Raw genomic sequence first — 57066 nt, 5'->3', positions numbered from 1 at the left:
CCGGTACCGCCAACGCCTACAACTCCATAGCCACACTGGATGCGTTGGCGGACGACGACGCCCGGTACCGGGCCAATGCTGCCTATGAGCAGACCCATCCGGAGTGCCTCACCCAGAATGCCGCAGGCTACCTGACGACTGATCAGCAGAGCCGCTACTGGACCGCCCGCGACCTGGCAAGGAAGGCCAAGGGCACCGACACCCCGCTCTTCGTCACCCAGGGCTTCATCGAGAACAACACCAAGCCCGAGGAGATGGAGGAGTACCTCGACAACCACAAGGGCCCCGAGCGAGGCTGGCTCGGCCAGTGGGAACACGTCCGCGGCGGCGACCGTACCTCCGACGGCCGCCTCGCCATGGGCCGCGAAGGGTGGTACGACGAGACCCTCTCCTTCTACGACCAGTACCTCAAGGGCAAGTGGCCCACGGTCTCGTACCCGGTCTACTCCGTGGAGGACTCCACCGGCGCCTGGCGCGCCCAGCGCACCTGGCCCGGAGAGTCCCGGACGGTGAACGTCGCGCTCGGCAGCGGTGCGTACGTGGACGACGGGGGCGCGTCGGCAAACGGGGTGGCGGCCGAGGGCGGCGGCCCGACGCTGCGGTCCTCCGCGCAGCCGTCCGGCGAGTGGGACCTGGAGAACGCCCCCTCCCTGGACCCGGCCGCACCGAAGACGCTGGCCGCCGACGCGGCCGGGCTTCAGGCCGCGGGCGAGGTGACGTCCAGTTTCTTCGTCCGGTCCGAACCGGTCACCCGGGCGGTCCGCGTCACCGGCACCCCGCGGGTCTCCCTGGCCGCGAAGGGCGAGGGCAACGTCATGGTGAAGCTGTACGACGTCGCCCCGGACGGCAAGGCCGTCATGTTCGACGAGCAGGTGTCCCTGGTGGATACGGGCCGGCTGACCGTCGACCTCAAGGCCACTGACTGGACGCTGGCGGCCGGACACGTCCTGGCCGTGGAGATCGGATCCATCCAGACGGGCTCGTGGCGGGACACGCCCTCGGGCGAGACGATCAAGGTGAAGGACGCCCGGCTCGCACTGGCACTGGACGACCCTGCGAACGACATCGCGACGGCCGGTGCCCGCTCGCCGTTCCTGGACACCTACCTGCGCCAGTACACGGTGCAACTCCCTTCGGTGGAGAATTCGTTCCGGCTGCCGCCCGGACGCTCCCACTGAGCTGAGACGGAGACCGGCACGGCGGGCGGGGCACGGCTCGAAGCCCCCGCCCGCCGTGCCGGACCGGGCCGAACGACTCAGGTACGGGTCGTCTCATGACGACACTCGCCTTCCGTGACCTGATTCCGATGACGCATCGCGTGGAGTGTGCGGCGATTCTGGATCCGGTGAAGAAGGACGACTGACCTGCGGGTTCACCAGTGCGTAAGCTCCGACCCTCCTACGCTGTCCCCGCCTGCGGGGTCCTGGGCCCGTGGACCGGTGGAACGCGCAGATGCGTTCCACCGGCCCGGTGGACTGTGTCAGTGGATGAAGGTGAACCAGTTGACGTTGACGAAGTCCGAACTGCTGCCCGGGAAGACCAGATAGACGTCGTGCACTCCGGTTGCGGAGGCGACGATGTTGGCGGGGACTGTCTGCCAGGCTTGCCAGCCGCCGTTGTTGGCGAAGTCGATCTCGGCGATCTTCGTACCGGTGGTGCTGTCCAGGCGCACCTGGATGGCGCCGCTCACTCCCGAGGCGGCGCCCGAGGCGATCCGGGCCTGGAATTGGTTCGGCGAGGCCGAACCGAAGTCCAACGAGGAGAACTTGAGCCAGTCACCATTGGCGATGTACCCGACGTCTTGGCCGCCGCCGGAGTCGGAGCAGCTCTCCGTCGTGGTGCCGCTCTGGGACGAGTAGGACTCGGCCTGGATGGTGCTGTAGGCACTGGTGCCGGTGCCCGAGCCTCCCGAGCCCGAACTCGCGCCCGCCCCGAGGGAGATGGTCCACGACGTGGGGGCGCCGTCCTGGATGTGGCCATCGACGGGGGCGGAGCCGGTGGGGCCGACGTCGTCGTACGGGAAGGCGTAGCCGATGCTCGCGTACTGGTGGACGAGCCGGGCGTAGTGATTGGTGATGGCGTCCGTGTAGTACTGCGACGCGGACACCCCGTCGGGTTGGTTGTTCCCGCCGGAGACCAGCAGGCTGCTGCGGTTGAGCGCGGCGGCCAGTCGGGCCGCGATCGCGCCGCGCGCGTCGGCGCCGGAGTTGTAGAGCGGCCCGGAGGCGCAGCCGAAGATGTCGGCGGCGCTGGGCTTGGTGAACGGGACGCCGTTGGTGTTCAGGCCGGAGAAGACGATGGCGCCACCCGAGACGGTGCCGGTGTACGAACCGATGCTGCCCTGGCCGTTCACGGTCAGCGGGGCGGAGGAGTACCGGCTCCACACGCGGTTCAGGTAGTCGTCCCAGTAGTTGCCGAAGTCCACCGGGGCGTGCGAGGGCGACAGCACCCGCAGCACTCCGCCGGAGGAGTCGTCGATCACCAGCTTGTCCCAGGGTGCGCCGTCCCTGGCGTGCTGGGACTTCAGACCCGAGGCTATGGACGCGAGAGCGCCGCTGGGCAGCGGGCTGACCGTCTGGTTGCCGGCGCTGCCGGTGCTGGACATGGAGACCGGCAGGGCGACCATGTCGACGTAGGAGATGTTGGCGTAGAGATTGGCGCTGTTGAAGGTGAACTCGCAGAACGTCCAGTTCGTGGCCCAGTTGGGGTCGGAGCTGACCAGCGCCGGCTGGACCACGCCGGGCACCGTGCCCGGGTTGACGAAGAACTTGAGCTTCTGGCCGATCGAGAACCAGACCCGGCCGCCGATGATGTAGTCGGGCAGGGTCACCTTGGTCGCTGCCGAGCCCGAAGCGCCCAGGGCGATGGAGTAGTCGGCGATCGGGGTCACCGCAGACGAGGGGTTCGGTAACCGGTTCAGGGTGCCGTTCGCGGAGACGAACACCGGCCAGCCACTGCTGTCCGTACCGGAGATGTATGCGTACACGGTGTTGCTGCCGGAGTTGTTCTGGAGCGACACCGGGAGCGAGACGCCCGCTGCCGTCGCCTTGGAGGCGAACGGCGACAGCGGGGAGAGGACGGTAGCGGCAGCGGCGGTCGCGCCGGCCGCGGTGAGGAAGGAACGTCGGGAAACCACTGGCCCTCCCAAGGCATGACGGCCCGTCAATTATGTGACGGGGTACGGGTGTTGCCTTAAGGCATCGTGACGCTATTGGGCTGGACCAATGAGGGTCAAGGGATGTGCGGAATCAGGGCGGCGCCCAGCCAACCGCAGCATCTGCGCCGACCTCTCTAGAGCGTGTCTCCTTGATCTGCTCGCCGGTTGATCAGATATGTCTGTCCGGTGGGTGATCACTGATGCGATGTGGGGCCGGATCGAGCCGTTGATGCCGGCTGATCCGGTCCGCGGTCGGCGATGGGCCAACCACCGCCGAACCCTGGAGGCCATCGCGTGGAAGTACCGCACCGGCTCGCCCTGGCGGGACTTGCCGGACGAGCTGGGCTCATTCCAGACTGCTCATAAACGGCTGCTCAGGTGGGCCGTTGACGGCACCTGGGCACGGGTCCTTGCCGCCCTTCTGGCAGCGGCCGCGGGTGCTGACGACATCGGCTGGACGGTGTCGGTGGACTCCACCGTCTGCCGAGCCCACCAGCACGCCGCCGGAGCCAGGAAAAAGGGGCTCCAGATCGAGCCGAACCTGAGGACCATGCGCTCGGACGCTCCCGCGGCGGCCTGAGCACGAAGGTCCACCTTGGCAGCGACAGTTACGCTCGCCCCTTAGCTCTGCATGTCACTGCGGGCCAGGCAGGTGACGCGCCGGCCTTCGAGGCCGTCATGGCCGGCATCCGTATTTCGCGAGGCGGGCCGGGAAGACCACGGACCCGGCCGGACACCGTCCTGGCAGACCGCGCGTACTCGTCCCGCGCGATCCGATGGCATCTCCGCCGGCGCGGAATCCGCGCAGTGATCCCTCAGCCCTCCGACCAGGTCCGCCACCGTCTGCGGCGAGGCCGTGCCGGAGGCCGCCCACCCGCTTTCGATGCCGAGGCTTACAAGCAGCGGAATACCGTCGAACGGTGCATCAACCGACTGAAGCAGTGGCGCGGCCTCGCCATGCGAACGGACAAGCTCGCCATCGCCTACCAGGCCGCACTTCACCTCGCTTCCATCCTCATCTGGGCCCGCAGGTGAAAGACGTACTACCGCAGGTCCGCGCTTGGTCGGCGACGCCAGTCCCATCCCGGGTGATGGTCCAACAGCGTGAGGAACTCATGCGCCGGCAGGATTTCGTAGTGGTTGGTGTCGATAAGACCGTCGAACCCATCGAGAACGCGACGGAGGAAGGCTCGGGCCGCGTCCATGGACTCGCACGAGACATAGACCCCATATGGCTCACCGATCTGGGATCTCACCTCCTCAAGCTCGTCCGGCTCGTAGTCCGCCAGGATCCTGCCTGAGAGGTCGAGGTGGTACGAGTACCCGTGCCAGTGGAGCCGCTCGTCACCCGTCGCAGCGTCCGGCACGAGATCAAAGGAACGGATAAGCCCCTCAAGCAACGGACGTTGCTCCACCGGGGCAAGAACGATCACAGACGGCCAGGACACGAGCTTCCACCTCCAAAGCGACCGTATCCGAGCAGTTCCCTCACGTCGTCTGACTTCTCGACCAGTCAGTGCAGTTGGCACCAGTTCACGAACAAGGAGACACGCTCTAGGGCTGACGATCCACGGAGTCAATTCGTGCTGTCCGACGGCGGTGCGGGCTCCCGCCGCGGCTGCCCTCGCGGCAGCGGTATGGCAAGCGGCCGAGCCGGGGTCGTGAGAGGCCGGTGTAGCCTTCTGGCCGTTCGATTTCAGGCAGGGGGTGGGGATGCGATGGACGTAGCGCGCGTCATGGAGTCGTTGGCAGAGCAGGGTGTGACGGTGTTGTTCAAGGTCGACGCCGAGCGCATGCGCGATGCGACGAAGCCCTGGACCTTCGTCGCGAGCGGGGTTCCGTTTCGGGATGATCGCCTGGTTCGCACGGACGCCGTCTCTCTGGACGCTCGCCTGGAGGTCTGCCTTCCGCGACTGCGTGAGCTTGGCTCGGTGATTCCCGATTGACGGTGCGCTCCAGGGTGGGCAACGAGCCGTGATTGAGCTTCCCGAAGGGTCATGGTGGGACTGGGACATTGTCGCCTGGGACCCCGGGCAGTTGCGTCTGGGCGCCGGGCACGACATCTCGTACGCCCACGGACTGGAGCTGGTGTTCAGCGACCCGGTCTTCGTCACGTGCCCGGCCGCCTTCCGGGACCCGGTGTTTCGTACGCCGACCCCTGACGAGGTCCGACTCATTACCCGGCAGATCGGTGAGACGCCTCCCGTACTAATTGCCTTCGAGGCCGATGCGGGCGGGCCGATTCTCGCCTCCGGCCTGGTCGCGGCCGGGCAGCTCGACATCGTCCAGGGAACCGTCTTCCGGTACTGGCGCGAGAATCTGGCAGTCGGGGAACGTCTGGCTCCCTGGGTGCAACGTCCGGCTTGATCGGTCCTCGGCCTATGCGGCCGCCGCACAAGTGAGCAGTGCTCAGGACCTATGGATCAGCCCCGGAAGGCGTGCGGAGGGCGTTCCTTCCCGATTGATCCTGTGATGGTCAACGAGTAGGCCGGCGTCACGAGCGCCGGTCGGGAAGGCACGTCCGTGCTCACCGTCGTGAATAGCGACGCCTCCACGCGAGAGGGCTCCCTGATCGACGACATCGTCCGCGCGGGCGCACGACGGATGCTCGACGCAGCCCTTGAGGCGGAAGTCGATGCCTGAATCGCCGAGTTGGCCGATGAGCGCGACGAGCGCGGCCTTCGTCTCGTCGTTCGCAATGGCCACCGCCAGCCCCGCAAGGTCACCACCTCGGCTGGATCGGCCGAGGTCCGGGCACCCTGAATGAATGACAAGCGCGTGGACGACACGCCGGGAGAGCGACGGCGGTTCTCCTTGGCGAGCCTTCCGCCGTAGTGCCGCAATTCCCCGGAGATCGCCGAGGTGCTGCCCCTGCTCCACCTGCGCGGCCTGTCATCCGGTGACTTCGTGCCCGCGATGGAGCAGTTTCTGGGCAGCTCCGCCGGTCTGTCCCCGGCCACGGTCACCCGGCTGACGGCTCAGCGGCAGGACGACCACGCCGCGTTCCAGGACCGCGACCTGTCCCAGACCCACTACGTCTATATTTGGGTCGACGGCATCCACCTGCTGATAGGCCTGGAACAGGCCAAGGCCGCCGTCCTGGTCGTGCTCGGCGTGCGCGCCGACGGCACCAAGGAGCTGGTGGCCATGGCCGACGGTTACCGCGCGTCGACCGAGGCGTGGGCCGGCCTGCTGCGCGACTGCGCCCGCCGGCGCATGCGCGCCCCGGTCATGGCCGTCGGCGACGACGCACTCGGGTTCTGGAAGGCTCTGCGTGAGGTCGCCGGCCGTGGGCCCGCAGCTGCGACGGTCACGCGTGGTGGCGGGGCCGCGCAAGCTCGCCGGCGAGCCGTCAACGGCGCCCATCTGGTCCCGTTGGTCCGCGCCGGTGCCCGGTTCGAACGCGGTCTGTCGGTCGAGCGGCCCGAGGCAGTGGCAGCGTGACGACCGATGCCGACGCGGGCTTCGACCCCGCGGCCGTCCTCGAGCAGATCGATGCTGCGACCGAGCACCTCCTTCGGACGGCAGCCCGGTTCACCGACGCCGACGTGCGCGCCCCGTCGCTGCTGCCGAACTGGTCACGCGGGCATGTCCTGACCCATCTGGCCCGCAACGCCGATGGCGGCCGCCATCTGCTGATCTGGGCCCGGACCGGAGTGGAGACGCCGGAGTATCCGAGCGTGGCGGCCCGGGAGGAGCAGATCGAGAGGGGAGCGGGTCGCGGCGCCAATGCACTCGTGGCCGACCTGCGCGACAGTGCCGCCCAGTTCGCGGCGGAGTACCGGTGGATGACGACCGCGGCGTGGAATCGGACGGTTCGCTGGACGCGGGGTCAGGAGCGTCCCGCGGCACGGGCCGCCGATTCCCGGCTGTGCGAGGTGCTGGTCCACCACGTCGATCTGGACGCCGGGTACACGCCTGCGCGGTGGCCGGCCGACTTCGTCCACGCGATGCTGGGCCGGGTGGTCGCGTCGTTCAGCGCACGCGCCGACGCCCCTGCCATGAGGTTGCACGCCGCCGCCACCGACACCTGGTACGACATCAGCACCGCGCGGCCGGCACCAGTGGTCCACGGCCCGGAAAGTTCACTTCTGGCCTGGCTGATGGGACGTTCCCAGGGCGCTGACCTGACCGTGCAGGACGGCGCGGCACTACCCGAACCACCATTCCTCTACTGATCGTCGGCCGCGGGCCGAACGCCACCGCAGATCAGCGGATCCACAACTCTTGACAATTACTCCGACGGTGTCGGCGGCAGGTTCGGTATCCAGTAGCCCGTCGGCGCGTCCTCATCGAGCCGCCATTTCACCAGCACGGCGGAGGCGGGCAGGATGCTGTCCCACTGGTCGCTTCCGCCGCCTGTCGCCTGCGCGGCGGCCGAGGACGGGCGATACCCCTTGCGACACAGGCCCTGCACGGGTGGAGGCAAGGAGCACTCTTGACGAGGTGCGCAAGCAGTTCGACACTCCAGGGTGGAGCGCGAGCGAACGGGCAGGAGACCATGGGGCGTTCAGAGGTGGAAACGGTCTGTGTGGTCTGCGCGCTCCAGCTGCCGTTGCTGACTTCCCGTCGCCACATCGATCTGCTGCGCGTCTGCAGCGCGGCAAGTCCTCTCGGCTGAGGCGGAGGCAGCGGCCTCGCCCCCGCACTCCATCCGACTTCTCCTCCCTCTGTGGATGGTCGCGCGCCGACGTCGCCGCGCCCCACGCCCTCCGCATGTCTGCGTGCCCGAATCCGACGCACCAGACCTGCCCCCACAACCCGCGTACCGCAACCAGGACCCAGGGAGACGCATGCTCGCCGTACCCTCGACAGCCACCCCCTCCTTCCGCGGAAGGATCGGCTGTGACACACGCAGCGGCTACTACGCCGCACCGCACCGCTACCGGCTCCACCTCACCTTGTCCTGCCCGTACTGTTTGCAGATCGCCGTCACCCACAGCCTGCTCTGCCTCGACGACATCCTCCCCGTGACGCTGTTGCCGTCGGTGCCCGACGGTCCCGATGGGAGCCACGCCGCGCTGCGCCCCCTGTACGAGGCCAGTTCGCACCAGCACCCCGGACCGGCTGCGGCGCCTGTGCTCAGCGATGGCTGGACGGGGCGGATCGTCAGCACGCATACCCCCGACATCCTCCACGACCTCGCTCGGCACCTCCGCGGCCGTGGCCCTTCACTCCAGCCGTTCGGCACCGAAAAGGGGATCGAAACCATCGGACACCTCTGCGAGCGGGACATCAACGAAGCCGCACAGCGCGCCGGGCAGCCAGGCGTCGACGGCACTACACGTGACACCGCTCTCTCCACCTTGATCAGCGCACTGGACTCGCTGGAGGAGTTGCTCGCCTTCCAGGAGTACGTGCTGGGCGGTGAACTGACCACGGCCGATGTGCAGGTGTGGGTGACCCTGCTGCAACTGGACACCGTGCACCGGCGCCACCTGGACGCTGCCGCAGTGCACCGCATCGCCGGCCACCCGCGGCTGTGGGCCTACGCACGGCGCCTGGCATCGCTCCCCGCCTTCGGCTCCCACCTCGACCTGGACGGCATTGACCGTAGGCACGACGCACACTGCCAGGGCCTGGAGTCCGCGGGTGCGGCCGTGCAGATCGTGGACTGGGCGGCGGCATACGCACCGAAGGAGGCCGCGACGGCCGGGGAGCAGCCCGACTGAGTGAGGTCTGCCGGACGGGCCGTGCCGGCTGGAGCCGTCCGTGGACACGCTGTCCGGGGCGGCGCGGACTGCCCCCACCGCGGTACAGGTCGTGCACCCGGCCCCACGACCTGTACCGCGGTGGGGGGCACCTCGCTCGTCCATCCTGCGCCACCGTACGAACTTTCAGTTGGCGCGCACTCGGTACGGTCGGATGGAACAGATGGCGCAGCACTGCTGTTATGCGTCGTGGCGATGTGAGCATGACCATGATTTCCGGGCGTTGCGCGGAGCAGGTGCCCCGCGTAGCCTTCGGGGCGGTCATGAGTGTCAGCGTCAAGCCCTGGCTTGCTGACCGGCAACCCTCCTGCGCGGCGGGGTGCTCCAGATGACGACCAGGCGGAGCCCGTCCGGGTTCCGCAAGCGCGAAGTGGGCGAGGCCCCCGGGTCCGCCGAGACGGAGGGCGGAGGTGACGGTCATGCCACCCGTGTCCTGCCTGCCTGTCAGGGTTCTTGCCCAGCGACGGCGTCTCCACCTGTACTCCCGGACCCACATCGACCTGCAGCGTGTGGCCGGCGCGCTCTGTTGTTCCTGACCCGTTCCCTGCCGCCGAACCTTTCCGACGAGGCTCGGCGATCACATACGGTCAATCAGGAAGGCGCCCTTTCGTGTCCTCATCTTCTTCGCTGTCCTCTTCTTCCTCATCCTCCGCGCTTCACCTCGCCGTCGCTCTCGACGGCGCAGGCTGGCACCCGGCCGCTTGGCGCGAGCCGGGGGCCCGGCCCCGGGACCTGTTCTCCGCGACGTACTGGTCCGACATCATCACCGAGGCCGAGCAGGGTCTGCTCGACTTCGTGACGATCGAGGACGGGCTCGGGCTCCAGTCCTCGCACTTCACAGAGCCCGACGGGCGTACCGACCAGGTGCGTGGGCGGCTGGACGCGGTGCTCATCGCCGCGCGCGTGGCCCCGCTGACCCGGCACATCGGGCTCGTACCGACCGTGGTCGCCACCCACACGGAGCCGTTCCACATCTCCAAGGCGATCGCCACACTGGACTATGTCAGTTCCGGTCGCGCGGGCCTGCGGGTCCAGGTGTCGGGGCGGCAGAACGAGGCGGCTCACTTCGGCCGCCGTACGATCCCGCGCATCCGCTTCGGAGAGGCCTACGCACCGGAAGTCCAGGACGCAATCACCGAACTCTTCGATGAGGCCGCCGACTACGTCGAGGTGGTCCGCCGTCTGTGGGACAGCTGGGAGGACGACTCGGAGATCCGGGACGTCGCCACCGGCCGCTTCATCGACCGCGACAAGCTGCACTACATCGACTTCGAGGGCCGGCACTTCAGCGTCAAGGGTCCCTCCATCACGCCCCGGCCACCTCAGGGGCAGCCGGTCGTCAGCGCGCTGGGGCACGAGACCGTTCCGTACCGGCTGATCGCACGCTCGGCCGATATCGGGTACGTCACCCCGCACGACGCCGGCCAGGCCCGCGCCATCATCGACGAGATCAGGGCCGAACAGGCCACGGCGGGGCGTGCGGGGGAGCCCCTGTACGTCTTCGGCGAACTGGTTGTGTTCCTCGACGACGACCCCGCAGCGGCAGCGGCCCGCCGGGACCGATTGGACGGCCTCGCGGGCTATGAGTACACCAGTGACGCGAAGGTGTTCACCGGCACCCCCGCGCAGTTGGCGGACCTGCTCCTGGAGTGGCAGCGGGCCGGGCTGTCCGGTTTCAGGCTGCGCCCCGCCGTGATCGGCCACGACCTCCAGGCGATCACCCGCGGCCTGGTGCCCGAACTGCAGCGCCGCGACGCCTTCCGGCGCGTCTACGAGGCCGACACCCTGCGCGGGCTGCTCGGTCTCTCCCACCCCGCCAACCGCTACGCATCCGTCTGAGCCGGAGGGAACACCGACCATGAGCAAGCCGCTCAAGCAGATACATCTCGCGGCCCACTTCCCCGGCGTGAACAACACCACCGTGTGGAGTGCCCCCGAGGCCGGCAGCCACATCGAGTTCAGCTCCTTCGCGCACTTTGCGCGCACCGCCGAACGCGCAAAGTTCGACTTCCTGTTCCTCGCCGAGGGGCTGCGGCTGCGCGAACAAGGAGGTCAGATCTACGACTTGGACGTGGTGGGACGCCCCGACACCTTCACCGTGCTGTCCGCACTCGCCGCCGTCACCGAACACCTCGGCCTGACCGGCACCATCAACTCCACCTTCAACGAGCCCTACGAGGTGGCCCGCCAGTTCGCCGGCCTCGATCATCTCTCGGGCGGGCGCGCAGCATGGAACGTTGTCACTTCATGGGATGCCTTCACCGGAGAGAACTTCCGCCGCGGCGGCTTCCTCCCGCAGGAGGAGCGTTACTCCCGCGCCAAGGAATTCCTGGCCACCGCGAACGAACTGTTCGACTCGTGGCGTGGTGACGAGATCGTCGCCGACCAGCAGACCGGTACCTTCCTCAGGGACGCACAGGCCGGAGCCTTTGTGCACAAGGGACAACACTTCGACATCGAGGGGCAGTTCAACGTCCCGCGCAGTCCGCAGGGCCGACCGGTGATCTTCCAGGCCGGTGACTCCGACGAAGGACGCGAGTTCGCGGCCGCCGGCGCCGACGCCATCTTCAGTCGGTACAGCACCCTCAGGGAAGGCCAGGTGTTCTACACGGACGTCAAGGGCCGCCTCGCCCGCCACGGCCGCACCCACGACCAGTTGCTGATCCTGCCCGCCGCCACCTTCGTCCTCGGCGACACGGACGCCGAGGCGCAGGAGGAAGCCCGTGAGGTGCGCCGCCAGCAGGTCAGCGGCTCCACCGCGATCAAGCACCTGGAGTTCGTCTGGAACCGCGACCTGTCCGCGTACGACCCGGACGGCCCGCCTCCCGACATCGAACCGGACCTCGGTGAGCACACCATCGCCCGCGGCCGCGCCCAGGTGCGTATGTACCGCGACCCCCTGGCGATCGCCCGGGAATGGCGGGAGCGCGCGGCCGCCAACAAGTGGTCGATCCGCGACCTGGTCATCGAGACCGGCAATCGTCAGGCTTTCATCGGTTCCCCGGCCACGGTCGCCGAGTCCATCAACTCCTTCGTACAGGCCGACGCCAGTGACGGCTTCATCCTTGCTCCGCACATCACCCCTGGCGGACTGGACGTCTTCGCCGACACCGTGGTCCCGCTGCTGCAGGAGCGCGGCGTGTTCCGTACAGAGTACGAGGGCACGACCCTGCGCGACCACCTCGGCCTGGCCCACCCCGACGCCGACGCGCCGGGTCAGCGGGTGGCTTCATGAAGTTTCTGGCCGTCACCCTGATCGTGCATGCCCCGCACCCGGTGACCGCTGTGCAGAAGCCGACCGATGGGCGCTTCCGAGAAGTCATCGACAACGCCTTGCACGCCGAGGAGTTGGGATTCGACGGCTTCGGCGTGGGGGAGCGGCACGAGCGGCCGTTCATCTCCTCCTCACCGCCGGTCGTGCTCAGCCATGTCGCAGCGCTCACCTCCCGGAGCCGGCTGTTCACCGCAGTCGCGGGTGGTCTCACCGATGCCCGGCACCGTGATTCGCTCGAACTCTTCCGGTCCGACATCGCCCCCGTGCTGCGACCGGACATCCCCGACCCGTCGTTGGCCTGGGGGCCGGTGCTCGCCGAGTACGGCTCTGCACACACCACGGTCGAGGGAACGAACCAGTCCATACCTGTGTCCGCTGCCCTTGCCGCCGAGCACTGAGGAGAAACCCGGCCGTGTCCCGCATCCCCCTCGGGGTCCTCGATCTCGTCCCGATCTCGTCCGGTTCCACCGCTGCCGAGGCGCTGCGCAACACCATCGACCTGGCCCGGCAGGCCGAGCGGTTCGGTTACGCCCGCTACTGGTTCGCCGAACACCACCTCAACCCCGGTGTTGCAGGCACTTCACCGGCTGTGATGCTGGCCCTGACCGCCTCCGCGACCTCGACGATCAGGCTCGGCTCCGGGGCCGTACAGCTCGGCCATCGCACCGCCCTGTCCACCGTGGAGGAGTTCGGCCTGATCGACGCCCTGCACCCCGGGCGGCTCGACCTGGGGCTCGGCCGCTCAGGCGGACGTCCCGCCGGGCGCTCCGGGAAGTCCTCGCCGACCTCGATTCCCATCGTGGACGGACGAGCCCCCAACGGGCTGAGAATCCCGCCGAAGTTCTCCTTCGAGCGCCTGCTCGGCTCACCCCGGATCGCTCTCCAGCAACAGTTGCTGCATCAATCCGGTGCCCGGCCACAGGACTACGGCGAGCAGGTCGACGACATCCTCGCGCTGCTGAGGGGTACGTACCGGTCCGGGGACGGCATCGAGGCGCACGCCGTCCCCGGCGAGGGCGCCGATGTGCAGGTGTGGATCCTGGGCAGCAGTGGCGGACAGAGCGCCGACGTCGCAGGCCGCAACGGTCTGCGCTTCGCCGCGAACTACCACGTCAGCCCGGCCACCGTACTGGAGGCGGCCGAGGGGTACCGCGCCGCGTTCCAGCCGTCCGAGGTACTCGACAGGCCGTACGTCAGCGTTTCCGCCGATGTCGTCGTCGCCGAGGACGACGAGGCCGCCCGCGAACTCGCCACCGGCTACGGTCCCTGGGTCCGCAGCATCCGCACCGCCGAGGGCGCCATCGAGTACCCCACCCCCGAACAGGCCGGAGCCCACCTGTGGACCGACGCGGACCGGGACCTGGTCGCGGACCGAGTCGACACCCAGTTCGTCGGATGTCCTGGGCGCGTGGCCGACCAGCTCGAAAAACTCCAGGAAGCCACTGGCGCAGATGAGTTGCTCGTCACCACCATCACCCATGGCCACGCCGACCGGGTGCGTTCCTACGAATTGCTGGCCGAGGAGTGGCGACGCCGGTGAGCCTGTCCGTGGCCACCGATCCCTGATGCGTTGCCGCACCCACATCCACGTGCATGCCCCGGGCGTGGTCCGTGGAGGTACACAGGCACTGCGGGTGGGGGAAGGGCCGGCTGAGTTGTCCCTGAGTGCGCCAGGATGCTGTTCCGCCAGGGTGCCGGACCGCCTCGGCGGGCTGATCAGGCGGCTTGTGTCCTTTCCATGGAGGCAGTCTGCCTCTGCCCGGCACGCTGGTGGTGTTGTGCCCAGCGGACAGCGGGTGGTGCTGCCAGACCCGTCAGGGCGAACAGTGCTGCCATGACATACCACCCGGGTCGGCCCCAGGTGATGCACAGCGAAATGAGCAGCGCCGGTCCGAGGGCCTCGGCCAGTCCGGCGCCCAGGCCGAATGCGCCGAGGTACTGGCCGGTGGCGTGCTGTGGCGCGAGAGCGAAGGACACCTCGAAGCCGGCGGCGGAGTGCCACAGCTCGCCGACGGTGTGGATCACTACTGCGGTGAGGAGCAGCGCTGCGGCGGCCCATGCGGGTATGCCGCCGGACAGGGAGATCAGTGCACAGGAGACGAGAAAGGCCATGCCTGCTCGGCGGTAGGCGTTTCCGCCGGCTGCGGGGGAATCGACGTTGCGGCTGGCTCGCACCTGGAACGCGACGACGATGACGGTGCCGGTGAGCATGGTGCCTGAAATGAGCCAGTGCGGGGCGGTAGTGGCACCGACCAGCCAGAGCGGGATGGCTACGGTGAGCACCTTGAACTGGATGGCCATGATCCCGTCGAGTGCGGTGAGCAGCAGGTAGGGGCGGTCTGTGAGAGCGATCCGGCGAGGGCCGCCGGTGGTCGCGAGGGGCGTGACCGGCGGCAGGGAGATGAGGAGCGCCGCGGAGACCACGAAGGCGATCGCGTTGCCGATGACCATGAGCTGATAGGCGGTGAGCGTACCCACCTGAACGACTGACCCCGCTCCCACGGCACCGAGGGAGATGCCGACGTTGGTCACCGCGCGGAGATAGGCGCGGAACTCCTGCGGCCGGTTGCCTCCGTAGTGCCTGATGAGCGGAGCGCGTGCGGCTGTTCCGGCCGCCTTGGCTCCGGCCGCCGCGGTGACCACGAGAACGAACGGCCAGAAGCTGTTCACCCACACGAAGCCGGCCGTGGCCAGAGCCTGGACCACAAGGGTGGTGGCGTAGACGCCGCGTGCTCCGTATCTGTCCGCCAGATGACCGACCGCGACGCCCAGGATCAGAGCGACGAGACCGGCGATGCCGAGTCCGAGCCCCACCTGGCCTGCCGGAAGGTGAACCGCCTCCGTGAAATACAGCACCCCGGCGGTCAGATACAGGCCGCTGCCGACGGTATAGACGAAGTTCGAGGCCGCGAGGACGCGCTGTGGTCCGGTGTCCGGCATCAGGTGGGGCATGACAAGGCTCCACGTCACAAGCAGGCGGTAAGGACCCGTCAAGCTTGTTGCATATTACTTGCAATAGCAAGAGGCTTGCCGGAGTCGGCATCGGCTGCGCCGGGATCTCGACGCGCAGCGGGTACGAACCGGTAGGGCCGGCAATGCCCTTGGCGAACCGCGCCAGGATCAACGGGGCGACGGTGCGTGAGGTGGTCGGGTGCGGGTCGTGCCGGCCCCTGCTGACCTGGCCCTGGGGACAGGTGACTTGTCGACCGTCGAAGTCGATGTGGAAGTCGTCCCGGTCGAAGCCCTCGCTCCGGCGGTGCCGGCAGGTGGGGTTGCCCGGCAAGGGTCCGTTGACGGTGGACCTGGTGGTCGAGGGCGGCTCGTTCCAGATGGATGGACCGTGGACAACCCAGCGGGTTCGTCGGAACCCTCAGTCCGACGACGCTGTGGTGATCCGCTTCTCGAACCAGTGGTGGGCGTACGGCTCGTCGTTGAAGGCGGTGACCTCCTGGAAGCCGTAGGAGAGATAGAGGCCGATCGCGGCACTGAGAGCTTTGTTGGTATCGAGCCGCAGTACGTCGTGGCCCTCCAGGGCAGCCTGTGCCTCCAGCTCGGTCAGGAACCGGCGGGCGAGGCCGAGCCTTCGGGCGTGGGGTGCGACCCACATGCGCTTGACCTCGGCCGGGGCGCCGGGCGGTAGCTTCAGACCGGCGCAGCCAACGGGCTCGCCGTGCAGCCGGGCAACCAGGAACAGCCCGTGCGGCGGCCGGAGTTCGCCCGCGTCGGGCAGCAGACTCCGCGCGGGATCGAAGCCGGTCTCGAAGCGCACCTGCAACTCGGTGAAGTAGGACCGCAGGCATAGCTCGCCGTCGGGATGGTCGGGGTCGACGGCATCCAGCGTGACCGTCGCGGCGGTCAGCAGCCGGTCGACCTCGGCCATGGCGGCCACCAGCCGGGAGCGCTGGGCGGTGTTGAGCGGCTCCAGCAGGGAGCCGGCCAGCTCGTCGCTGCGGCCGTCGAGCAGGGCACGCTCCGCGTGGCCCGCCTCGGTGAGGCGGACAGTGCGCACCCGCCTGTCCCGGGGCTGCGGCTCCACCGTCACCAGGCCCTTGGACTGCAGGGAGCGCAGCAGCCGACTGACATACCCGGAGTCGAGCCCGAGGCGCTTGCGCAGCCGCCGTACGTCCTTCCCCTGCTCGCCGATCTCCCACAGCAGCCGGGCCTCACCGATGGGCCGGTCGCTGCCGAGGTAGTGGTCGTGGAGCACGCCCACGCGTTCGGTGACGGTGCGGTTGAACCGCCGCACCTGGGAGATCTGCATCGCATCCATTCTCTGACTCTAGTCAGAGAATCTTCTTCACCGCCACCCTCGAACGGCTCCGCGTCGACCGACAGTTCGAAGAGGCCCTCACCCACGGTTGCCGAGCCGCTCGACCTCGCGCTCCCCATCGTGGAGTGCGCTTGCCTTCGTGACCGGCCGGACGCCGTCTCCTGACGCTTCTTCGCCCGCCTGCAGTACCTGCACGAGGGGTGTCATGGCGAGTTGCTCCTGCTCGCCGTCGGGCTCGGAGGCCAGCAGGTCTCTTGCAGGACCGCGAACGGGAAAACGGGGTCGGCTGGTCCAGATGGGCGCCATCCAGTCGCCGGCACACGGCTCGACGGGTGTGATGGGCAGGCGGCCCCTCAACCGCTTCGGCGGGCAGCATGCCTGAGCATCTGCTGGAGGCAGTGGGGTCGCATGCCAAGCAAGGTGTGACTGTGCGCGTTGGCTGTCGTCGATCGCTGGCGCTCGACGAAGGAGTCCATGTGGCAATGTCCCCCTCCGGTGGTCCGGACCATGAACACCATGAGGTCAGCGGCGCCGGCCACGGTGGTGGCGGTGACGGGCGCCGTAACGCCAGCGGTGGTGGCGCGGGTCGGCCGCCCGACGACGGTAGGGGTCGCGACAGCGGTAATGCCGAACCTCCTTCCCGGAAAGGTGTCGCGGAAGATGGTTCGTCCAAGGGCGCAGTGAAGCGCACACTTCGGGAGTTCAAGGAGGACAACCTCACGGACTGGGCGGCTGCCCTGACCTATTACGGAGTCCTGGCGATCTTCCCGGCCCTGCTGGCTCTGGTGTCCATTCTGGGTCTGCTTGGCCCTTCCACCATCGACACACTGATCAAGAACCTCTCCAGCGCGCCCGGGTCCGTGCGCGACATCCTCACCACCATGCTGGAGCAACTGAAAGGCAGCCAGGGCAAAGCCCTGCTCGCGTTGATCATCGGTATCCTCCTGGCGCTGTGGTCGGCCTCCGGCTACGTCGCCGCGTTCATGCGGGCATCCAACATCGTCTACGACATCGGCGAGGGCCGACCGGTCTGGAAAACGCTGCCGGTCCGCCTCGGCATCACCGCGGCGGTGGTGATCCTCCTGGCCCTTACCGCGGTCGGCGTCATTTTCACCGGCCCCCTGGCCAAGAAAATGGGGTCGTTCCTGGGGCTGGGTGACACAGCGGTGACCGTGTGGAACATCGCAAAGTGGCCCGTCATGCTGCTCCTGGTCGTTCTGATCGTCATGCTGCTGTACTGGGCTGCCCCCAACGTCAAGTGCCGAGTCCGGCGAGTGATGCCCGGCGGTGTTCTGGCCGTGGTCATCTGGCTTGTCGTCTCCGCGCTGTTCGCTCTCTACGTCGCCAACTTCAGCAGCTACAACAAGACCTACGGTGCCTTTGCCACGCCGATCGTCGCGCTGATCTGGCTGTGGCTCACCAACATCGCGATCCTGCTCGGGTTGGAGTTCAATGCCGAACTCGAACGTGGACGTGCTATCGACAGCGGTCACCCCTCGGATGAAGAGCCTTACGCCGAACCCCGCGACACCCGCAAGCTCTGACGACAACCGGCGCTTACGTTCGGCCCGGCGGTGCACGCCGAGCACGGCATTGCGCGACCAGGGCGGGAACGGTCACCTTCGCGAGATCCTGACGGTTGTCGGAGAGGAACGTCACCCGGGCGAAGACCCGGGCGATCTCCGGATCGGTGCGGCAGAAGCTGTTGGTCAGCTCCTCGCCCAGTTCCGGGCGCTCAGGATTGCCCATGATCGCCGGGGCCATGGCACCCGACCAGCCCAGATAGTTCGCATCCAGCAGCTCGTCGATGCGCCAGCATCACCAGGGGCCGCCGGGCCGGCCGGTCACCGTCACATGGTTCCTGCTCAGCACATCCACGCGGCACGTCCTTGCAGACCGGGCGGGACTCCATCCGGGGTCCCCTTCAACCGCACGCACCAGTGACAGATCCCGGTGCCTGCCTTCAGAGAACTCAACCATCCGATCTCGCGAGGTGTTCGTGGGAGATGGCCCATCTCGGAGCTCAGACCAGGCCGCCGGTGGCCCGCAGGTTCTGACCGGTGATCCACCGGCCGTCCTGGCCGACAAGAAAGGCGACGACGTCGGCGACGTCGGCGGGCTGTCCGAGTCGGCCGAGGGGCGTCATGCCGGCGACAGTCTGGAGGGCTTGCGGGGGATTGGCCGCATGCAACATTTCGGTGTCCGTGGCTCCGGGAGAGACGGTGTTGACCGTGATGCGGCGCGCCCCGAGTTCCCGCGCTGCGACCGCGGTCAGCTGCTCGACGGCGCCCTTGCTGGCGACGTAGGGGCCGATGCCCGGAGCCGGCCGCAGGGTGTTCATCGTGGAGATGTTGACGATCCGGCCACCGTCGCGCATCCGCCGGGCCGCGTAACGGATGGTCATGAACACCGAGCGGGCGTTCACCGTCATCACGCTGTCGAACACTGCGGTGCTGGTCTCCGCGAGCGGGAGTGGAGCATGAGACATTGCGGCGTTGTTCACCAAGACGTCCAGGCCGCCAAGATGCGTCTCAGCAGTCTCCATGAGCTGTTCTGCTGCGCCTGGTCCGGCCAGGTCCAGGCGTACGGCGTGGGCGTGACCGCCGCTCTCCTGCACGGTGCGGACGACCTCGGCTGCGGCTTCCTCGTTGGTGGCGTAGTTGAAGACTACTTTCGCTCCATCACGGCACAGACGTTGGACAATCGCCCGGCCGATGCCGCGGGAACCGCCCGTGACGACGGCTGCCATACCTTCCAGCACTGCCCCTCCCAATGACGAGTAGACGAGCTCGGGAGCCTGAACATACGGGTCTGCAAGTTGCGGCGAGACGGTTTTCAAGGTGATCGAGGGCGTCGGGGATGGACCAGCCCCAGCCGACGCGCAGGGCGTCGCGCATGAGCGTGAACCGCGTGACCTGCTCGTCACGGGTACCGCTCGATGAACACCAGTCGTACTTTGAGGTAGCCGACGCCCCATGAGGCGAACGTGGCTGCGTCCTGGGTCCCGTGGCCCCTGCTGCCGATGGACCCTGGGTAGCCGCCTGTGGCCTGTGCGTATGTGCGCTCCCCGGGCACCTGGTGGACGCGAGCTGTTCCACCCCAGCGGCGGGGTGAGCGCCGGCTGCCCGGCGCGGCCGTGGCGGTGGAGTGGGAGGAGGCCTTCACGGACGCAGTGACCGTCGGAACGGCGGTCGCGCGGAGACGGACCAGTCGTCTGCCTGATCGTCTGGGCACCTGGGGCTCCTTCTCCCGGGGATCACCTGAAGAGGGTTCGAAAGTTCGTACGTCATTCGGAAAATCCGGGCGCCACGGATACTGGAGAGGCGGACCACTGTGTCAACATCGCGCGCGAAATCACCCCAGTTCCAGCGCCGAGCGGGTGTCCAGCCCGGCCGTTGGACTGATTTGACCTGCGCCGTTTTATCCCTAAAGCCATACGAATGTTTCGGCGTTTTCCGCGACTCCTGCGCGAAGTATTGACGCCGTTCACCCACTCCCTATCATTCAGGGTGCTCGAAACTTCGACCCTTGTTCGATATTACGAACGCGCCGGAGTCGCTCCACGCGCACAGCGGGGCACCTCCGGGTCGCGCCCGCAGAAACGCCGAGCCGAAGGGGGCATGCCGCGCATGTATATGTCATGGCCACATCAGCCATCTCCTCGTCGTCGCGCGCTGGCGGCCGGCCTCGCCGACGGCGCGGTTCTCCCGCTGACGGGAGCCTCCCGCACCGCAGCCGCTCCCGCGCAGGGGCCGGCCCGCGCGGCCGCCGGGGAGTATATGAACCCGGTGATTTGGCAGGACTTCGCAGACATCGACGTCATCCGCGTCGGAAACACCTACTACGCCTCGGCCTCGACCATGCACTACTCGCCGGGCGCGCCCGTCCTGCGCTCGTACGACCTGGTGCACTGGGAGATCGTCGGCCACTCGGTGCCGGTCCTGGACTTCGGTGCCGAGTACGACCTGAACGGGGCCCGTGGGTATGTCCGAGGGATCTGGGCATCATCGCTGGCCTACCGTCCGAGCAACAGGACGTTCTACTGGCTGGGTCAGATCGAGTTCGCCCGGACGTACATCTATACCGCAACGGCGGTCGAGGGGCCGTGGAACCGGCTGACGACGGTCAACACGCCCTACTACGACGCGGGGCTGCTGGTCGACAGCGACGACACCCTGTACGTGGCGTACGGCAACACCACGATCAGCGTGGCCCAGCTCTCCCCCGACGGCCGCACCCAGGTCCGGACGCAGCAGGTGTTCACGACGCCGTCGGGCGTCGGCACTCTTGAGGGCTCCCGCTTCTACAAGATCAACGGGCAGTACTACATCTTCTTGACCCGCCCCGCGAACGGGCAGTACATCCTGAAATCGTCGGGTGGTCCCTTCGGTCCGTACGTGATGCGGCAGGTGCTCCTCGATCTGCGCGGGCCGATCCCCGGCGGTGGTGTCCCGCACCAGGGTGGCCTGGTGCAGACGCAGAACGGTGCCTGGTACTACCTGGCATTCGTCGACGCCTACCCCGGCGGCCGGGTGCCCGCGCTGGCACCGGTCACCTGGACCTGGGACGGCTGGCCCATCGTCCAACTGGTGAACGGCGCATGGGGCACCTCCTATCCCAGCCCGGCCGTGCCGCCGCCCCGCCGGATCACCCCCATGACCGGCGTCGACACCTTCGGCGGCACGACCCTCGAACCGAAATGGGAGTGGAACCACAACCCGGACAACAGCAAGTGGTCGGTCAACGACGGTCTGACCCTGCGCACCGCGACGGTCACCGACGACGTGTACTGGGCTCGCAACACCCTCACGCACCGCATCCAGGGCCCCACCTCCACCGCCACGGTCCAGCTCGACCACTCCGCGATGCGGGACGGCGACAGGGCCGGACTCGCGCTGCTGCGTGACTCCTCCGCGTGGATCGGTGTCAAGCGCGAGGGCAGAGTCACGCGGGTGGTGATGGTCGGCGGGCTGACCATGGACGGCAACTGGAACACCACCGGCACCGGCTGCGAGCTCGCGAGCGCAATCGTTCCGGGCAGTCGCATCTGGCTGCGCGCGAGCGCGGACATCCGCCCCGGCGCGGCACGCCCGGGGACTTTCTCCTACAGCACCGACGGCATCACGTTCACCCGCCTCGGACCCGACTTCTCCATGGGCGACGACTGGCGGTTCTTCATGGGCTACCGGTTCGCCCTCTTCAACCACGCCACCCAGGCGCTCGGCGGCTCGGTCCGCGTCACGCGGTTCGAGCTGTCCACGCCCTGAACCGAGCCGATCCCGGCCACCCCCACCCGCACCCGACCGTACGAGGAGAAGCATGAGCCCGCTCGAACGCCTCGGCCGTCGCCGAGCCTCGGTCCTGGGCCTGATGACCGCGACCGTCCTGATGAAGACCGGGACGGCGACGGGCTCACCCGACACCGTCCAAGCCTCCACTCCGGCCGCCCGAGAGGCCCGGACAGGACGGCGAACACGGTCAGGTCCTTCATGACGAAGCCGTGTGACAGCTGCATCCGTCCACCCGGCTCGGTGACGCTCGATGCCCTCTTCAGGTGGGGCACGGTATGTCGTTGAGCCGTTCGATTCCTCAGCTCGGTCTCGCTCAAGGAATGCCATGAACAATCCAATCCGCACCGTGCCGCGCGGGCCCCGGTTTCGATCGGAGCTCGAACGGCTCGCGGAGTACGTGGGGGTCACCGTGCGGCAGGCCTGCACCACGACGATCAACGCTCGACACGGGCCGGTGCGTTTCGCAGCGGCCCGAAGAGGCCGGGCGCCACCGGTCTTTGAGAAGGTCTCGCAGCACCGGGAAGCCACAAGGGGTCGGCCCGGTGCCCACGGACCGCTACGAACCGCACCACATCGACAGTCCGGACAGCCTCTGACGAGGCCGACCGGAACCGCTTACTCAAGGTTTGGGAAGTACCCATGCGCAGAGGAAGTTTCGGCCGCAGGCATCTGTCTGTGGTGCTCGCCGCCGCGGTTGCGGCCCTGGTCGCGTTGGCGGCGATGCTCGTCGCCAACCCGGCTCAGGCGGCTACCAGCGGCGCCATGCGCGGTGTTGGTTCGGGTCGGTGTCTGGACGTGCCGGACGCCAGCCAGGCCGACGGCACGTACCCGCAGCTCTACGACTGCTGGGGCGGGACCAACCAGCAATGGACGTTGACGGACAGTAACACGCTGACCGTTTACGGCAACAAGTGCCTGGATGTTCCGGGCCACGCCACCGCGGCCGGTACCCGGGTGCAGATCTGGACCTGTTCCGGCGGTGCGAACCAGCAGTGGCGGGTGAACTCCGACGGCACGATCGTCGGCGTGGAGTCCGGGCTGTGCCTGAACGCCACAGGCTCCGGTACGGCCAACGGCACGGCGGTGGAGCTCCGGACGTGCAACGGCGGCAGCAGCCAGCAGTGGACCGGTCTGTCCGGCACGTCGACCCCGCCGGCGGGCGGCACGTGTTCTCTTCCGTCGACGTACCGATGGACGTCGACGGGCACCTTGGCGCAGCCGGCGAACGGGTGGGTCGCTCTGAAGGACTTCACCAACGTGGTGTACAACGGCAAGCACCTGGTCTACGCGTCGAACGTGTCGGGATCGTCGTACGGCTCGATGATGTTCAGTCCGTTCACGAACTGGTCGGACATGGCATCGGCCGGCCAGACCGGGATGAGCCAGGCCGCAGTGGCGCCGACGCTGTTCTACTTCGCGCCCAAGAACATCTGGGTTCTGGCGTACCAGTGGGGAGCGTCCGCCTTCGTCTACCGCACGTCGAGCGACCCCACCAACGCCAACGGATGGTCCTCGCCGCAGCCGCTGTTCACCGGTAGCATCTCCGGCTCCAGCACCGGCCCGATCGACCAGACCCTGATCGGTGACGGCCAGAACATGTACCTGTTCTTCGCCGGTGACAACGGCAAGATCTACCGGGCGAGCATGCCGATCGGGAATTTCCCGGGCAGCTTCGGCTCGTCGTACACGACGGTGATGAGCGACTCGACGAACAACCTGTTCGAGGGGGTGCAGGTCTATAAGGTTCAGGGCCAGAACCAGTACCTCATGATCGTTGAGGCGATAGGTGCGAATGGGCGCTACTTCCGCTCGTTCACGGCCTCCAGCCTGAGCGGTTCGTGGACCCCGCAGGCCGGCAGCGAAAGCAACCCCTTCGCGGGCAAGGCCAACAGCGGTGCCACGTGGACCAACGACATCAGCCACGGTGACCTGGTCCGCAACAACTCCGACCAGACCATGACCATCGACCCCTGCAACCTGCAGTTCCTCTACCAGGGCAAGTCCCCCACCGCGGGCGGTAGTTACGACCAACTGCCGTGGCGGCCGGGGGTCCTTACCCTGCAGCGCTGACCCGACTGATCCACGGTGATCGCGATGTGGTGCGGTCTGCCGGCGCGTGGACGAGCGGTTCACGACGTGGGCGACTCCACCGGCTGACCGATACTCACCGCATCGAGGAACCCCAGCCGTGCGTCGGCCGGGGTTCCTCTTTTTTGTGGACTTTCATCGGCGCCGCTTGGCGAACTGGGTGACGAAACGCGCCCCGTCCCTGTCGGGAACGCACACCGACACCGACCCGTCGAGCGCGTCGGCCAGCCGCAGCGCGCGCTGGTCCACGGCATCGGATGCCCTCCCTGCTTTTGTCCCAGGGGCGCACGCTACCCGTGGGCCGGAAACCGTTGACACGGCCGACCCGTTCGGACAACGCTGCAAGCGCCACCGCAGCCGAGGCGGTAGCGGGCATGGCGGACGACGCGGCCATGGCCGTCGGTGGCTCAGGACTCAGCGGGGTGCCGAACGTACTGATCCAGACGCTGTACGAGGCGGGCACCGATGCCGCACGTGGTCTCCAACGACTGCGGCGCTGCCATGGCTCCCTCACAGGCAGCGATCGTCCGAGCTGAGCTCAGGGCCGCTGCCGGAACGGCGCGAGCGTGGCGCGCACGAGGTCGGCGGCACCCCAGTCGGGGGCGAACTGGGCGATCACGGCCAGGTGCTGGCGTAGCTGGAGGATCGGCATCCGATCGCGCCAGTCGCGGTCGAGCCCGGTCAGCTCGGCGTACAGCTCGAAGAACACATGTGCCTCGGGCGGCGGCGCTGTTGTCCACAGGTGGGCCAGGTCGACCTCGGCCCACGTGTACGACACGGCCGGGTCGATCAGTGTGGGCCGTCCGTCGTGGGTGGCCATGACGTTCAGCGCCCACAGGTCGCCGTGCGTCAGGCAGGCGGGCTTGACGGGCAGCAGCTCGGGCAGCCTGTCGCACAGCCGCTGCAGCGCCGCCCGGTCCGCGGCGTCGAGCGCCCCCTGGACGCGACGTTCGTTGAGCCAGCGCAGTAGACGGTGCTGGGCGAAAAATTCGAACCCGTCGTCATCCCAGGTGTTGACCTGCCGACGGCGGCCCAGCCAGTTGTCCCGGTGCCACCCGAATCGGGGGTGCCGCGTGGTGGTGTGCAGGTGGGCGAGCGCATGTGCGAGCTGCTCCCAGAAGGCCTCGGTGCCCGGCCGGGGCCGCAGCACGGACAACACGAGAAGGTCGCGGTCCGCGAGGATGATCTCGGGCGTGGCAACGCCGCCCGCCTCGCGCAGCACGGTGAGCCCTTCGGCCTCCGCGGCGAAGACGTCGTCCGACGGCGGCTCGCCGAACGCCTTGACGAACACCGACGTGCCGTCACCGCGGCGCGCGAGTCCCGCGGTGGCGGCGAGGCCCCCAGTGGCCGGCTCGACCGCGACGACGTCGGTCAGACCGGCCGCATACAGGCGTTCGAGCAGGAAGGACGACGCGTCTGTCACCGGTGTGCTTCTCTCTGCTGGTCACGCATCATGGCAATCAGGGGCGAGCCCGCGGCGGTTCACTCATTGAGCCCAGTGCTCTGACCGCATGGTTGCACCGGTTCGGTATCTCCGGCTGGTGACGGCTCAGGAGGCGGACGTTGTTGCCCAGGTTCGGAAGAGGGTGAGGGCCTCGGTGAGGTTTCCGGGACCGCACGAGGAGTGGAAGGTCTTCTCAGCGGTCCAGGTGTGTACCCAGTCCCGCGCGCTGCGGTTGATCTCCTGGAGGGCGTACTCGCGTTCTTCCAGGTCCGTCTCCTCCAGATCGATCTCGATGGTCCAGCCGGGGTTGTCGAGCGTGGCGATCTTCACGCCCCACTCGTGCTCCCAGTCGCCGTCGCACTGCTGCGCGTACCAGTTCTGCAGCCAGTCGAGAAGGCGCTCCGCATCGCTCATGGCAGGAGATGCTAAGCGAGCCGGGTTCGGGCGTGACTGGTCTGTCCTGCAGGGGAGGAGCGATGGCGGAGCCGGTACGAGTACGCAGGCTGACCGACCAGGAGGGGCAGCGACTGCAGCAGATAGTGCGCCGGGGCAGCACCACCTCGGTGCGCTACCGCCGCGCGGTTGTGCTGCTGGGGTCGGCGGGCGGGAACCGAGTGCCCGTCATCGCACGGCTCGTGGCGGCCGACGAGGACACCGTGCGTGATCTCATCCACCGCGTCAACGAGATCGGCCTGGCCTGCCTGGACCATAAGTGGATGGGAGGCCGTCCCCGCCTGCTCAGCGCTGACCTCGGCAGCACGGCCGATAGGCCGGCTGACCGGCTGGGCGCGGGTACGCCTCGAACCGGGACGCGCCGCCAGGCTCGAGTTCACTGTCCACGCCGACCGCGTCTCCTTCGTCCTCGACGGCCCGGAACGGGTCGTGGGCATGGACCGGGTTCTCGCCGTGCCGGTGCGTGTGACTGCGCTATGAGAGATCGGTGACCGCCTCGCGTGTCGCGCGCGGAGCCCGTCTGATCATCTGATGCACGAGCAGAATCGCCACCGCGGCGGCGGCCAGCAGCCCGCCCGCGAGCGCGGTGCTGCGGACGCTGATGTCCGACAGCACCAGCCCCCCGGACGCGGCCCCGACGGCCGTGCCCGCGTTGAACACGGCGTTCCCCCCGGCGGAGGCGATGTACAGATTGCCGGGTGCGACCGCCAGGAGCTCGTTCGTGAGCGTCGTGATCATCACGAAGACCGCGACGCCCGAGGTCGCCATCAGCACGACCACCACGATCGGCATCGTCCCCGCGAGATACATGCCGATCAGCGACACGGACAGCAGAGCCACCGGCGCCGTCGTCGCCATCTTCGGGTGACGGTCCGCGAGGGTGCCCGCGACGGCCACAGAGGCGACACCGGCCGCACCGCGCACCAGCAGGAGCGGGGCGACCGCCGCCGCCGAGAACCCGGTCACCTCCGTGAGGAACGGCACCGTGTACGTGAACGCCATCGACAGGCCCGTCAGCGCCAGGACGATCGTCACCAGCAGCACGACATAGCGCGACGTGTCGGGGACGGCGGTGTCGTTGTTGTACGTCTGAGCGACGGCCGTGGCCGGCAGGAAGAGTGCCACGGTGGCCAGAGCGATCAGCCCGATTCCGCTCAGCGTCACGAACGCCACCCGCCACCCCGCGTGTTGGCCGATCCAGCTTCCGACGGGCACACCCACGATCGTCGCCATCGAGGTGGCCCCGTAGACCATGGCGAGTATCCGGCCCCGCATCGCCGGGGGGAACAGCCCCATGGCGGTGACCGTGACCACTGCCCAGAAGACAGCGTGCACCAGCGCCGTCACGGCACGCGAGACCAGCAGCAGGGCGTAGTTCGGCGCGACGGCCGAACCCAGGCTGCCCAGCACGAACACCGTCATCAGACCCAGCAGCAACGGGCGGCGTGGAATCCGGCGCGTGGCGTACGTCAGCGGCACGGTGAGCAGCATCACGGTGAGGGCGTATCCCGTAACCAGCTGCCCGGCGGCCGACAGCGACACGCCGAGACCGGACGAGATCTGCGGAAGCAGGCCGGCCGGCAGGTGCTCCGTGGTCACGACGCAGAACGTCGCGGCCATCAGTGCGCACAGTGCCCAGATGGCGGCCGGCTTGGCCCCGGCGTCGGGGTCGGCAAGCCATTTGCGCACTGTTCAGCTCCTCCCGCCGGACTCGGTCGCACCACCGCGGGCGAGCTCGGTGTGGCCGCTTGAACGGAAGCAGCGGACAACGTGATCGGGCATATTTTTATCCAAGGAGAGTGCGGACAAGAGGTGTTCACAGTGCTTCGCGGGCGCCGCTGCGTAACTGCTGCCGTTCGCCGACCTGGTGCAGCGGGGCGCGCGCCACGATGTCTCCATGGTCGGCGGCGGAGACGACGGCGCGCACCGCATCCTGGCCGGTTTCCTGCGGGTCGAGGCCGAGCCGAAGGTGCGGCGTCGGACAGGAACGATGACGGCCTGCTTGTCGGGCTCGATCTGGGTCCAGGGCAGTTCAACCGCCCTTTCCAGCGGGCTGAGCGATGCCGCCGATCAGCGGCCTGCCCCTGCCGGCGGCACAGCAGGGGCAGGCGTGAGATGGTCCGGTGCGGATACCGGTGCCGGTTTCAGCCCTTCACGGCGCCGGTGAGACCGCCGACGATCTTCTTCTCGAAGATCGCGAAGAAGATCAGTGCGGGCAGCATGGCGAGTGAGGTGAACGCGAGGACCCTCGCGGTGTCCACGGAGTATTGCGAGGAGAAGGCCTGGACGCCGAGTGGCAGGGTGAAGTTCGCCTGCGAGTTGATCACGTACAGGGGCAGGACGTAGTTGTTCCAGCTGCCGATGAACCCGAGGATGCCGACCGTCACCACACCGGGCAGTGACAGCGGGATCACCATGCGGAAGAAGAATCCGAGTCGGCTTGCACCGTCGATCGCGGCGGCCTCCTCGATCTCGTTCGGAATGGCTCGGAGGAACGGCACCAGGATGATGACGGTCGTCGGCAGGCCGAAGGCGATCTGCGGGATGATCACGCCGAACAGGTTGTCGACGAGGCCGAGGTCCTTGACGACGATGTACAGCGGGGTGATCGCGATGACCAACGGGAACATCAGGCCGGCGGCGAACAGGGAATACATTGCGCCCTTGAGCTTGAAGTCGTAGCGCGCGAGCACGAAGCTCACCATCAGGCCGAGGACGACGGTGCCGACGGTGCTCACGAGCCCGACGATGATGGAGTTCGCGAATTCACCCCAGAACGTCACCGACTTCAGGACGCTGATGTAGTTGCTGAAGACCCAGGGGTGCGGTAGGGCGGCCGGGCTCGTGCTGATCTGCGAGTTGGTGCGGAATCCGCCGAGCACGATATAGAGCACCGGTGCGATGCAGACCCCGATGAAGAGCAGCGCGATGAAGTAGGTGAATGGATTCCCCCACTTCTGAGGCTTGTCACGATTGCCGCGGTCGATGGGGGCATCCGGCTCCACGGCGGAGGAAAGCCGGGAGTTGACGGTCGACGCGCTCATCAGGCGGCTCCTTCGGTGACGGCGCCCCGGAGGTCACGGCGCAGGACGAAGCGCTGGTAGATCAGCGCGACGATGAGCGAGATCAGGAACATCACGACCGCGACGGCGCTGCCGTAGCCGTAGTTGCCCGCGTTGCGGCCCTGGGCGACCATGTAGATCGCCATGGTCGAGGTGCCCGCCGTGCCCGCGACGTATGGACCCCAGATGATGTAGACGAGATCGAACAGCTGCAGCGAGCCGATGATCGACAGGAACGCCCAGATGCGGATCGTCGGGCCCAGTAGCGGCAGTGTGATGCGGCGCTGGATCTGCCAGTAGGAGGCGCCGTCGATCTGAGCGGCCTCGAAGAGCTCCTCGGGGATCGACTGCAGGCCGGCGAGCATCAGAATCACCGCGAAGCCGATGTACTTCCACGAGATGATGCCCATCAGCGTCCAGATGGCCAGCTTGGGGTTGGAGAGCCACTCAGCCTGCAGGAAGCCCAGGCCCATGTGCTGCAGCAGGTCGTTGACGGCGCCGCTGCTCTGGAGCATCAGGCTCCAGCCGGTGCCGACGATGACCTCGGAGATGACGTAGGGCACGAAGATCAGGACGCGGATGATCGAGCGACCGCGGATCTTCTGGTTGAGCAGGAGCGCGAGGATGATCGCCAGCGGGCCCTGGATGACCAGTGAGAGCACCAGGATCAGGCCGTTGTGCCACAGAACTTGCTGGAACGCGGGGTCGGTGAGGATCAGCTTGTAGTTGTTCAGGCCGACCCAGTCGGTGGGCGCTCCGTAACCGTGCCACCGGTAGAAGCCGTAGAACGCAGCGAGCGCCACCGGGAAGATCACGAAGGCCAGGAACATAATGATCGCCGGTCCGGACAGCACCGCGATTTCGAGTCGCATCTTGGCACGGCTGCGGCGGCGCGCAGCCGCTCGCAGCGAAGCCGGGGACGCGGACTCGGCCGCGCCCCCGACTCCAGGCGTGCCCTGTGACTGGCGGCCGGTGGCCGTGTCAGTACCCAGGGTGTTGCTCATCGTCTGCTTACTCAGCCCTTCGCGGCGGCAGCGTTGGTGTCCTTGGCGATGTCGGCGGCGGTGCCCTTGCCGGCCAGCAGATTCACGACGGCGGTGTTCATGGCGTTGCCGACGTTCTGGCCGTACTCGGTGTCAAGGAACATCATGGAGTAGGCCGCCTTGTTGAAGGCTTGCAGTGCCGAGACGTTGTAGGGGTCGGTGACGACCTCCTGGGCGTCCTTGTTCACCGGGATCGTGAAGAAGGCCTTGGAGTAGGCCTCCTGCTGGTCCTTGGTCACAAGCCACTCGAGGAAGCCAAGGGCCTCCTTCGGTGCGTTCTTTGACAGCGAGTATCCGTCGAGGCCGCCCATGATGGCGGTCGGATTGCCCTGGCCACCGGCCATGGCAGGGAAGGGGAACCAGCCCAGGTCGGCGAGCGGCTTCTGGTCCTTGGTCAGGCTGCCGATCACACCGGGGTCCCAGTTGCCCATGAGCTCCATGGCCGCCTTGTGGTTCGCGAGCATGCCCGCCGACGAGCCGGCGCCCTGCTGCGACGAGGTCGTCAGGAAACCCTTCTGGAAGGGGTCGACCTTCAGGAACGAAGCCAGGTCGTCGCCGGCCTTGGTCCAGCACGGGTCGGTGAACTTGAGCGACTTCGCAGTCGCCGTCATGGTGTCCTGGCTGCACGCGCGCAGGGCGAAGTTGTAGTACCAGTGCGCAGCCGGCCAGGCGTCCTTGGCACCGACCGCGATCGGCGCGACCTTGATCGCCTTCAGCTTCGCGACATCGGCCTCGAGCTCGTCCATCGTCGTCGGCGTCGAGGTGATGCCCGCCTGCTTGAACAGGTCCTTGCTGTAGTAGATGCCCTCGGGCTGGGTGTCGAGCGGCATCGCGTAGACCTTGCCGTCGATCGAATAGCCTGCGACACCTGCCGCGCCTGCATTTGTCTTGTCGGTGTCGGTGAGGTTCAGCGCCTGGAGCTGGCCGGCGTTGACCATGGCCTGCATCTTGCCGCCACCGCGCTGCAGGAAGATGTCCGGGGCGGAGTTCGAGTTGAGCGCGGTCTGCAGCTTGCCGTCGAGGTCCTCGTTCTGGACCGCCTGGATCTTGACCGTGACGTTCGGGTGCAGCGAGTGGTATGCCTTCGCGGCGGTCTTCCAGTACTCCGCACCGGGTCCGGGCTGCGCGTTCTCCCAGACGGTCAACGTGACCTTGCCATCGGACGAACCGCTGCTGTCGGCGTCGCTGCCACCGGCGCAGCCGGTGGCAGCGAGCGCGATGCCCAAGCCGATCGCGACAGCCGTCGCGCTGCGTGTTTTCCTCGTCATCGTGGAAATTTCCTGATCTGTCGTCATTGACACAACTCGTGCTAGGGGTTTGCGCTAAGCAGTGGCCTATTGGGTGCCAATACATGCGCTGATCTGGGGTTCAAACGGCAGGCTGGCAGTGGCAACAGTGAGGGTCAGGCATGTGCGCGAAATAGTGACGATCACTGCAACCCCTGCTTTCCGGCTCCGGGCATGCGCGTGTGGACGTGCCAGGTGGACGGGTGTGACCGTATGGAGTCGTGTCCGTTACGGGGAGGTGCCGATCGCTGGAGAGTATGCGCTCGGCGCAGAGCGGCAGTCAATGACTTATTTCCGAAAGTTCGCCGAAACTTCCGGTGTTGTGCGCAACTGAGGTTGGGACGTGTTGGCTTGGCAGATTGACCGGTGGGTGATTATCGCTCTGCGGTACGGTCGGAGACGAGGCCGGCGACGGCCAGATGGGTCGCGGTGCAGCACTCGTGGCGGCCGAGGTGCCGCTGGAGGGCCCTCCACCGCTTGTGCTCGGCGTTGGCGTGCTCGACGCATTTCCGCTCCGAGGACTGCTTTCTTGCGGGCCTCGTTCCGGGCGACGACTACCTCGGCCGCCGCGTCCTTGGCGGGCTTCTTCGGCAGCGCCTGACCTGGTCGGGGAAGCCCGTTGGCCAGGCCCCGTTATCTGGCATCCACCTTGGTCTTGACCTGCGGGTATCGCTTGAAGAGGGCTTCGATCCCCTCGGTCTTGACCGTCGCCTGATCACCCATACGGCTCGGCCGGACCGCGTCGGTCCACAGAGTGCGGCCCTGTCCGTCGGTGATGACGGTGGCCTTCCTGGTGTTCTGCCGCATCTTGCCGGCCACGAACGAACGCCCGCCGGGCGGCCGGCCTTCGGACGCCGGACCCGTACCTCGACGCCGTCCAGGCGCAGTTCGACACCCTTCGCGATGGCGTGGGCGAAGACGTCGGCCAGTGTGCGCGGTCGGATCTTATGGGCGGCCAGTGTGACGGTGGAGCGGCCAACGCTGTAGAAGACGGCGAGGGCGGCGTGCAGAAGCTGGAACCGCAGGATCCACCAGGGTCGCGATCACCCGGTCGGTGAAGACCAGTTGCCGGGTGGGTCCGCCGCCCTCGTCGCTCAGACGGACACGGCCTCGGCGTTCGCCCGACCGGACTCTTCCCGCGCCGTCCACGGGTTGGCCAACTCGGTGCTGAGCGCCCCGATTCGACCTCTCGAGAGATGCCCGTGCGGATTCGATGCGAGTGAGCCGTACGGGCCAAGGACCGCTTCACAGCCATCCCAAACCGTACGGCTCTCCTCACGTTCCCGACCGGCCGAAACCGCTGTCGCACACAGCGCCGTTATGAGTGACCGTCAGAGGCGGCCACCGAAACATTTCGACGTCCACCGCCGATCCCGCATCAGCTGCGCACCCACCGACGAGCCACGGCGTCTTACCTGTCGGCGCCCAGGTCCGCTGCTGCCACTCCCGCCTCGATGTCGCCTCAGGCTCTTCGGGAGGAAGATCGTCTCCCAGGGTTCTCCCATCACCCGGTTCCCGTGCGGGCGTCAGCGGGGTTCATGGGGGTCCTGCCCCAGTCGCCTATGAGGTTCCTGCGATTCGATGATCGGCGCCCTGGCTGCCGTCCTCGTTGTGCCGGGTCTACTTGGTCGCGCCTTGAGCGAAGCCGTTGTAGATGTAGCGCTGGAGGAACAGGAAGATGACCAGAGTGGGGAGGATGACGAGGATCGCTCCCGCCGAGATGTTCTCCCAGTGGGCCCCGAAGGGGCCCTTGAATCGGAAGAGGGCGGTGGAGACGGTGCCCAGGTCTTCCGAAGGCATGTAGAGGAAGGGGATGTAGAAGTCGTTGTATACGGTGATCCCTTTGATGATGACCACGGTGGCGATGGCCGGCTTGAGGAGGGGGAAGATGACCTTGCGGTAGACGGTGAAGGAGTTGGCACCATCCAGGCGGGCCGCTTCGTCCAGCGAGACCGGTATGCCCCGGATGAACTGCAGGAAGATGTAGATGGAGACGATGTCTGTCCCCATGTAAAGCAGGATCGGTGCCCACCGTGTGTCGAACAGACCGAAGCTGTTGACCACCTGGAACGTGGCCACCTGTGTGGTGACCGCCGGGACCAGGGTAGCGATCAGGAACAGTCCGAGGACGAGCTTCTTGGCCGGGAAGTGGAACCGGTCGATGGCGTACGCCGTCATGGAGCCGATGATCACCGTGCCGGTGATGGAGAACAGCAGGATGAACGCGGTGTTGCCGAAGGCGGTGAGCATCTTGCCGTCGGTGAACGCGGTCGCGTAGTTGGCGAAGTTGAACCAGTTCGTGGGGAGGGACAGCGGGCCGGTGTCGGCCATCTCGTCCGAGGTTTTGAGCGAGGTCAGGAAGACCACGGCCAAGGGAATGAGGATGACCAAGGAGGCGAGTACCAGGGTCAGGTAGACGATCGCCCGGCCGATGCGGCCGCGCGTCCGGGCAGCTGATGTGGTCTGTCGGGCCGTGGTCATACGAGATCCACCTTCTCATCGGGCACGAGACGGCGCTGAATCCAGGTGATCAGCAGGATGATCAGCAACAGAACCACCGCGGCGGCCGAGGCCAGTCCGGTCTTGTTGAACTGGAATGCGAGCTTGACCGTCTGGATGACGAACGTAGAGGTGCCGGTTGAGCCGCCGGTCATGATCCACGGGATCTCGAAGACAGAGAGCGACCCTGAGATCGCGAGGATGATGCTCAGACTCAGCACGGGCCTGATGCTCGGGGCGATGATGTGCCGGAACTGCTGCCACCGTGTCGCGCCGTCGAGCTGGGCGGCTTCGTAGAGCTCGCCGGGAATGGACTGGATGGCTCCGAGGAAGAGTACGAAGTTCAGGCCGGTGTAGCGCCAGATGGATACGCCGGCCAGGGACGTGTTCGCCGAGGCGGGATCGCCGAGCCAGGCGTGATCGGAGCCCATGCCGACCCAGGACAGCACGGAGTCGAGGGTTCCGCCGTCCTTGAAGAAATACAGGAAGATGAAGCCGATGGCCACGCCGTTGACCAGGTAGGGGAAGAAGAGGATCCCCTTGAACAGGTTGCGGAACCTGAGATCGAAGCTGAGCACGGTCGCGAAGTAGAGAGCGATCGAGATCTGCACCACGGACGCGGCGAGGTAGTAGAAGCTGACGAAGAACACCCGGAAGAGCGCGGGCCGGGTGAAGATCTGAACGTAGTTGTCCGTACCCGTGAAATTGCGCTCCGGACTGATGCCGTCCCAGTCGGTGAAGCTGTAGTAGAGCATGTTGCCCACGGGGACGTATGTGAACGTGATCAGCAGTACGAGCGGTACGGCGAGGAACAACCACGGGGTGAGGCGGCGCAGCAGCCGCCCCCGTGGACCTCTTCCCGGCGGGCGCAGGCGGCTGCCCGCAGCTGCGCGGCGTGCCGTGGCGCGCGGCGGTTTCACCGGGGCCAGGTCGGCGGTTTCGGTCATGTCAGGGCCTTTCGTCTTCCGCTTGCGCGTCAGGCTGTCGGCCCCGGCCGCTGACGCACGGCCGGGGCCCGCCTCCGCCGACTGTCAGGAACCGGCGGTCTGCGCTGCCTCGTTCCACCTCTTGTCGAGGTCGGCGAAGAAGTCCTTGAGGTTGCCCTTCTGCGCTCCGCGGGCGATGTCGACCAGCTTCTGCCGGTAGTCGGGGGTGTTGAGCCCGATTTCGGAGGCCTTGTCTATGTCATTGACCTTCGCGGTCTCCGATTCGGAACGCTCCGTGAAGGTGACATCGTTGTCAACAAATCCCTTGAGGGTGCTCGGCATCGCCGACGACTTCACGGTGGGGACGGCCCCCTCCTTGGCGGAGTAACCGGACTTCTCCGTGAACCAGTCGATCCAGGCCCGAGCCGCTTCCTTGTGCTCGGAGTGGACGTTGACCGCCTGCTGGTAGTCGGAGACCAGCGTGGCGCAGAACTTTCCGTTCTTCTGGACGGGGAAGGGCATGAAGCCGATGTCGTCCTTGCTGCCGCCCGCAGCCTCGGCCGCCTGCTGCATCTGCGTGATCGACCAGGAGCCGAGCATCATCGCGCCGACCTTGCCCTTGGCGACGAGGTTCTTGGATTCTTCCCAGTTGGTGGTGTTGGGGTCCTTCTCGGAGAGTCTGTCCTTGACGATGTCGTGGAGCAGCGTGTCGGTCACGTTGAGCTCGCTGCCCGTCTTCCAGGGGGAGGTTGCTCCGGCGAGCTTGTTGCTGGCGTCCTTGTCGCAGGTGACCGACCCGACGTTGCCGGCCCACTGGACCAGCGGCCAGCCGTCATGGAAGTTGGTGTAGTAGGGGATGGCGCCGGCCTTGTCCTTGATCGCGCCGAGTGCCGTGAGGAACTCCTGGGGGGTCTTCGGCCACTGGGTGATGCCGGCCTTGTTCCACACGGCCTTGTTGTAGACGAATCCGTTCGCCGTGCCGAACTGTGCGACGCCGTAGACCTTGCCGTTGACCGCCGTCTTGTCGCTGAAGCGGTACTTCTTGCTGAGCGTCTCGGTGGAGCCCAGGGGGGCGAAGAACCGCGGGTAGTCGTTCTTCGCCACGGCAGCGGGGATCATGAGGACGTCACCGTAGTGCGTGGTGTTCATACGGATCTTGACCTCCCCCTCGTAGTCCGTGAGGCCCTCGAACTTCACCTTGACGTTGGGGTAGATCTTCCGGAAGTTTTTCGCGTAGGCGGCCATGGCGCCGCTCTTGATGAGGTCGGTGCGCTGGGTGAGGACGGTGATGGACCCGGTCACCTTCTTCGCGTCTGTGGGTGCCGACGCGGTTTCCGCAGACGGCGCGCCTGCGCCGCTGCAGCCCGTCACGGTCAGCGTCGCAACAGCCAGCAATGCACCGGCGAGGGTCTTGGTCTTCCCCATGTGCCCAACTCCTTCAAGATGGCGGCTCAGGTCTGCGGGACATCGGCACTATGGCAGGCAGTTGATGAACCGGTAAAGCTCAAATTTCGATCACGATGCTCAATCGTTACCAGGAGGTCGTTTTGTTGGCGCTTTGGGCGGCATCGTGTGTCTTCAAGGTCGCGGAAGGGGTACTAGACCGGTTTATGGACAGGGCGCAACGGGCGGGTTAGGTTGGCGGCGTCGTACACCTACCAGCCTGAGTCAGGCGATTGGAGCCGCACCCATGAAGGACGTCACCCCGCTCACCGACGGCTGGACCCTGCGCCATGATCAGGTGCGGCTCCCCGCCGTGGTTCCCGGCTGCGTGCACACCGACCTGCATGCCGCCGGGATCATCCCGGACCCCTATCTCGGCCTCAACGAGACCGAGTTGGACTGGGTGGGTCGGCGCTCCTGGACCTACTTCACGGACCTGGCTCACGACAACGACCACGAGCGTTCGGATCTGGTCTTCGACGGCCTGGACACGGCTGCGACGATCACCCTGGACGGCAGGGAGCTGGGGAGTACGCGCAACATGCACCGCAGCTACCGATTCGATGTCACCGGGGCAGCCGGGTTGCTGGAGGTCAGCTTCGACTCCGCCTACGACGAGGCCGAGTCGGTCCGCGCACTGACCGGGGATCGACCGAACGTCTACCCGGAGCCGTCGCAGTACATCCGCAAGATGGCCTGCAACTTCGGGTGGGACTGGGGCCCCACCCTGGTGACCGCTGGTATCTGGCGGCCGGTCCGGTTGGAGCACTGGTCCACCGCACGTATCGCCTCGGTGCGACCACTCGTGACCGTCGAAGGCGGTGCCGGACGGATCGAGGTGCGGCTCCTGGCGGAGCGAACCTCCGGAGGCCGGGGCCGCAGACTGGTGGCGTCCGCATCGGTCAAGGGTGTGCGCACCGAAGTCGCCTTCGAGGACGACGAGGCGGTCCTGTTGCTGGAGGTCGAGGATCCCCGCCTGTGGTGGCCTCGCGGTTACGGCGAGCAGCACCTCTACCGGTTGGATGTCGAACTGTGCGATGAGAACGGGGTACTTGACTCCTGGGAGCGCAAGATCGGCTTCCGTGCGCTGGAGCTCGACCGCTCCGCCGACGAGCACGGATCCGGCTTCACCCTGGTGGTGAACGGGGAGAGGATCTTCGCGCGCGGCGTCAACTGGATCCCCGACGACGCCTTCCCCTCGCGGATCACCGCCGAGCGCTATCGCACCCGGCTCCAGCAAGCCGCCGACGCTAACATCGATCTCATCCGCGTCTGGGGCGGCGGGATCTACGAGGACGACGCCTTCTACGGGGTCTGCGACGAACTCGGGCTGATGGTCTGGCAGGACTTCCTCTTCGCCTGCTCCGCGTATCCCGAGGAGCAGCCCTTGCGAGGGGAGGTCGAGGCCGAGGCGCGCGACAACGTTGTCCGACTGATGCCGCATCCCAGCCTCGTGCTGTGGAACGGCAACAACGAGAACTTGTGGGGCTTCCGCGACTGGGGGTGGGAGCCCGAACTGGCCGGAGACTCCTGGGGAGAGGGCTACTACCTCGGGCTGCTGCCGCGGCTGGTCGCCGAACTCGACCCCACTCGCCCCTACGCTGCGGGCAGCCCGTGGTCCGGGTCTTGGGACCACCATCCCAACGATCCCGCGCACGGGACCTTCCACTCCTGGGAGGTGTGGAACCGTCAGGACTACTCCGAGTACCGGTCCAGTGTGCCGCGGTTCGTCGCGGAGTTCGGCTGGCAGGCGCCGCCGGCCATGGCGACGATCCGGCGGGCACTGCCCGGCGAGGAGCTGGCCCCCGACTCGCCGGGGATGCTGCACCACCAGAAGGCGGAGGACGGCAACGGAAAGCTCAACCGTGGCGTGGCGAGGCATTTCGACCTTCCCGAGAACGACTTCGACCGCTGGCACTACCTCACCCAGGTCGTTCAGGCCCGCGCCGTGGCGGCGGGAATCGAGCACTGGCGCTCCCACTGGCCCGTCTGCGCCGGCACGGTCGTCTGGCAACTGAACGACTGCTGGCCGGTCAGTTCGTGGGCGGCCATCGACGGTGACGGCCGGCTCAAGCCGCTTTACCACGAGTTGCGTCGGGTGTACGCGGACAAGCTGATGACCCTGCAGCCGGGTGACGAGGGCCTGGTCCTGGCCGTGATCAACCAGTCCGCCACCGAGTGGCGTACCTCGGTGACCCTGCGCCTTCTGGAAGCGGACGGCAGCATCGTTCATCGGGGTGTTCACGAGGTGACGGTCGGTGGTCGTTCTGTCCTCCGGTTCCCGGTTCCGGGGGAACTGGTCCCCGCCGAACAGTCCGCCAAGGAGTTCCTCGTCGCCGATGCCGACGGCCTGAGGGCCCTCCACTTTCCCGTGCGGGACAAGGATTTCGCCTATCCACGTCCTGATTACGACGTCACTGTGGAGGAAGTGGCGGGCAAGAGAGATACAGTCGACGTCGTGGTAAGTGCGCACACTCTACTCAGAGACCTCCTCCTTCAGGCCGACCGCCTCGACCCGCGTGCTGCGGTCGATCAGGGCCTGCGGACGCTGTTGCCCGGCGAGCAGGCCCGGTTCCGCGTGACGGGTTGCAGCTCCGTGGACGCCAAGAGGGCGCGGTCGGCCCTCTTCTGCTCGGACACGAGGTGAACAGTCCCGCACGTGTCACGATCAAGGACGTCGCCGCCCGTGCCGGTGTGTCCAAAGGGGCCGTCTCGCTGGCGTTCAACCACAAGCCAGGCGTCTCCGCGACTACACGCCAGAGGATCTTCGAGGCCGCGAAGGACCTGGGCTGGGCTCCGAACCTCACCGCGCGCAGCCTCTCCAGCCAGCGGGTCGACATCATCGGCCTGGCTCTGTGCCGCCCCGCTCGACTGCTCGGACTCGAACCCTTCTACATGGACTTCATCTCCGGTATCGAGAGCGTTCTCGCCGACCGGTCCTACTCGTTGCTCCTGAGGCTGGTTCGGGATCTCGACGAGGAGACCGAGTTGTACAAGTCCTGGTGGCGCAGCCAGACGATCGCCGGCGCCATTCTGGTCGACTTTCACGAGAGCGACCCGAGGGTTCCCTCGCTGCAGTCCATCGGGCTGCCGGCGGTGGCTGTCGGGCACCCGTCCCTCACTGGTTCGTTTCCCGCGGTGTGGACCGACGACGCCACCGCCGCGGCCGAGGCCGTCCGCTATCTGGCAGCACTCGGGCACCGGCGCATCGCCCGTATCGGCGGTCCGGTCGGCCTCGGCCACAGCGCCATCCGGGCCACTGCCTTCGCGGCCACGATGCGGGAGCTGGGACTGGAGGAGGGCCGGCAGATCGCGACCGGCTTCGACGGAAGCGAGGGCGCCAGGGCCACCCGCTCCCTGCTGATGTCGTCCGGACGTCCGACGGCCATCGTCTACGACAACGACATCATGGCCGTGGCGGGCGCGGGGGTCGCTGCCGAGATGGGCTTCGTGGTTCCCGACGACCTGTCGCTGCTCGCCTGGGACGACTCGCAGCTGTGCCGGATCACGCATCCCACGTTGTCGGCCATGAGTCACGATGTGCACAGCTTCGGAGCGCAGGTGGCCCGCACGCTGTTCGCGGTCATTGAAGGCCAGCACACCGGTTCCGTGCAGGTGCCGACCCCGTCACTCACTCCGCGTGGTTCAACCGCACAGGCACCCGCCCGGAGCTGACAACAGCACCTGGAAAGCGCTGCGGCCTCTCCACCCGACCGACTGGGTGGAGAGGCCGCAGTTCCTGCCGGTGCGGGGAGGGTCAGCCTGTGGTGCAAGAAGCGCCGTTGAGGGCGAAGGCGCTCGGAACGCTGTTGGCCGAGATGGCGGAGCCGTTGAGGCGCGAAGCTCACCGGCCCGCCCGAGCTGCCGCCCCGGTCGCTGAGCTTGTACGGCACCTGACAGTCGGAAGTCGTTTACGGGGACGCGAACAGCTCGCAGAACCGTGATCCGGCTGAGGGGTTGGGGCTCTTCTCCGCGCCCTGTCAGGGATGGAGCGGTTGGACGGGCATCCATCCACAGTTCGGCCTGTGGCCGTCCGTCCGGTTCGACGCCGGTCAGTTCAGGCAGCGCCGTGGTGGAGCCCAGTAGTAGCGGCGGATGGTGTTGATCGTGCGGTCCACTCGGTGGCCCCCTCTTGGGACCACCGCCGACCGAACCCGCGGTTGTGGCGCGGACCCTTGGCTTCGTGGGCTATGGAATGCGGAGATGGGTTACGGGCGTGGCCCTGTCACGAGTGCGGTCGCGCCGAGCTGCGAGGATGCGATGGCAGCCGCCCCGATGAGCCCGGCGTCCAGAGCCAGAAGCGCCGGCACGATGGGCAGGCCGCGGGTGAAGTCGAGTACTGCGTAGTCGGCCATACGCCGTCGCAGGGGCACGAAAAGCGTGTTGCCCGCCTGCGCCACGCCGCCACCGATGACCACGAGATCGAGTTCGACGAGGGCTGCCGTCGCGGCGATGGCTGCTGCGAGCGCCTGGGCCGCCCGCTCGTAGGCACCCAGCGCGTGGGGGTCCCCTGCCCGCGCCGCCTCTGCGACTGCCGCAGCCGTCGGGGCCACCCCAGGCGGCGAGGACCACCCGGCCGCCTGCGCGTGTGCGGCGATTGCCGTACCGCTGGCAAACCCCTCAACGCAGCCAGGAGCCCCGCACGGACACGCCGACCCCTTCAGGTCGACCGTGATGTGGCCTATGTGACCGGCGTTTCCTGTTCGGCCGGTGTGGATCCGGTTGCCGAGGACGAGGCCGCCCCCCACGCCCGTGGACACCACCATGCACAGAGCGTTCTCGAACCCCCGGGCCGCGCCCAGCCAGTGCTCGGCCGCAGTCATCGCCACGGCATCGCCGATCAGTACCGGTTGCAGCTCCGGGGGCATCCGTGGGTGCGCTGCTACTTGTTCGGTCAGTGGGAAGCGCCGCCACGCGGGAATGTTGACCGGACTTACTGTGCCTGCGGCGGTGTCTACCGGACCTGCACTGGCGATGCCGATGCAGGTCAACTCGTCCCACATCGGGTGTGCTGCCAGTTCGTCGATGACCGATGTCACCGCCGCCATGAGTTCATCCGCAGACTTCTGTGCTGGAGTCGGCCTCTGCGCGCGCACCACCAGCGTGCCCGCGTCGTCCACAAGCGCTCCGGCGATTTTCGTGCCGCCGATGTCCAGTGCTCCGTACACCGTCACGTCACCACACCTTTCGTGAGAGGAGCCGTTCCATCACTCCAGAGCACACTTTGGCGGGTGGTGACAACGTTGTCTAGTTAACCGTTTAGTTTAGGGTCAACGTTTAGTCAAATCACTCGCTGGTTGTGCAGTCGAATACCGTTTCGTTGGCCCGGCCCGCGGTGCTTACTCTGCGTGTCGGAGCACTGGCCAAGATCAGAGGTAGACATCGGTCGCTGCAGGGGCCGGTCTTCAGCCGGAGGTCGACCGGTCCCTGTAGCGCCTGCGCGGCCGTCGTGGGCACCCGTGCCCGTCGGTGCTTGGTGCCGGACGGGCACGGGATTCAGCCGGCCGCCGCCATGGCCTTGGCGTGTGCGCTGAACAGAGCGGCATCGGCATGGGTGGGGCTGGCCGGGTCGCCGTTCCAGACAATCCGGTAGCCGTCGTAGTCGGGATAGAACGACCCATCGTCCACACGGGAGGTGAGGATCCAGAACTGATCGCCGGCGCCGCCGCCCGACAGGACTGCGTCGGTCCACGCGGCATAGATGCTCAGCCTTGCCGCCTCGTCGGCTATGCCCTGGCCGGCGTTGACCGAGGCGCCGAATTCCTCCAGCACCACTGGCTTGCGCAGGGCCCTGCCGTCCGTCAGGTGATCCTTGATCCACTGGGTGCCCCAGGCGGCCGGGTCCGTACCCGGCTTGGAGGCGGGATTCTCCCCCCAACTCTGCGGATACAAGTGCACCGTGCCGTAGTCGACGGCCGGGAGCGCGACCAGCTTCTTCCAGTCCACTCCCTCGTAGTCGGAGTAGGGGTAGTCGGCGTCGCCCGTCTGTCCGTAGAAGCCCTCGTCGCCGACCGCCACCAGCTGCCGCGGCGCGAGCTTCTTCACGTACGCGCTCATCTCCGCCGCCCACGCCAGCAGTGTGGCGCCGGACTTGTCACTGCGGCAGCGCGGCTCGTTGCCCAACTCGAACGTCATGATCGTCGGGTCGTCGCGGTACCGCAGCTGGGTGTACCGGTTCACCCGGTTCGTCACATGTCGGGCATACGCCTTGTAGCACGCCTTGATGGTGGCTTCGGTGTAGAAACGGTCGTGGTGGGTTCCGTCCGCATAAGAATCGTCGGAAAGACCCAGGAACCACTGGACGTACTGCTGCATACCACCGTAGTCGGGCCAATTGTTCACCAGCGGTAGCACAAGTCGGATGCCCAGCTGGCCGGCCCGGTACACGGCGTAGTCCAGGGACTCGAATGCGTCCTCGTCGTAGGTGTACGGCTTGGGCTGCAGCGGACGGAAGGAGGCTCCGCTGCCGTCCGCGAACGCCCAGGCTCGAACGACGGGCAGCCCCATGGCCGCAGCGTCGCCGAGGACGCTGTCGATCATGTAGTGCGATTGCTGGTGCAGGTAGTAGCAGTTGGTGCCGCCGAACCTGAACGGGCGGCCGTTGAGCCGGAAGCCGTCCCCGTGTGCGGTCACGAACCCCTTCGGGGCGGAGGGTGTCGGTCTCACGCGTGGAGCGGCGTCGGCTGAATCGGGGGTGATCGCGAATGCGGCCAGGCCTACCGCAGCACCTCCCAGCAGGGCGCGTCGACCCACGACGGGTCGCTTTTCCGGTCTGGCACTTTCAGGAATAGACACTGGATCTCCCGGATGAGGAAAATGACGGGGGAAGCCTGGAAGTCTGGAATCTCGTCCCAGCGTTCCCACTCTGGATAACCCATCGGATCGAATCACTAAACCGGTTAAGAAGCAATCCGTTGGACGCGATCAGAATGCATGGGGAAGTTGAGCCGGTTGCGGCGCCATCGCCGGAACTGTCGACCTGCGCCCCCACCGGGCCACCGAACGCGACCGCGGGTTGCGGCGAGGCGCAGGGGTCCGTGCCCCGGTCCCGACCCGGCAGTGGGCGGGGGCGGGCCGGGGCGCGGTGCGGGCAGGGGGTTGCGCTATTCGGTCCTGATGTTGTCGACGACGTGGTCGCCGCCGCTGTTCAGGAACACCCAGACGGCGGTGATGGGGCTGTCGTCCAGGCTCACTCCGGCCGGGCAGCTGATCTGGCCGATCCTACGGGTGATGGTCTTGCTGGAGCCGGGGGGCACCCAGGTCCACAGGCTGGCCTGGCACCAGGAGGAGTCCCCGGTCTGGACGGCGATCTCGGCCGAGGTGCCGGTTGTGCCCGCCTTCACATCGAACTTGATGTTGCTGACGCCCGTCAGGTCCAGCGGGTTGTCCAGTTGGCCTCCGAACCAGTTGCCGCCCGTGGGGGCGTGCGCGAGCAGTCCGTGCTCTCCGTCGGTGTGGAAGGCACTCGACTGCTCGACGGTGCCACCGCTGTCGGCGTTGGCGATGGTGAAGCCGTCGGTGCCCGACTCGAAGGAGAAGAGGGTGTGCTCGGTCGGCTGGATCGGATCGGTAGGCGAGGCGTCGCCGCAGGTGAGTGCGGGGGAGGCCCAGTCGGCGTGAGCCGTGGTGTCCGCTGCGGGGGAGGCGGCGGTCAGAACCAGCCACTGCGCGCCGGTCAGGTCGGCGGTGAGGGTCTGGGCCGCTGCGCCGGGGGCGAGGGTGGTGGTAGCGGCCGTGGCGGCGTCGGTCTGGATGGTGAAGGTGGCGGAGGTACCGCTGGTGTCCTCGTCGTCGATGCCGACGTCGGTGGTCAGACGGGAGCACTGGCCGCCGAGGTAGTAGCGGATCTCGCTGTCGGTGCTGGTGCCCAGACCGCGGTCGTAGACCCGCCCGGCGACGGTGATCAGGCTGCCGTCGCCGGCATCCACCTGGCCGTTGCTCTGGTCGGCCTCCACCGGGCCCAGTCCGTTGGTGCTGCTCGCCGGATTGACGGTGCTGAGGTATCGCCTGCCATCGGCCGGTGCGGTGACCACCTGGGCGATGACGTCACTGGAGGTCGCGGCCGTATGCCCGCTGCCCCACTTGTACGAGGCGGTGACGTGGAGCGGGTAGCTTCCGGCACTCGCGCCGTCGGGGACCTGGACCCTCCAGGTGGTGGTCAGAGAACCGTCGGTGCCGAGCGCCGGCCGACGCCCGGTGGTCGAGTTGCTCACCTTCCATCCCGCGGGACCCGTCACTCGGACTCGGACGTCGCGGACCGCCCCCACGCCGCGGTTGGTGGCGGTGGTGACCAGCGCGCCGGGCGTGGACGCGCCGGGCACCAGGGTGGGGACCTCGCCCGTGGCGTTCACCGACGGGGCGACCCGGTGGGCATCGGACGTCGGGCGCACCTTGTAGACGACCGTCCCGTGAGCCGGTACGGCCGCTTCGATCACCGACCGCGTTTGCGTGACGTCCTTGGTCCAGACGTCCTGCAGCCGGTAGGCCGCCGACCGGCGCAGTCCGGTCGCGTGCGCGGAGACGCCCACCGTCGTGAGGGTGTCGGTCGAGTTGTACAACGCGATCGCGTGCTCCCCGTTCGACAGCGGCTTGTCGAGCACCATCAGCCCGTGGTCGTCGGAGATGACCTTGCCCTGGACGCCCAGCGGGTCCTGGTCGATGGAGATGATGTCCTTGTCGGTGAGGATTCCGAGGGTCTCGGCGGATGCCTTGCGCAGGTCGGTGCCGATGACGAGGGGGGCGGCCATGATCGCCCACATGCTCATGTGCGTGCGGTACTCCGTGGCGGTCATCCCGCCGTTGCCGACCTCCAGCATGTCCGGGTCGTTCCAGTGGTCGGGGCCTGCGTACGGGTACAGCTTCGCGTTCGCGGCGATGATGGAGCGCACACTCGGCCAGTTGTCGCTGATGTCGCCGGTGGTCCGCCACAGGCTGCCCACGCCGGGCCCCCACTGCCAGGGCTGCGACGTGCCCCATTCGCAGATCGAGAGGACGATGGGCCGCCCTGTCGCGCCCAGCGCGTCATGCATCGTGGTGTACCGGCGGATGTAGTCGGCCTGCGAACCGTCGGACTGGTTGTTGCAGTTGTCGTACTTCAAGTAGTCGACGCCCCAGTCGGCGAAGCTCTGGGCGTCGGTGGTCTCGTGGCCGAGGCTGCCGGGGTAGCCGGCGCAGGTGGCGGTGCCCGCGGCCTCGTAGATGCCGAGCTTGAGGCCCTTGGAGTGGACGTAGTCGGCGGTGCCCTTGATGCCGTTGGGGAACTTCGCCGGGTCGGGGACGAGGCGGCCCTGGTCGTCGCGGGTGTGCGTCATCCAGCAGTCGTCGACGTTGAGGTAGGTGTAGCCGGCCGCCTTCAGGCCCGAGGTGACGAAGTAGTCGGCGGTCTGCTCGATCAGCTGCTCGCTGACGTCGCAACCGAAGGCGTTCCAGTCGTTGAAGCCCATCGGGGGCGTGCGGGCCAGACCGCTGTCGGCGGCGGTCGCGTGCGTGACCGCGGGCTCGGTGGCCGCGGCCGCGGACGAGGCGGTGAGCCCCAGGCCCCAAAGAGAACAGGCGGTGGCCCAGATCAGAAGTCTGCGGACGAACCGTGGCATGCGAATCCCATCGTGATATCTGTCGTTGTGGGACGAGTACGGGTGCTGCCTGTCGTAAGTGCCACCGGACAAGGTGCGGCGGCAACTCTGCTCCGGCGGACCCGGGGTGGGGTTCAGGGGGATTGCGGGTGTGACCAGGAACCCCCGTCACACCGGGCCTCTGCCCGTGCGGACTGGGGCCCGGCGAATGGCCCGCCACGTCAGGTGAGGCGGGCCGCCCGGGATGAGTTCGCTCGTTTGACGAAGGATCAGATGGCGGGGACCTGCACCCAGAAGCGGGTGTCGTTGCTGAGGTTGGCGCTGTTGCTGTTGATCTGACTCTGGATCCAGTAGACGGCGGTCTTGTAGTTGTTGATGTCCGTGGTGTTGGGGTTGCTCAGCCCCGAGGAACCGTTGCGGTGGCCGGCGAACCAGGTGGCGGTGCCGTAGTGGTTCTGGCTCTGGTGCAGGCAGGACACGTCCTGGCTGAGGTTGCTGTTGAGTGCGGCGCCGTTGTTGTACTGGCTGGCGCTCTGGCCGGAGAACTGGCTGCAGGCGGAGTGGAGCATGAGCCAGTTCTGCTTGAAGATCCCGAAGTTCGCCGAGTCACCGGTCTTGTTGTCGCCGTAGGCGTAGTTGGTGGTCATGTCCTCGGTCTCCAGCATGGCCACGGCCAGGTCGAGGCTGTTGCCACCGGCGTTGCGAACCTGGCTCTTGCGACTGCCCAGGCCGGAGACGGTGTACGAGCCGCAGCTCATATTCGACGGGCAGGCCGAACTGCTGCTGCCGCCGCCGGTGTCGGCGGCGGAGCCTCGGACGACACAGGACTGGTTGTTCTCCCAGCCCCAGCCGTCACCGTCCGGGTCGCTCGAACTGCCATTGGCACAGTAGGCGTAGCCGTTGGGGGCGGTGTCGGCGCTGGCGGTCGGCGCCGCGTTCAGCGCCAGGCCGACCAGCGCGGCCAGTGCCGCCGTGACCCCGATGATTTGGCGTTTCATCTTGTGTTCCCTTCGGTTCGGTGCGAAAGGGGCTGGGTGAGAGTGTTCGGTCGCAGCAGCAAGCGGCTCCTGGTGCCGATGAGCCCTTGACCGGTGCACATCGCTACCCGGGGCAATTCCGTTCGCGCCAACGCTGAGTTGACAACGTTGTCGCCAGGGGGTCCGGACGCCATTTGGTTTTGACGGCGGACTGTCAAATTGCGGCTGCTGCGGAAGATGGAAGCACTCGACCGGTTAAGTGGTCAACGGTTCGGACGGCATCTGATTCAAAGAGGTCTGCTGTGAACAGGCCGCTGCCGGTGCCTCCGAGGCCCACTGTTGCGGGCTGTCGTGATGCCGACGTGCAGCGGTTGCGCTATTTAGGCAGGTAGACGCGGCCGTATGCGTTTCTGGTCGGATCCTTGGGGGTGTGGGGCGCCATGCTGGGTGTCGTGGAAAACTGCCGGCATCCTTGATCTGCTGCGACTAAAACGGTTCACTTCCACTTTCGGCCGGGACGTCACCGGCCCCTTGCCGGCGGGACCTCCGCTGGGCGTCGAGACGCGGACCCGGTACGAGCAGAGCGAGGCACCGGTGGAGCCGGGTTCGGTGCTGGCGCGAAGTGGTCACCAAAGCACTGATTCACACCGACAGCGAGGTGGAGCTGCGCCTGTGGGAGCACCCCGACCGCATCCGTGTCGAGGGGGCGGCAGTCGTGAAGGCTGTCGGCCCGTCCCCGTTGCGGACCCGCGGACCGGCCTGCATGGCGACAGCAACCCCTGGGCGCTGCAGCACGGCTGAGGGGGCATATCTGCACGACCGGCCCCCCGCTCGTGACGTGTGCCGCCCCCCGGCCGCCGAAGAGGCTGCCGTACCCGACAAGGCCCCGGACACGGCGGTTTCGGCCGCCGGTTCACGGTCGCGGTCCATATGTCGACCCGTCGCTGGTTCGACGCGGTGGGCCGAGGGCCGGTCAGGAAGGCCGGCCGGAGGGCCACTTCGCGGTTGCGGAACGGACATCTGGGCAGCCCTGCGTGGCGACAAGGCGCCACCTGGCGCAGAGCCGCCACGTCTCATCTGGATCTTGTGGTCTACACGCAATTAACTTCCGGCGTGCGCGGCATCGTCCGAACGTCCGGTTGCTTCGCTGTGGTGCGACCGACAATCAGTTCCTTTGACGCGCATGTCTGTTGAGCCTGCATACGGAGTCCTGGAACTCAGGGGTCGGCGAACCATGGGGTGCTGACGCGGCTGAGGGGCCGACCGGACAGGTCGGCCCCACAGCCGCGCGGGCCCCAGCCCGCCCCGCCCCCGAGCCCTGTTCGTCGTCATCCGTCCCATGCCGGACGGCGTAGCCCACCCACACTGCTGACGCCATCGCCTGCCTGCCGGTGGGGCGCCTTTCTTCGCATACGGGACGCTGGCACTGCGCCGGACCTTGCCGGGACGCGTCGGGGGGGTGCCCCTATGTGTTTGGTCAAGGTCGAAGGCCAGTAGGTTCGTGTGGTCGAGGGCGGGCTGAGCCGTAGGGGTGGGCATGAGTGATAGCCAGGTCACGATCAAGCTCACGAGTGATGAGGCGCTGGTGTTGTCGCACTGGCTGGAGAAACTCCAGATGACGGACCTCAGCCAGGTTGTCGACGATCCGGCGGTCTGGGCGCCGATCCATAGGATCGCCGGAACGCTCGACAAGACGCTTCCTGAGCTGTTCGCATCCGACTATGACGAGCGGCTTGAGGCGGCTCGTCAGAGGCTTCGGCCGGAGGACTGATCGAGCGGTTTGAACTCCTCACCTGGCTGCGGCGGGTTGGGGTTCGTAGAAGGTTCCGTCGCGGAGCATTGCGAAGAGGACGTCTGCCCGGCGTCTGGCGAGGCAGAGCAGGGCCTGGGTGTGGTGCTTGCCCTGGGCGATCTTCTTGTCGTAGTAGGCCCGCGATGCGGGGTCGCCCAGAGCGGCGAACGCGGAGAGGAAGAAAGCCCGTTTGTGCCCCACGGGAGACTGCTGGGTCGGCTCTTGTCCGGTGGAAGGGAACCTTCGAGGGGCGCGACGGAAGGGCGGCGGCCAGGGTGCTCGCTGGCGCTGACGGCGCCGACCCTCGAAGTCCATTATGTGAGCGGCCCCCGGGATCAGGAGCCCGCCAGGCCGCCGTTGACCAGCGGAAACGGTGGACGTACAGGCCCGAGAAGCGGTGTAGGCCCGCGTATGGTCCGGATCTTTCGACGCGGCACCGCTTGGCTCGTGGACAGCTCCAAGTGGATGTGTCGACCCGCCAAGTGCTACGGCGAGGTGGGCAGGTGCGGGGAGCGGAGCACGAGCAGGGTGATCTCGCTGGGGGCGAAGACGCGGAACGGCGGGCCCCAGAAGCCGGTGCCGCGGCTGGTGTAGAGGAGGGTGCGGGTGCCGTGGTGGCTGAGGCCGGCGAGGGCTGGCTGGTCGAGGCGGACCAGGTGGTGGAAGGGCCAGATCTGGCCGCCGTGGGTGTGGCCGGAGAGCTGGAGGTCGATGCCCTCGGCTGCCGCCCGGTCGACGAACTTGGGCTGGTGTGCCAAGAGCAGGACAGGTAGGTCGGGGTCGGCGCCGTTCAAAGCTCCGGTGAGGTGGGCGCGGTGGCCGGACAGGCCGGAGGACTCGGCGGTGACGTCATCCACGCCGGCGACCACGAGGGTGTCGCCTCCGCGTTCGAGCAGCAGATGGCGGTTGCGCAGCGGCTCCCACCCGAGCTCGTCCATCAGGTCGACCCAGCCCTGGGCCTCGCTGTAGTACTCGTGGTTGCCGGTGACGTATACACGGGCTCGGGTGGCCCGCACGGTTCCGAGTGGGGCGGCCTGGGCGCGGCGGCGTTCGGCCGTGCCGTCCGCGATGTCGCCGGTGTGGCAGACCAGGTCGGCTTCCAGGGTGTTCACCGTCTCGCATACCCGTGCCGACCAGCGAGCGCGATCGAGTGGGCCGTAGTGGGTGTCGGTGATGAGGACGACGCGGATGCCGTCCAACCCGGCACCAAGTCGCGGGAGTTGCACGTCGACTCGGCGCACGCGTGGCACGCGGCGGGCCTCGGCGTACCCCCAGGCGAGTAGTACGGCGGTTACGCCGAGGACGGTCCAAGTGACGATTCGGGCCCGGTCCTGACTCTCGCCGACGCCGGCCACGGTCAGGGCAAGCCGCAATAGGACGCCGAGCAGAACGGACCAGGTGAACAGAACCCAGCTGGTGCCCAGCAGGGTGTCACCGACGATTGCCGCCCGGTCCTGCTGACGTCGGCCGTGGCCGCGCACCATCGCGAGCGGCATACCGATGAGGCCGAGGGCGAACAGGGCGGTGCCGGCCAGCGTGACGGGCAGCGACCAGTGCTGGCCGGTGTGCAGGAGCACCCAGCAGGGCACAGCCCACAGCAGGACGGGGGCGATCAGGGGGATGTAGCGCATCAGGCGGCGCAGTCGGCTGTGCCGCGGTGCTTGCGCTTCACTGTCGACACGTCGGGTATTGCTGGTGTCGGTCACGCTTCCCCTCCCCAACGAGGCTTCCGTTTCGCGCACTGTATCCGGTCGTCCTCGGGCCGGCCGGACGGGTGTTCATGGGCGCGGCCCCTCGGGGCGAAGGGTTTTCTGCGGGATGGCAAGACCTCGCCGCAGACAACTCCACCGGCAGGAGTCGCCATCAGGGCGCTATGCGCGGGCACGCTGTTCATGCAGGCTGAGAGCGGTCATTCGAAGCTTCCCCATTGATTGCAGTGGGTAGCTTCCGTGTCTGGTTGCCTGGAGCGCAACGATGCCCTCAGGTAACCGACTTCGGGCCCTGGAAGAACCCAGGTTTCTTGGGGCTGCAGGAGCAAAGAACGTTCTTCGTCCGTTGGTGGTGCGCGATCCGCACCACTACTGACCAGCGGAAACAGCTTCCTTGGTGGTCGTTGAGCGAGACTTCGTCCGGAAATGGCCCGGATCCAGGGGCAACTGAGAGTCCGGTGTCGGTTGCGACCCAGCCCGGGATGGGACCGCCTCCCTGCTCGCGGAACCGTAGTAATTACCTGCCCGCTCGACGCCAAGGCGATCGGGGCGGAGTTTGCCGAGTGGCGCAACCAGACGGCCCCACCCGGGAGCTTGAGTTCGGGTGGGGCCATCTTCGTCTCGGAGGGCGTTAAGTCCGTTTCTAGTAGTGGCCTGGTCCGGGTTGGGTGAGGAAGTCTTGGCGTCCGAGGCGGCTGCGGGTGACGTTTATGTCTGGGCCGTCGGTGAGCAGGCCGAAGTCGTGCCGTTCGCGGACCCTGAATGGCTGGTCGGGGTGCTGGTTGAAGGCGTGCACGATCTGCTGGTAGGCGGTGCCCTGGTCGTGAGGGCCGGACCGGGATCGGATATTCGGTGTTCTGCCTGCCCATGAGGACACAAGATGGTGCGCATGACTTTGGCCACCCCCATACTGCACACCGCTCGCCTGCGACTGCGCCCCTTCACCGACGCCGACGCGGACTCCCTCTTCGCGCTGCACAGCAGCGCCTACGTGATGCGCTATTGGGACTCCCCGCCGTGGAACGAACAGGCCCGCGCCGAGCGCTTCATCGCGATGTGCCGGAAGATGGCGGACGAAGGCACCGGGGCGCGGGTGGCCATCGACCGTGCTTCTGACGGGGCCTTCGTCGGCTGGTGCGGTCTGACCGGATGGAACCCGGACTATCGCAGCGCGTCGTTGGGCTACTGCCTCGACGATGCGATGTGGGGCTACGGCTTCGCGACGGAGACCGCGCACGCCGTGCTGCAGTGGGCATTCGACGCACTGGACCTGAATCGAGTTCAGGCTGAGACCGATACGCGCAACGTGGCGTCTGCCCGGGTCCTGGAGAAGATCGGATTCGTGCGTGAAGGGACGTTGCGGGAAGACTGCGTCGTGAACGGCGAGGTATCCGACTCGTGGGTGTTCGGGTTGATCAGGCGAGAGTGGCGGCCGTCGGCTGTGCCGATTCCAGCCCACGAAGTGCGGCGTTAGTCCGTTTCTGGTACCGGCCGCGTCCGGGTTGGTCGAGGAGTCCCTGACGGACGAGTCGTCCCAGGCGGGCGCGGGTGACGTTGATCGAGGGCTCGTCGGTGGGCAGCCCGAGTAGTTCGTGTAGGTCACGAACCCGGAAGATCCGCCCGGGATGCTCATTGAAGGCGGTCACGATGCGCTGGTAGACGGTGGCGGGCTCTGCGGGGGCTTGTGTGGGTTCGGGCAGGGCGAGGCCGTCGATGACCTTGCCGAATGCCAGCGGTGGAGGCCCAGTAGACGCGGGAGGCGGCGTTGTCGGGCCGGTGGTCGTAGTCGCGGGCGAGGCGCCGGTGGAGCATGAGGGTGCCGTTGACCTGCTCGACCCCCCACCGCTTCGGTTGCGGAACGAAGCCCTTGCCCTGGTCGTCGGGGTTGCGCCGGACCACCTCGACGGTGATGTCCTTCACCGCCCCGTGGATGATCACGGCGTCCTTGAAGCCCTGGTCGACCAGGACCTTCTCCAGGCGCATCCCGCACCGTTCGGCCGCCTGGTCCAGCAGGGCGATGCCGGCCTCGTTGTCGTGCGCACTGGCGGCCAGGACCACCACACCGATGACCAGGCCCAGCACGTCGACGGCGAGTCCCCGCTTCCTGCCGGGCGTCTTCTTGTTCGCATCCAGTCCCGTCGTCTCCTTCGGCACCCCCGCCGCGACGCGGGCGGACTGGGTGTCGATGATTACCAGGGACGGGTCCTCTGATCGCCGGGCCCGCTCCCGCACCTGGCAGCGCAGGATCTCCTGGATCCGCTGGTCAATACCGTCCTGACGCCACAGGGTGAAGTAGTAGAACACCGCCGACCATGCCGGGAAGTCGTGCGGCAGGAGCCGCCACTGACAGCCCGTCCGGTTCTGGTACAGCAGCGCGTTCACGACCTCGCGCAGATCACAGGAGCCCGGGTCTCCGGTCGCCGAGCGCGACACCCGCTCCTGCTTCCAGGCTGTGATCAGCGGCTCGATCAAGGCCCACTGCCCGTCGGACAGGTCCGTTGAGTACGGCTTCGTTCCATGCCCCGACCCCATCATGCACACGACATGCGAGTCGGTCCGAACGACTCCGCACCCACGAACGGGTGACGCCAGATCATCCAGAAATGGATATAACGCCCTCTCGGGAGGTAAAGCTCCCGGTACGTCTCGAACTGAATGCCTCGAACGGAGCGAGTACGCTGCCGACCACGCTGCACCGGTGAGTTGCTGCTGAGTTCTCGGGCGGGCGACGCTGTGGTACTACGCGATACGTCGGCCTACCGAGCCTCGAGGTACTTCGACTCACCGCTGTTCACGTGCATGCCGAGATCGGCGAGCTGGTTCCACTTGCCGCCCAGGTTCTGCAGGCCCGCCGCGATGTTCGTCGCATAGTCAGTCGCGATGGCCGCGGCCTCCACGGTGGAGAACTGGAAGTCCCCAGTCTCCGACATGCTTCTTCGGGCAGTGCCGGCACAGCATGGCCTGAGTGCGCTGGGACTCCTGCACTCGAAGGACTCCAACAAGGTCCAACTGCTGTAGGCGAAGGGGAAGCTGCCGGCCGGCATCCGCGCTGACGAGCGACGAACGCACCGCGGTCGACAACGGCCAAGCCGCCCTCGATCAGATACTGGAACGGCTCACCGATGCCCCCACCCCGCCACGCCGACACCTCGTCAGATTGGTGTCCTGGCATCCGCATCGTTGCTGCCGATCGTCGATGCCCGCAGGGGCGGCGCAGGACAGGTGCGCGAGGTGCACTTGCTCAAGCGTCGCGCGGCAAGTGCGACGCGGTTCCTGTCACGCCGCAATTCACATGTATGCCGCGTGGCCATGTAAGACGGTTCGACGTGGCACCTGATGGTCGACACTTCCGAAACCAGGCTGGCAACTACGTGCACGCTGCCGCCTACGGCATCACGTGGGGCGCGGGCCCGGGCACGCGCCCTGACTCGTACTGAGTGCCCCGTTCGCCGGCCGCACGTTACAGTGCGGTCCTTGGAGGGGGCGGCGATGACCGAGAAACGCAGCGGGCGCAGGATGTACGGCCTCTGGATCACAATGATGATCTTCATTTCGGGCAGGGCTACCGTGTGGCCGTACCTCGAAGGGCATGGGACTGCTCAGGACATAGCGATCTTCGGGTTGATATTGCTTGTGTACTTGCTCGGGTACGCGGGCGGAAGTCGGTCCACCACGGGGGACGACCAGAGCCCGCCGGGGCGCGCGAGTGATCCGACCGCAGATCCGATGGCCTGAGCGGCATCCTGTCAAGACCGCACGTCGCGGCTGCCATCAGCGCCTGACACCAACGAGCGCGAACAACAGCGGACGGCGCCGAGCCTCGGCGGGCCATCAGCCGAGGCGCAGAACCGGTTGGTCGATGTCGAAGGTCCGGCATGATCGACCTGATAAGGGTGCGGTCAGATCCCGAAGCCGGTGCCCTCGGAGCGTTGCCTCCAACCGATGACCGATGCTCCCGGTTCCCGGGCAGCGGTTGGCCGACTACGACGACGAGCCGGGTGTCGGCGTCGATGACGACCTGGTGGTTGGTGGAATACCTGTAGTTCTTAGACTGCGCGGCGATAGCGTGGTCGCGAGTGGGCACCAGGGTGCCGTCCACGATGAGCACGGTGTCCCTGGCGAACCGCTTGCGGGGCTGGAGCGCGAGCATCGGCCCGAGATGGTCGATCACGCGGTCCGCCGCGGATTTTGACACCCCGAACCGAACAGCGGGGCGAGCCGGCGCATCGTCAGGTTGGTTCGCGAGTACGTCGCGACCAGCAACGCCCGGTCCTCCAGGGGCAGGCCCCACGGTCGACCCTTGCGGACCGCGTCCGCATCCTCCCGCCGCAGCACGGTCACCAGCTTCCCGAAGGCACGCGGGCTCAGCCCGGTGAACGGGGCTATCCAGACACCTCACGTGTCTAACACGTCAAGTCGTCGGGGTGGGCTCCTCGAACGCGGCGCGGTCGTAGAGCCGGTGGTGCCACTCGTTGGCGTCCGGGGCCGGCTTGGTCTTGAGGACGGGGCTGGGACCGGTCTCGATGAGGTGGAGGAGCGTCCAGGCGACGCCGTAGCAGTCGTCGGGGCCGAAGCAGCTGACGAGGGCAGCCGCTTCCTCTCCCGTCACCGGCTCGATGATCGCTTCGAGCTGTGTGACGCGCCGGTCGATCTCTTCCTCCTCGGCATCCCAGTCGGGCAGCGGGCCGTCGGCGACGAAGGTCTGCACTTCAGGTCTCATGCCCGAATCATCGACGCTCCCTCGTGGCCCGGACAAGCCTTCCTAGCAGGTCAGGCTGCGTTATCGGCGAGTGCTAGCCCGGTGGGGAAGGCCTCCTGCTAGTCGAACAGCTTGTGGTGCTGGAGGCAGTGGTAGAGCTGGCCGACCATGCGGTTGAAGAGGTTCCGCAAGGCGGAGGCATGCCAGTCTGCGTGGTCGTCGCGGCGCCTGCGGTAGTGCGCTTTGGCACCGGGCGAGGAGGTCAGGGCGGCGAACGCCCAAAGGTATCCAGCGTGGTTGAGGCGGTCGTTCTTGACCCATCGCCGGGTGATGGCGGACTTCTTTCCGGAGGCCCTGGTGATGGGCGAGGAGCCGACATAGGCCTTCAGGCCGCGGGCGTCTGCGAATCGTTCCCGGTCGTCGCCGATCTCGGCCAGGACCCGAGCTCCGAGCTGAATGCCGAGTCCGGGGAAACTGAGAATGACCTCGGCGTCCTCGTGCTGTGAGAAGGCTTCCTCGACCGACTGGGCGAGGTTGTCGGCGGCGGCGCAGGCGGCTTCCAGCTGGAGGAGCAGAGCGAGCATCTGCTTGCCGAGGGCGTCCTCAACCAGTGGCGGCTGGTGCGGCCAGTCGGCACGGAGGGCCTCGCGGAGCCGTTCTGTGTCCGCCTCGATGCCGCGCTTGCGGCCGGCCCGCTTGAGGGTCGCAGTGATCTGGGTCTTGGTCAGTCGGCTGGCCGTGCCCGGAGTCGGGGCGGCCTTGAGGAGCTCGCGGATCTCAGGCCGGCACAGACCGTTCTGCCAGCCCGCGGCAGCGGCCAGAGCAGCCGGGTAGTACTCGCGGAGCAAGGATCGGAGCTGGTTGGACATCTGCTGCCGGTTCCAAGTGGCATCCTGCTGGGCCCGGGCCAGGACAGCGACGGCACGGGCCAACTCCGAGTCCGCCGGCAGCGGCCGGTGGGCGTGCATGTCGGTGCGGAGAATGTTCGCCAGGACGAGAGCGTCACCGGGGTCGGACTTCTTGCGGGAGACGGCGTGCCGGTCGCGGTATCGGGCGGCGGCCAACGGGTTGATCGCGAACACCGGCCGCCTCCCAGTCCGCAGAACGGCGACGAGCAGGCCGCGGCTGGTCTCGATCGCCACCGGAATCGGGTTCTCCTCGGTGTCTCCGTACTCGGCGAGCAATTCCAGCAGGACCTTGTAGCCGGCCGCGTCGTCGGTGATGTGCCGCTTGGCCACGAGCGTGCCGACATCGTCGACCAGGGCGACGTCGTGGGTTCGTTCCGCCCAGTCGATTCCGCAGTAGATCAAGATGCCCTCCCCAATGTTCCGGTGTTTGAGCTGGTCACGAGCACATGCGGGCCACGCAGCGACCTAATTCCAGGACTCAACCCACTGGCCGGTCCGCCACCTCACTAGCCGTTCGTGGCACCAGCGCGCCCCACGGGCCTCGGTCTATTGCCGGAGCTCGAACGGCTCGGGCGAAACGAGAGGTCTCCATGTGGCGGGCTCGCACCACAAACATCAACGAGAGATCAAGCGCGTGGTGTTGACAGTGGTGGGGTCCCGAAGACGCCGAACGCCGCCGCTCTACCGCGAGGGGTCAAGAGCCAGGAGTCAGTCAGGCATCCGTTCGACGCCCACGGGACGCCACCGCCGTTACGAGTGTCTCGGGCATTCGAACGGACCAAGAGCAGCAGCTTGGCTCCCACGATCCGTTAGCAAGGAATTAGGACGGCTCCGACGCCGTGATCACACGAGCCACGCCGAGATCATCGCACCGGGCCAGCGTGTCCCGTCAGCAAGCCTCTCCGCCTCAGCGGAACTCGTGGATCACCTGGATCTCGCCGACAATGTGGGCGTTGAAGTCGTCCAGCTCCTCGGCCGGAACCCAGAGCTCGAGGATCGTCTGCCCTCCGGCCTGCTGGATGGGATACCTGCTCAAGAACTCCGACTCAACCTCAAAACGAGTGACGAAGCCGGCGCCATCGTGTTTCACGTTCCAGTCCCGCGCGATCCTGACCGCGTAGTCCTCGTTGAGGACCGGGTAGAAGATCGGCTGCTCGGGCAGCCGGGGCGGCCAGGCACGCCAGTTCAGCTCCCGAACCAGATCCAGCTCCTTGGGACCGGTGGGGCGCCACAGGATCGTCGTTGCTTGCTGGCTGGTCATCTGCATCGCTCTCTGAACGTAGGCCGCCGGTACGGCGGGTCGGGGGACCCGACGATACCGACACCGCGAACTCAGCAGCCACGCAGTTTCCGCACCCCCGTGACATCTGGTCCTGGCCGGAGGCCTCTTCGACTACCTCGAAGAACGCTTCGCCCGAGCCCTGATCCGCACCACCCTGTCCCGCCTGTGCCGCCCCGGAGG

Annotated in this window: 47 protein-coding genes, 8 pseudogenes and 1 riboswitch (1 of these 56 only partly in view); of the genes and pseudogenes, 23 read left to right on the top strand and 32 right to left on the bottom strand. The window is 67.3% G+C overall.

What is annotated here, in order from left to right; all coding sequences use genetic code 11:
- Window positions 1–1178, top strand: partial view of a CocE/NonD family hydrolase gene (locus ACFVXE_RS04150; RefSeq protein WP_389668990.1) — the 3' portion only. Its footprint begins 697 nt before the window's first position; the window shows 1178 of its 1875 coding nt (coding positions 698–1875); the start codon falls outside the window, past its left edge; it ends in the stop codon at window positions 1176–1178.
- Between the two features lie 302 nt (window positions 1179–1480).
- On the opposite strand, the gene ACFVXE_RS04145 is transcribed toward ACFVXE_RS04150, so the two are convergent.
- Entirely contained in the window at window positions 1481–3136 is a 1656-nt protein-coding gene (locus ACFVXE_RS04145) for a beta-1,3-glucanase family protein (protein WP_389668988.1), read from the bottom strand.
- Window positions 3137–3332: 196 nt separating this feature from the next.
- Here ACFVXE_RS04145 and ACFVXE_RS04140 point away from each other — a divergent pair.
- A protein-coding gene (locus ACFVXE_RS04140) for an IS5 family transposase (protein WP_389668986.1) occupies window positions 3333–4192 on the top strand; the annotation gives its coding sequence in 2 pieces (ribosomal slippage) (window positions 3333–3675 and window positions 3675–4192; 861 coding nt in all).
- Window positions 4193–4200: 8 nt separating this feature from the next.
- On the opposite strand, the gene ACFVXE_RS04135 is transcribed toward ACFVXE_RS04140, so the two are convergent.
- The gene (locus ACFVXE_RS04135) at window positions 4201–4605 is read right to left on the bottom strand and encodes a hypothetical protein (RefSeq protein ID WP_356160185.1); all 405 of its coding nucleotides are present in this window, start codon (window positions 4603–4605) and stop codon (window positions 4201–4203) included.
- Between the two features lie 270 nt (window positions 4606–4875).
- Between ACFVXE_RS04135 and ACFVXE_RS04130 the strand changes: the two genes are divergently transcribed.
- From ACFVXE_RS04130 to ACFVXE_RS04115, 4 genes and pseudogenes are all read left to right on the top strand, one after another.
- Window positions 4876–5103: a hypothetical protein gene (locus tag ACFVXE_RS04130; RefSeq protein WP_389668984.1), complete on the top strand. Its 228-nt coding sequence runs from the start codon at window positions 4876–4878 to the stop codon at window positions 5101–5103.
- A gap of 28 nt (window positions 5104–5131) precedes the next feature.
- On the top strand, window positions 5132–5524 hold the full coding sequence (locus ACFVXE_RS04125) for a hypothetical protein (protein ID WP_389668982.1): 393 nt from the start codon (window positions 5132–5134) through the stop codon (window positions 5522–5524).
- A 156-nt stretch (window positions 5525–5680) separates the two neighbouring features.
- Window positions 5681–6439 (top strand): annotated as a pseudogene (locus ACFVXE_RS04120) (transposase); the annotation flags it as partial.
- 158 nt (window positions 6440–6597) lie between these two features.
- The gene (locus tag ACFVXE_RS04115; protein ID WP_389668980.1) at window positions 6598–7335 is read left to right on the top strand and encodes a maleylpyruvate isomerase family mycothiol-dependent enzyme; all 738 of its coding nucleotides are present in this window, start codon (window positions 6598–6600) and stop codon (window positions 7333–7335) included.
- 56 nt (window positions 7336–7391) lie between these two features.
- Here the strand turns inward: ACFVXE_RS04115 and ACFVXE_RS04110 are convergent, their stop codons facing one another.
- Window positions 7392–7574, bottom strand: a complete 183-nt coding sequence (locus ACFVXE_RS04110) for a hypothetical protein (RefSeq protein ID WP_389668978.1) — start codon at window positions 7572–7574, stop codon at window positions 7392–7394.
- A gap of 84 nt (window positions 7575–7658) precedes the next feature.
- On the opposite strand from ACFVXE_RS04110, the gene ACFVXE_RS04105 reads away from it, so the two are divergent.
- The 7 genes and pseudogenes from ACFVXE_RS04105 to ACFVXE_RS04075 all read left to right on the top strand — a co-directional run bounded on the left by ACFVXE_RS04105 (window position 7659) and on the right by ACFVXE_RS04075 (window position 13682).
- Window positions 7659–7778 (top strand): putative leader peptide, encoded by a 120-nt coding sequence (locus ACFVXE_RS04105; RefSeq protein ID WP_389668976.1) that lies wholly within the window; start codon window positions 7659–7661, stop codon window positions 7776–7778.
- A 172-nt stretch (window positions 7779–7950) separates the two neighbouring features.
- On the top strand, window positions 7951–8829 hold the full coding sequence (locus ACFVXE_RS04100) for a glutathione S-transferase C-terminal domain-containing protein (RefSeq protein WP_389668974.1): 879 nt from the start codon (window positions 7951–7953) through the stop codon (window positions 8827–8829).
- A 298-nt stretch (window positions 8830–9127) separates the two neighbouring features.
- Window positions 9128–9240: riboswitch (SAM riboswitch) on the top strand.
- A 47-nt stretch (window positions 9241–9287) separates the two neighbouring features.
- Window positions 9288–9404, top strand: a complete 117-nt coding sequence (locus ACFVXE_RS04095) for a putative leader peptide (protein WP_389668972.1) — start codon at window positions 9288–9290, stop codon at window positions 9402–9404.
- Between the two features lie 73 nt (window positions 9405–9477).
- Window positions 9478–10707 carry an LLM class flavin-dependent oxidoreductase gene (locus ACFVXE_RS04090; RefSeq protein ID WP_389668970.1) on the top strand — a complete coding sequence of 410 codons (1230 nt, stop codon included), beginning with the start codon at window positions 9478–9480 and terminating at the stop codon, window positions 10705–10707.
- Window positions 10708–10726: 19 nt separating this feature from the next.
- Window positions 10727–12103, top strand: coding sequence for an NtaA/DmoA family FMN-dependent monooxygenase (locus ACFVXE_RS04085; RefSeq protein WP_389668968.1), 1377 nt, complete (start codon window positions 10727–10729; stop codon window positions 12101–12103).
- Window positions 12100–12339, top strand: a pseudogene (locus tag ACFVXE_RS04080) (LLM class flavin-dependent oxidoreductase); the annotation flags it as partial. The gene ACFVXE_RS04085 and the pseudogene ACFVXE_RS04080, both read left to right, overlap by 4 nt.
- A 215-nt stretch (window positions 12340–12554) precedes the next feature.
- Window positions 12555–13682, top strand: a complete 1128-nt coding sequence (locus ACFVXE_RS04075; protein ID WP_389668967.1) for an LLM class flavin-dependent oxidoreductase — start codon at window positions 12555–12557, stop codon at window positions 13680–13682.
- 176 nt (window positions 13683–13858) lie between these two features.
- Here the strand turns inward: ACFVXE_RS04075 and ACFVXE_RS04070 are convergent, their stop codons facing one another.
- The 3 genes from ACFVXE_RS04070 to ACFVXE_RS04060 form a co-directional block, all read right to left on the bottom strand.
- Window positions 13859–15094, bottom strand: a complete 1236-nt coding sequence (locus ACFVXE_RS04070) for an MFS transporter (protein ID WP_389668965.1) — start codon at window positions 15092–15094, stop codon at window positions 13859–13861.
- Between the two features lie 418 nt (window positions 15095–15512).
- Entirely contained in the window at window positions 15513–16412 is a 900-nt protein-coding gene (locus ACFVXE_RS04065; RefSeq protein WP_389668964.1) for a GNAT family N-acetyltransferase, read from the bottom strand.
- A 78-nt stretch (window positions 16413–16490) separates the two neighbouring features.
- Window positions 16491–16619, bottom strand: a complete 129-nt coding sequence (locus ACFVXE_RS04060; RefSeq protein WP_389668962.1) for a hypothetical protein — start codon at window positions 16617–16619, stop codon at window positions 16491–16493.
- Window positions 16620–16786: 167 nt separating this feature from the next.
- On the opposite strand from ACFVXE_RS04060, the gene ACFVXE_RS04055 reads away from it, so the two are divergent.
- A complete protein-coding gene (locus ACFVXE_RS04055) occupies window positions 16787–17956 on the top strand; it encodes a YihY/virulence factor BrkB family protein (protein WP_389668960.1) in 1170 nt (389 codons plus the stop codon).
- A gap of 25 nt (window positions 17957–17981) precedes the next feature.
- On the opposite strand, the pseudogene ACFVXE_RS04050 reads toward ACFVXE_RS04055, so the two are convergent.
- The 3 genes and pseudogenes from ACFVXE_RS04050 to ACFVXE_RS04040 all read right to left on the bottom strand — a co-directional run.
- Window positions 17982–18221: pseudogene (locus tag ACFVXE_RS04050) on the bottom strand (alpha/beta hydrolase); the annotation flags it as partial.
- 214 nt (window positions 18222–18435) lie between these two features.
- On the bottom strand, window positions 18436–19161 hold the full coding sequence (locus tag ACFVXE_RS04045; RefSeq protein ID WP_389668958.1) for an SDR family oxidoreductase: 726 nt from the start codon (window positions 19159–19161) through the stop codon (window positions 18436–18438).
- Window positions 19162–19291: 130 nt separating this feature from the next.
- A pseudogene (locus ACFVXE_RS04040) lies at window positions 19292–19646 on the bottom strand (alpha-galactosidase); the annotation flags it as partial.
- A gap of 401 nt (window positions 19647–20047) precedes the next feature.
- On the opposite strand from ACFVXE_RS04040, the gene ACFVXE_RS04035 reads away from it, so the two are divergent.
- The 3 genes and pseudogenes from ACFVXE_RS04035 to ACFVXE_RS04025 form a co-directional block, all read left to right on the top strand.
- Window positions 20048–21679, top strand: a complete 1632-nt coding sequence (locus ACFVXE_RS04035; RefSeq protein ID WP_389669235.1) for a family 43 glycosylhydrolase — start codon at window positions 20048–20050, stop codon at window positions 21677–21679.
- 663 nt (window positions 21680–22342) lie between these two features.
- Complete coding sequence (locus tag ACFVXE_RS04030) at window positions 22343–23773, top strand: non-reducing end alpha-L-arabinofuranosidase family hydrolase (RefSeq protein WP_389668956.1); 1431 nt, start codon at window positions 22343–22345, stop codon at window positions 23771–23773.
- A 392-nt stretch (window positions 23774–24165) separates the two neighbouring features.
- Window positions 24166–24289 (top strand): annotated as a pseudogene (locus ACFVXE_RS04025) (succinyl-CoA--3-ketoacid-CoA transferase); the annotation flags it as partial.
- A gap of 40 nt (window positions 24290–24329) precedes the next feature.
- On the opposite strand, the gene ACFVXE_RS04020 reads toward ACFVXE_RS04025, so the two are convergent.
- Window positions 24330–25214: a fructosamine kinase family protein gene (locus ACFVXE_RS04020; RefSeq protein WP_389668955.1), complete on the bottom strand. Its 885-nt coding sequence runs from the start codon at window positions 25212–25214 to the stop codon at window positions 24330–24332.
- Between the two features lie 126 nt (window positions 25215–25340).
- Complete coding sequence (locus ACFVXE_RS04015) at window positions 25341–25649, bottom strand: immunity 53 family protein (RefSeq protein WP_389668953.1); 309 nt, start codon at window positions 25647–25649, stop codon at window positions 25341–25343.
- Between the two features lie 62 nt (window positions 25650–25711).
- Between ACFVXE_RS04015 and ACFVXE_RS04010 the strand changes: the two are divergent.
- Both ACFVXE_RS04010 and ACFVXE_RS04005 read left to right on the top strand, forming a co-directional pair.
- Window positions 25712–25976: pseudogene (locus ACFVXE_RS04010) on the top strand (helix-turn-helix domain-containing protein); the annotation flags it as partial.
- Window positions 25896–26168, top strand: coding sequence for a fibronectin type III-like domain-contianing protein (locus tag ACFVXE_RS04005; protein ID WP_389668952.1), 273 nt, complete (start codon window positions 25896–25898; stop codon window positions 26166–26168). The pseudogene ACFVXE_RS04010 and the gene ACFVXE_RS04005, both read left to right, overlap by 81 nt.
- Here the strand turns inward: ACFVXE_RS04005 and ACFVXE_RS04000 are convergent.
- The 8 genes from ACFVXE_RS04000 to ACFVXE_RS03965 form a co-directional block, all read right to left on the bottom strand.
- Entirely contained in the window at window positions 26163–27377 is a 1215-nt protein-coding gene (locus ACFVXE_RS04000; RefSeq protein WP_389668950.1) for an MFS transporter, read from the bottom strand. The genes ACFVXE_RS04005 and ACFVXE_RS04000 overlap by 6 nt on opposite strands.
- A 455-nt stretch (window positions 27378–27832) precedes the next feature.
- A complete protein-coding gene (locus ACFVXE_RS03995) occupies window positions 27833–28732 on the bottom strand; it encodes a carbohydrate ABC transporter permease (protein ID WP_389668948.1) in 900 nt (299 codons plus the stop codon).
- The gene (locus ACFVXE_RS03990) at window positions 28732–29754 is read right to left on the bottom strand and encodes a carbohydrate ABC transporter permease (RefSeq protein ID WP_389668946.1); all 1023 of its coding nucleotides are present in this window, start codon (window positions 29752–29754) and stop codon (window positions 28732–28734) included. Before ACFVXE_RS03990 ends, ACFVXE_RS03995 begins: the two co-directional genes overlap by 1 nt.
- A gap of 11 nt (window positions 29755–29765) precedes the next feature.
- Window positions 29766–31061 (bottom strand): extracellular solute-binding protein, encoded by a 1296-nt coding sequence (locus tag ACFVXE_RS03985; protein WP_389668944.1) that lies wholly within the window; start codon window positions 31059–31061, stop codon window positions 29766–29768.
- A 651-nt stretch (window positions 31062–31712) separates the two neighbouring features.
- Complete coding sequence (locus tag ACFVXE_RS03980) at window positions 31713–31898, bottom strand: hypothetical protein (RefSeq protein WP_389668943.1); 186 nt, start codon at window positions 31896–31898, stop codon at window positions 31713–31715.
- Between the two features lie 801 nt (window positions 31899–32699).
- Entirely contained in the window at window positions 32700–33560 is an 861-nt protein-coding gene (locus ACFVXE_RS03975) for a carbohydrate ABC transporter permease (RefSeq protein WP_389668941.1), read from the bottom strand.
- Complete coding sequence (locus ACFVXE_RS03970; protein ID WP_389668939.1) at window positions 33557–34525, bottom strand: carbohydrate ABC transporter permease; 969 nt, start codon at window positions 34523–34525, stop codon at window positions 33557–33559. Before ACFVXE_RS03970 ends, ACFVXE_RS03975 begins: the two co-directional genes overlap by 4 nt.
- A gap of 84 nt (window positions 34526–34609) precedes the next feature.
- Complete coding sequence (locus tag ACFVXE_RS03965) at window positions 34610–35929, bottom strand: ABC transporter substrate-binding protein (protein ID WP_389668938.1); 1320 nt, start codon at window positions 35927–35929, stop codon at window positions 34610–34612.
- A 265-nt stretch (window positions 35930–36194) separates the two neighbouring features.
- Between ACFVXE_RS03965 and ACFVXE_RS03960 the strand changes: the two genes are divergently transcribed.
- Together ACFVXE_RS03960 and ACFVXE_RS03955 are read left to right on the top strand one after the other, a co-directional pair.
- Window positions 36195–38594 carry a glycoside hydrolase family 2 protein gene (locus ACFVXE_RS03960; RefSeq protein ID WP_389668936.1) on the top strand — a complete coding sequence of 800 codons (2400 nt, stop codon included), beginning with the start codon at window positions 36195–36197 and terminating at the stop codon, window positions 38592–38594.
- Window positions 38591–39622, top strand: a complete 1032-nt coding sequence (locus ACFVXE_RS03955) for a LacI family DNA-binding transcriptional regulator (RefSeq protein WP_389668934.1) — start codon at window positions 38591–38593, stop codon at window positions 39620–39622. The genes ACFVXE_RS03960 and ACFVXE_RS03955 overlap by 4 nt, the downstream gene beginning before the upstream one ends.
- 533 nt (window positions 39623–40155) lie before the next feature.
- Here ACFVXE_RS03955 and ACFVXE_RS03950 read toward each other — a convergent pair.
- From ACFVXE_RS03950 to ACFVXE_RS03935, 4 genes are all read right to left on the bottom strand, one after another.
- Complete coding sequence (locus tag ACFVXE_RS03950) at window positions 40156–41121, bottom strand: ROK family protein (protein ID WP_389668932.1); 966 nt, start codon at window positions 41119–41121, stop codon at window positions 40156–40158.
- Between the two features lie 322 nt (window positions 41122–41443).
- Complete coding sequence (locus ACFVXE_RS03945) at window positions 41444–42580, bottom strand: cellulase family glycosylhydrolase (protein WP_389668930.1); 1137 nt, start codon at window positions 42578–42580, stop codon at window positions 41444–41446.
- Window positions 42581–43050: 470 nt separating this feature from the next.
- On the bottom strand, window positions 43051–45540 hold the full coding sequence (locus tag ACFVXE_RS03940) for an NPCBM/NEW2 domain-containing protein (protein WP_389668928.1): 2490 nt from the start codon (window positions 45538–45540) through the stop codon (window positions 43051–43053).
- A gap of 248 nt (window positions 45541–45788) precedes the next feature.
- The gene (locus ACFVXE_RS03935; RefSeq protein WP_389668926.1) at window positions 45789–46517 is read right to left on the bottom strand and encodes a carbohydrate-binding domain-containing protein; all 729 of its coding nucleotides are present in this window, start codon (window positions 46515–46517) and stop codon (window positions 45789–45791) included.
- 1516 nt (window positions 46518–48033) lie between these two features.
- On the opposite strand from ACFVXE_RS03935, the gene ACFVXE_RS03930 reads away from it, so the two are divergent.
- A complete protein-coding gene (locus ACFVXE_RS03930) occupies window positions 48034–48267 on the top strand; it encodes a hypothetical protein (RefSeq protein WP_031051338.1) in 234 nt (77 codons plus the stop codon).
- An 18-nt stretch (window positions 48268–48285) separates the two neighbouring features.
- Here the strand turns inward: ACFVXE_RS03930 and ACFVXE_RS03925 are convergent.
- Window positions 48286–48483, bottom strand: a pseudogene (locus ACFVXE_RS03925) (IS110 family transposase); the annotation flags it as partial.
- A gap of 290 nt (window positions 48484–48773) precedes the next feature.
- The gene (locus tag ACFVXE_RS03920) at window positions 48774–49994 is read right to left on the bottom strand and encodes a metallophosphoesterase (protein WP_389668924.1); all 1221 of its coding nucleotides are present in this window, start codon (window positions 49992–49994) and stop codon (window positions 48774–48776) included.
- Between the two features lie 892 nt (window positions 49995–50886).
- Between ACFVXE_RS03920 and ACFVXE_RS03915 the strand changes: the two genes are divergently transcribed.
- On the top strand, window positions 50887–51471 hold the full coding sequence (locus ACFVXE_RS03915; RefSeq protein ID WP_389668922.1) for a GNAT family N-acetyltransferase: 585 nt from the start codon (window positions 50887–50889) through the stop codon (window positions 51469–51471).
- Here the strand turns inward: ACFVXE_RS03915 and ACFVXE_RS03910 are convergent.
- The 7 genes and pseudogenes from ACFVXE_RS03910 to ACFVXE_RS03880 form a co-directional block, all read right to left on the bottom strand.
- Window positions 51413–51643 carry a type IV toxin-antitoxin system AbiEi family antitoxin domain-containing protein gene (locus ACFVXE_RS03910; protein ID WP_389668920.1) on the bottom strand — a complete coding sequence of 77 codons (231 nt, stop codon included), beginning with the start codon at window positions 51641–51643 and terminating at the stop codon, window positions 51413–51415. The two genes, ACFVXE_RS03915 and ACFVXE_RS03910, sit on opposite strands and share 59 nt — an antisense overlap.
- Window positions 51627–52529: an IS5 family transposase gene (locus tag ACFVXE_RS03905; RefSeq protein WP_389669233.1), complete on the bottom strand. Its 903-nt coding sequence runs from the start codon at window positions 52527–52529 to the stop codon at window positions 51627–51629. Before ACFVXE_RS03905 ends, ACFVXE_RS03910 begins: the two co-directional genes overlap by 17 nt.
- Before the next feature lie 224 nt (window positions 52530–52753).
- Entirely contained in the window at window positions 52754–52927 is a 174-nt protein-coding gene (locus tag ACFVXE_RS03900) for a hypothetical protein (RefSeq protein WP_389668918.1), read from the bottom strand.
- A gap of 1025 nt (window positions 52928–53952) precedes the next feature.
- Window positions 53953–54383: pseudogene (locus ACFVXE_RS03895) on the bottom strand (transposase family protein); the annotation flags it as partial.
- A gap of 25 nt (window positions 54384–54408) precedes the next feature.
- On the bottom strand, window positions 54409–54717 hold the full coding sequence (locus ACFVXE_RS03890) for a hypothetical protein (protein ID WP_389668916.1): 309 nt from the start codon (window positions 54715–54717) through the stop codon (window positions 54409–54411).
- 98 nt (window positions 54718–54815) lie between these two features.
- Window positions 54816–56006, bottom strand: a complete 1191-nt coding sequence (locus ACFVXE_RS03885) for an IS110 family transposase (RefSeq protein ID WP_389668914.1) — start codon at window positions 56004–56006, stop codon at window positions 54816–54818.
- A 505-nt stretch (window positions 56007–56511) separates the two neighbouring features.
- The gene (locus ACFVXE_RS03880) at window positions 56512–56871 is read right to left on the bottom strand and encodes a hypothetical protein (protein WP_389668912.1); all 360 of its coding nucleotides are present in this window, start codon (window positions 56869–56871) and stop codon (window positions 56512–56514) included.
- Between the last annotated feature and the right edge of the window lie 195 nt (window positions 56872–57066).

It is taken from the genome of Streptomyces sp. NPDC058231, assembly GCF_042882275.1.
GTDB lineage: Bacteria > Actinomycetota > Actinomycetes > Streptomycetales > Streptomycetaceae > Streptomyces.
The sequence above is the reverse complement of the archived record's forward strand: the minus strand, read 5'-3'. Positions and strand labels throughout refer to the sequence as shown.

Coding starts and splice junctions, on each gene's coding strand:
- ACFVXE_RS04130 (WP_389668984.1), top strand. CDS start 4,876: ATGGACGTAGCGCGCGTCATGGAGTCGTTGGCAGAGCAGGGTGTGACG.
- ACFVXE_RS04105 (WP_389668976.1), top strand. CDS start 7,659: ATGGGGCGTTCAGAGGTGGAAACGGTCTGTGTGGTCTGCGCGCTCCAG.
- ACFVXE_RS04100 (WP_389668974.1), top strand. CDS start 7,951: ATGCTCGCCGTACCCTCGACAGCCACCCCCTCCTTCCGCGGAAGGATC.
- ACFVXE_RS04095 (WP_389668972.1), top strand. CDS start 9,288: ATGCCACCCGTGTCCTGCCTGCCTGTCAGGGTTCTTGCCCAGCGACGG.
- ACFVXE_RS04085 (WP_389668968.1), top strand. CDS start 10,727: ATGAGCAAGCCGCTCAAGCAGATACATCTCGCGGCCCACTTCCCCGGC.
- ACFVXE_RS04070 (WP_389668965.1), bottom strand. CDS start 15,094: ATGCCCCACCTGATGCCGGACACCGGACCACAGCGCGTCCTCGCGGCC.
- ACFVXE_RS04065 (WP_389668964.1), bottom strand. CDS start 16,412: ATGGATGCGATGCAGATCTCCCAGGTGCGGCGGTTCAACCGCACCGTC.
- ACFVXE_RS04060 (WP_389668962.1), bottom strand. CDS start 16,619: ATGACACCCCTCGTGCAGGTACTGCAGGCGGGCGAAGAAGCGTCAGGA.
- ACFVXE_RS04055 (WP_389668960.1), top strand. CDS start 16,787: ATGCCTGAGCATCTGCTGGAGGCAGTGGGGTCGCATGCCAAGCAAGGT.
- ACFVXE_RS04045 (WP_389668958.1), bottom strand. CDS start 19,161: ATGGCAGCCGTCGTCACGGGCGGTTCCCGCGGCATCGGCCGGGCGATT.
- ACFVXE_RS04035 (WP_389669235.1), top strand. CDS start 20,048: ATGTCATGGCCACATCAGCCATCTCCTCGTCGTCGCGCGCTGGCGGCC.
- ACFVXE_RS04030 (WP_389668956.1), top strand. CDS start 22,343: ATGCGCAGAGGAAGTTTCGGCCGCAGGCATCTGTCTGTGGTGCTCGCC.
- ACFVXE_RS04015 (WP_389668953.1), bottom strand. CDS start 25,649: ATGAGCGATGCGGAGCGCCTTCTCGACTGGCTGCAGAACTGGTACGCG.
- ACFVXE_RS03995 (WP_389668948.1), bottom strand. CDS start 28,732: ATGAGCGCGTCGACCGTCAACTCCCGGCTTTCCTCCGCCGTGGAGCCG.
- ACFVXE_RS03990 (WP_389668946.1), bottom strand. CDS start 29,754: ATGAGCAACACCCTGGGTACTGACACGGCCACCGGCCGCCAGTCACAG.
- ACFVXE_RS03985 (WP_389668944.1), bottom strand. CDS start 31,061: ATGACGAGGAAAACACGCAGCGCGACGGCTGTCGCGATCGGCTTGGGC.
- ACFVXE_RS03975 (WP_389668941.1), bottom strand. CDS start 33,560: ATGACCACGGCCCGACAGACCACATCAGCTGCCCGGACGCGCGGCCGC.
- ACFVXE_RS03970 (WP_389668939.1), bottom strand. CDS start 34,525: ATGACCGAAACCGCCGACCTGGCCCCGGTGAAACCGCCGCGCGCCACG.
- ACFVXE_RS03965 (WP_389668938.1), bottom strand. CDS start 35,929: ATGGGGAAGACCAAGACCCTCGCCGGTGCATTGCTGGCTGTTGCGACG.
- ACFVXE_RS03960 (WP_389668936.1), top strand. CDS start 36,195: ATGAAGGACGTCACCCCGCTCACCGACGGCTGGACCCTGCGCCATGAT.
- ACFVXE_RS03940 (WP_389668928.1), bottom strand. CDS start 45,540: ATGCCACGGTTCGTCCGCAGACTTCTGATCTGGGCCACCGCCTGTTCT.
- ACFVXE_RS03935 (WP_389668926.1), bottom strand. CDS start 46,517: ATGAAACGCCAAATCATCGGGGTCACGGCGGCACTGGCCGCGCTGGTC.
- ACFVXE_RS03930 (WP_031051338.1), top strand. CDS start 48,034: ATGAGTGATAGCCAGGTCACGATCAAGCTCACGAGTGATGAGGCGCTG.
- ACFVXE_RS03915 (WP_389668922.1), top strand. CDS start 50,887: ATGACTTTGGCCACCCCCATACTGCACACCGCTCGCCTGCGACTGCGC.
- ACFVXE_RS03905 (WP_389669233.1), bottom strand. CDS start 52,529: ATGGGGTCGGGGCATGGAACGAAGCCGTACTCAACGGACCTGTCCGAC.
- ACFVXE_RS03900 (WP_389668918.1), bottom strand. CDS start 52,927: ATGTCGGAGACTGGGGACTTCCAGTTCTCCACCGTGGAGGCCGCGGCC.
- ACFVXE_RS03890 (WP_389668916.1), bottom strand. CDS start 54,717: ATGAGACCTGAAGTGCAGACCTTCGTCGCCGACGGCCCGCTGCCCGAC.
- ACFVXE_RS03880 (WP_389668912.1), bottom strand. CDS start 56,871: ATGCAGATGACCAGCCAGCAAGCAACGACGATCCTGTGGCGCCCCACC.